Source organism: Variovorax sp. V35 (assembly GCF_041154465.1).
GTDB lineage: Bacteria > Pseudomonadota > Gammaproteobacteria > Burkholderiales > Burkholderiaceae_C > Variovorax > Variovorax boronicumulans.
Map to the genome: position 1 here is coordinate 2,773,842 of NZ_AP028666.1, position 54,702 is coordinate 2,828,543.

Here is a 54,702-nt window from a genome sequence, read left to right on the forward strand (position 1 = left end):
CGCTCGGTGACCACGTCGCCGTAGATGCTGTGCGCCAGCGTGCCCGGCGAGACGTCGGAGCTTTGCGCGCCCAGGCGCATGGTGCCGCCGAGGTCGGACTTCTCGTCGCGCGTCTTCACGGTGCCGTCGCGGTCCTTCCACTCGGTGATCAGCGCGATCACGGGGGTGGGCGTTTCCGGGTCGAACTCGGTGCTGTTGGCGTTCTTGAGGCCGGCCACGTGGCGGGCGTACTCGATGGTGGCGACCTGCATGCCCAGGCAGATGCCCAGGTAGGGCACCTTCGATTCGCGGGCGAAGCGGGCAGCCGAGATCTTGCCTTCCACGCCGCGCTGGCCGAAGCCGCCGGGCACCAGGATGGCGTCGTATTTCGCCAGGCGCGACACGTCTTGTGCCGTGATGGTCTCGGAATCGATGTAGTCGATCTTCACGCGCGCATGGTTCTTCATGCCGGCGTGGCGCAGCGCCTCGTTGAGCGACTTGTAGCTGTCCGACAGGTCGACGTACTTGCCGACCATGGCGATCGACACTTCCTGTTGCGGATGCTCGACCTCGTACACCAGTTCGTCCCAGCGCGTGAGCTTGGCCGGCGGGGTGTTGATGCGCAGCTTGTCGCAGATCAGGCCATCGAGGCCCTGCTCGTGCAGCATGCGGGGCACCTTGTAGATGGTGTCCACGTCCCACATGGAGATCACGCCCCACTCGGGCACGTTCGAGAACAGCGAGATCTTGGCGCGCTCGTCGTCGGGAATCGGGCGGTCGGCGCGGCACAGCAGGGCGTCGGCCTGGATGCCGATGGCGCGCAATTCCTTGGCGGTGTGCTGCGTGGGCTTGGTCTTGAGCTCGCCGGCAGCGGCGATCCAGGGCACATAGCTCAGGTGCACGAAGGCCGAGTTGTTCGGGCCCATGCGCAGGCTCATCTGGCGCACGGCTTCCAGGAAGGGCAGCGACTCGATGTCGCCGACGGTGCCGCCGATTTCGACGATGGCCACGTCCACTTCATGCGCCGTGCCGATGCCGGCGCCGCGCTTGATGTATTCCTGGATCTCGTTGGTGATGTGCGGAATGACCTGGACGGTCTTGCCGAGGTAGTCGCCGCGGCGTTCCTTCTCGAGCACGGTCTTGTAGATCTGACCGGTCGTGAAGTTGTTGGCCTTGCGCATCCGCGTGTTGATGAAGCGCTCGTAGTGGCCGAGGTCGAGGTCGGTCTCGGCGCCGTCATCGGTGACGAACACTTCGCCATGCTGGAACGGTGACATCGTGCCGGGGTCGACATTGATGTACGGATCGAGCTTGATGAGGGTGACTTGGAGGCCGCGCGATTCGAGGATCGCGGCGAGCGAGGCGGAGGCGATTCCCTTGCCAAGGGAAGATACGACACCACCGGTGACGAAGACAAATTTGGTCATGCCAGTTCCGGACGCGTGAATCCGGGCAGTGGGAAATTGCGATTATAGGTGTCCCCTTTGTGCCTCCACGGCCGAAGGCCATCCGGTTCCTGATCTTGTCGGTATGTGAGCAACAATATGTCCCATGCAAGATCTCGCCGGCAAACACATCGTCCTCGGACTCACAGGGGGCATCGCCTGCTACAAATCGGCCGAGCTGTGCCGCCTGCTCGTGAAGGCGGGCGCCACCGTCCAGGTCGTGATGACCGAGGCGGCCGAGCAGTTCATGACGCCGGTCACCATGCAGGCGCTCTCGGGGCGCACCGTCTACACCTCGCAGTGGGACGCGCGTGAGCCCAACAACATGCCGCACATCAACTTGAGCCGCGAGGCCGATGCGATCGTGCTGGCGCCCTGCAGCGCCGATTTCATCGCGCGGCTGGTGCAGGGCCGCTCCGACGAGCTGCTGAGCCTGCTGTGCCTGGCGCGTCCGACCGACCGCGTGCCGCTGTTGATCGCCCCCGCCATGAACCGCGAGATGTGGGCCCATCCGGCCACCCAGCGCAACCTGATGCAGGTGTCGGCCGACGGCGCGACCGTGCTGGGCGTGGGCAGCGGATGGCAGGCCTGCGGCGAAACCGGCGACGGGCGCATGCTCGAACCGGCGCAGCTGCTCGAGGACATCACGGCCTTCTTCCAGCCCAAGCTGCTGGCAGGGCAGAAGGTGCTGGTCACGGCCGGCCCGACCTTCGAGGCGCTGGACCCGATCCGCGGCATCACCAACCATTCGTCCGGCAAGATGGGTTTCGCCATCGCCCGCGCGGCGCGCGAGGCCGGTGCCGAGGTCACGCTGGTGGCCGGCCCGGTGCACTTGCCGACCCCGCGCGGCGTGAGCCGCATCGACGTGCTGTCGGCGCAGGAGATGCTCGAAGCCACCACCCGCGCTGCGCAGGCAGCTAGCATTTTTGTAGCAACGGCCGCTGTGGCCGACTGGCGCCCGGCGACGCACAGCGACCAGAAGATCAAGAAGGACGGCAGCGGCCAGACGCCGGTGCTGCACTTCGTCGAGAACCCCGACATCCTGCTCACGGTGGCAAAAAGCGAGCGCGCGCAGGCCAGGAAGCTGTTCTGCGTGGGCTTCGCCGCCGAGAGCGAGAACCTCGCCGAGCACGCCAAGGCCAAGCGCGAGCGCAAGGGCATTCCGCTGCTGGTGGGCAACATCGGCCCGCTGACCTTTGGGCAGGACGACAACGCACTGCTGCTGGTGGACGCGAAGGGCGTGCGCGAGTTGCCCCGCGCGCCCAAGCTCCGGCTGGCGCGCGAGCTGATGACGGAAATTGCCGCGCGACTTCCTGATTGGAGGGCCTGATGAACACCGAATCCAACACACCGCCCAACGGCGACTTCGCCCGCTACGTGGAGCAGCTGTCGGCGCGCGCGGGCCAGACCGCCCGCGTCCCCGGCAAGGAGTCCGAGCACGGGCTGGACGTTGGCATGACGCCATCACCCGGTGCGCAGGGGACCACCGTCGCGCGGCGTGAATCGCCGGCTGGCGAGGCCGCGAAGGCTGACGGCAGCAAGGCCATCCCCCCGGGCACGCTCAAGGTGCTGGCCGGCATGGGGGCGATGGTGTTCCTGGTGCTGTGGGCCATCGGCGTGCCGCTCTCCGTGCTCGTCCTGGGCGCCGCCGCGGCGGCCTGGTTCGGCAAGCGTTTTCTCAAGGGGCTCAATCTGAGGCCCGGGGTCGCCAAATGGCAGCAGGTGCTCGAAGAGGCCGCCCGCAAGCAAAAAGAACAGCAACAGAAGTAACCAAGGCAGCAAGTCAGTGAAAGTAGACGTCCGAATCCTCGATCCGCGCATGGTGGATCAATTGCCCGCGTATGCCACCCCCGGAAGCGCCGGCCTCGACCTGCGGGCCTGCCTGGATGCCCCGGTCACGCTCGAACCCAATGCCTGGCAACTGGTGGGCACCGGCATCGCGATCCACCTGGCCGATCCGGCCTATGCCGCGCTGATCCTGCCGCGCTCGGGCCTGGGCCACAAGCACGGCATCGTGCTGGGCAACCTCGTCGGCCTGATCGACAGCGACTACCAGGGCGAGCTGAAGGTCAGCGCCTGGAACCGCAGCAACACGCCCTTCGTGCTGCAGCCGATGGAGCGGCTTGCGCAGCTGGTGATCGTGCCGGTGGTGCAGGCGCAGTTCCGCGTGGTCGCCGAGTTCGAGGCCTCGCAACGCGGCGAGGGCGGCTACGGTTCGACCGGCAAGCACTGAGCCTTTGCCCCGGCAAAGCTGAAGGGCACCTGAGTATCCAAGGCGTAAAGAACGGAACCGCCGGCGCGTGGTTCGTCTCGAAGGTTTCAGCGTGTGTCTTTCGTCATCGCGGCTTCGGCTGAAACGTTAGACACAGGCAGGCATGCAGCCCGTCCGGGCGCGTGCTGTTTTCTTCGAGGAGCCTCTTTCATGAACATCTCAATGCGCTTCATTTCCGTCACGGCGTCCGTGCTCGCACTGGCCACGCTCACGGCCTGTGTCGCGCCGGCCCCGGTCTACCAGACCTCGCGCTACCCCTACCAGGCCCCGCCGCGGGCGATCCAATACCAGGAAGCGGCCTACGTCGAGTACGGCCACGTCGCCAACATCGAGGTGCTGCGCAGCGAAACCGCGGGCGTGGGCACCACGGGTGGCGGTGCCATCGCGGGCGGCCTCATCGGCGGCGTGGTGGGCAATCAGTTCGGACGCGGCAACGGCCGTGCCGCAGCCACTGCGCTCGGCCTCGTGGGCGGCGCCTTGCTGGGCAACACCATCGAGGCCCAGCAGAACGGCCCGCGCGCCTACGAGAGCTACCGCGTCTCGGTGCAGACCGACCGCGGCGGCTACCGTGCCTTCGACGTGCAAAACCCGGGCGACCTGCGCATCGGCGACCGCGTGCGCATCGACAACGGGCACATCTCGCGCATGTAAGCGGTCGGCCGCGCGCGCAAAGCAAAAAGCCGGGCACTGCCCGGCTTTTTGCTTTGGTGGGATGGCTGGGTCTCAGTGCAGCATCTGGTTGCCCGGTGCCATCGGCGGCACCTTGAAGAAGGCGGTGCCCGCCGTGCCGCGGCCGACTTCTTCTTCGGTGGCTTCGCGCACCGAACGCACCGTGATGTCCAGTCGGATCGCGATGCCCGCCAGCGGGTGGTTGCCGTCGAGCACGAGGTGGTCGGGGTAGATCTCGGCCACGGTGTAGATCGCGTCCTTGGGGATGCCGTCGCTGACGCCCTTGGGCAGGGCGGAGCCGTCGAAGGTCATGCCTTCCTCGGTGCCTTCAGGGAACAACGCGCGCGGCTCCAGGAAGAGCAGCTGGTCGTTGAAGTCGCCGAAGCCCTGTTCGGGCTCGATCTGCAGTTGCACGCGCGCGCCGGGCTCATGGCCCTGCAGGGCGGCCTCGATCACGTCGAAGAGGTCGTCGCCGCCCACCATGAATTCCACCGGCTCGTCGAGCACGTCCAGCACATCGCCGAGCGTGTCTTTCATGGTCCAGGTCAGGCCGACCACGCATTGTTCAGAGATTTCCATTGCAGAATTCTCCCATGGAGATCAATCAACCGCTGCCCTTGCTTGGCGGCCTGAGTCCCGCGCAGTTCATGCGCCGGTACTGGCAAAAGAAACCCCTGCTGATCCGGCAGGCCGTTCCCTCGATGGTGCCGCCGATCGACCGACCCGCGCTCTTCGCGCTGGCGGAGCGCGAGGGGGTCGAGTCGCGCCTCATCCGGCATGGGAAGGCCGGCTGGTCGCTCAAGCACGGCCCGTTGCCCCGCCGCGCGCTGCCGCCGCTGAAGCAGCCGGGCTGGACGATGCTGGTGCAGGGCGTCGACCTGCACCACGACGGCGTGCACGACCTGCTGCGGCAGTTCCGTTTCCTGCCCGATGCGCGCCTGGACGACCTGATGATCAGCTACGCGAGCGACACCGGCGGCGTCGGCCCGCATTTCGACAGCTACGACGTGTTCCTGCTGCAGGCGCAGGGGCGGCGCCGCTGGTCCATCGGCAAGCAGTCCGACCTGCGGCTGCAGCCCGACGTGCCGCTCAAGGTGCTCGAGCACTTCGAGCCCGAGCAGACCTTCGTGCTCGAGCCCGGCGACATGCTGTACCTGCCGCCCAAGTACGCCCACGACGGCGTGGCGGTGGGCGACGACTGCATGACGTACTCCATCGGGCTGCGCTCGTCCGCCGTGGGCGAACTGGGCGCCGACCTGCTGGCGCGTGTGGCACAGGCCTATGCCGAAGACCTGGAAGACGCGGGCCCGTCCGAGCTCGCGCGTTACCGCGATCCGTCGCAACCTGCCGTCGAGGCCCCGGCCGCGATGCCGGCTGCGCTGCAGGACTTCGCGCGCAAGGCCGTCGAGGCCGCGCTGCGCGACCCCGACGCCATCGACCGCGCGCTGGGCGAATCGCTCACCGAGCCGAAGGCCAACGTCTGGTTCGGCGAGGGCAATGAAGTGCCCGAGGTGCTGGGCGCGGTCGCGCTCGACCGCCGCACGCGCATGCTCTACGACGCGCGGCACGTCTACATCAACGGCGAGAGCTTCCGCGCCGGCGGGGCCGACGCCACGCTGATGCGGCGGCTGGCCGACCAGCGTGCGCTCGGTGCGCGCGAGCTGGCCCGCGCCAGCGAGGGCGCGCGGGCGCTGCTGGGCGAGTGGTGCGAGGCGGGCTGGCTGCATGCCGAATGAAGGCGCCGTACCGGCCCTGAACGAGGGCCGTTTCGACGGCCGGGAGGTCTTCGCCGACCTCGTCCGCGGGGCGTTGTCCGCCGCCGCGCACCAGGGCTGGAACGAGATCGTCTTCAGCGACCCCGACTTCGCCGACTGGCCGCTGGGCGAGCGCGCCAGCATCGAGGCGCTGCAGGCCTGGTCGGCCAGCGGGCGCCGCCTGTTGCTGCTGGCAGGGCGCTTCGACCTGATCGAGCGCGGTCATGCGCGCTTCGTGACGTGGCGCCGCACCTGGGACCACATCGTCGAATGCCGCGCGGCAGGTGGCCGTTCAGGCGCGGCCGAGGAGGTGCCCAGCGCCCTGTGGACGCCCACCTGGTGCCTGCACCGCATCGACCCCGAGCGTAGCCGCGGTGTCTGCAGCAACGAGCCGCGTGCGCGGCGCGACCTGCGCGAAAGCCTCGACGAGCGCTGGCGCCAGGGCCGGCCGGCCTTTCCCGCCTCCACGCTCGGCTTGTAAGCCAATGCCGCAAATACACCCCCGCGACATATCCGGGCGGGGTTGGCGGTCTAGAATTTTTTGGTTCCAGACCTTCATTGCCAAAGGAGTCCTCATGAAGAAGTCGTCGTCCGTCCTGATTGCCTCGCTGATCGCCGCTGCCGCCCTGGTGGCCTGCGGAAAGAAAGAGGACGCCGCGCCTGCGGTCGTGACCCCGCCGCCCGCTCCCGTGACCGAACCCGCTGCACCACCGGCCGCCGCGCCTGCATCGGCACCGTCGGCCGCCGCTTCGTCGGCCCTGGACGCCGCCAACGCCGCGACCGAAGCCGCCAAGAAGGGCGAGGCACCGAAGCAGTAATTTCGCTGCAGGTCCGCACCATGCAAAAAGCCGCCCTCGGGCGGCTTTTTCATTGGGGGAGGGCGATGTCCCGCCTGTTCAGACGTCGAGCCAGGGCGAGCCCTCGGCGGCGGTCGCCGTGAGCATCTCGGCTTCATCGCCGCCCAGCGCTTCGGCCATCAGGCGCCGCACGATCTCGGGCCGGTTGTTCTGCTCGCTCAGGTGCGCCGCGACCACGTGGCGCAGGCCGTCGTGCCGCACGGCGCGGGCGATTTCCGCCGCCGCGGTGTTCGACAGGTGGCCGTAGTTGCCGCCCACGCGCTGCTTCAGGAACGACGGGTAGGCCGAGCCGGCGAGCAGGTCGCTGTCGTGGTTGAACTCGAGCAGCAGCGCGTGCGCGCCGCGCAGTCGGGCCAGCACGTGGCTGGTGGCGTGGCCCAGGTCGGTCAGCACGCCCAGCGTGCGGTTGCCGTCGGTGCAGCGCAGCTGCAGCGGCTCGCGGGCGTCGTGGGGCACGGTGAAGGGCTGCAGGCAGAGGTCACCGACGGTGAACTCGGCATCGTCGCGCGCCAGGTGCAGGCGGCCTTCGTAGTCGCGCCCGCCGGTGGCAAGCCACGTGCCTTCGCTCATCCAGACCGGGATGCGGTCGCGCAGCGACAGGGCATGGGCGCAACCGATGTGGTCGCCATGCTCGTGCGTGATGAAGACGGCGTCGAGGTCCGCTGCGGCCAGGCCCGCCTGGGCCAGGCGCCGGTCGAGCTGGCGGATGCCGAAGCCGCAGTCGACGAGGAGGCGGGTGGTGCGGCCGGCGCTGGTCGTTGCTTCGACCAGCGCGGCGTTGCCCGTGCTGCCGCTGCCGAGGCTTCGGAAGCGGAGCATGGGGCTTACTTCAGGTCGTCGGCGATGACCTTGACGATGCGCTGCGCGTTGGCCGAGGTTTCGGGTGCGCCGGCGTCGTTCAGGACCGAGACCGTGGTGGCTTCGCCCTGGCTCTTGACCGAGATGCGGAACTTGATCGGCGCTTCGTCCTTCTTGGAGCTGAACAGCTTGCCGAAGAAGCCATCGTCCTTCTTGTCGGGGTTCGGGGTCACGTAGCGCACGTAGTAGGTGCCGGCGCTGCGGTCGCGGTCTTCGACGGTGAAGCCGGTGCGGTCCAGGGCCAGGCCGACGCGGCGCCATGCGCGGTCGAAGCCTTCGCTGATCTGCACGACCGGCTGGTTGCCGACGGTGGCCACGGTGGCGGTCTTGGGCGCTGCGGTGGTCGCGGCGAGGATCTTCGACTGCTCTTGCGACACACCGAGCTTGACCATCAGGCGGCGCAGGAATTCGGTCTCGAGCTCAGGATCGCTCGGGCGGGGCTGCCACACGGTCTGGTCCTGGCGGGAGTTGTTGTAGACCTCCTGCATGCCGCGGTGGCTGACGAAGATCTCGGTGCCGTTGGTGCTGCGCTCCAGGCGGGTGCGGAAGCGATCGAGTTCGCCGGTCGAGTAGACCGAATCGACCAGCTTGCCCAGCGTGCCGCGGATGATGTCCTGCGGCAGCTTGGCGCGGTTCTCGGCCCAGTCGGTTTCCATGATGCCCAGGTTGCGCTGGTCGGTGGTCAGCAGGAAGCCGTTTTCCTGCCAGAAGTCTTTCACCGGTTCCCAGAGCTGGTCGGGCGTGCGGTTGATGACGATCCAGCGCTGCGTGCCCGAGCGTTCCATGCGCACGTCGCCGATGTTGGCCACGGCGGTGGGGATGCCCGGTGCGTTCGCGATGCCGGCCTGGTAGGCGTTGGCGGTGACGGCGCCGCCCGGCACTGCGTAGCGGTTGTCGCGCGAGAGCTGGGACAGGTCGGGTGGGACTTCGAGCGTCGGGGCCTTGCCTGCGCTCTTGTAGTCGATCTTGTCGCTCTCGAGGACGGAGCAGGCGGCGAGGCTGGCAACGAGGGCCAGCAGTGCAAGTCGCGAAATGTTCTTCAACGTCGTCTTCCTTGGTGGAATGGTTCGGTCAATCGATGGGCCCCAGCGCCCCGCCCTCTCTGAGCACCGTTGCGGCAAAAGGTTGCTTGACCTTGCTGCGAACAGGGGGAAAGGGCGGACGGGAGGCGGTGTGATCGGTGGGGAAACCCGGGCTCGGTCAGTCCTTGAGCAGGCCGGTGGCGCGCAGGGCGCCCTCGACCGCCGGGCGGCTCGCTTCGCCGAGTTCCGTGAGCGGCAGCCGCAGGGCGCCGCCGCACAGACCCAGGCGGGCCATGGCCCACTTGAGCGGGATCGGGTTGGGTTCGACGAACAGGTTGCGGTGCAGCGGCATCAGTTCGAACTGCAGCTGCATCGCGCGCTTGACGTCACCGGCCAGCGCGGCCACGCACAGCTCGTGCATCTTGCGCGGCGCCACGTTGGCCGTGACGCTGATGTTGCCTTGGCCGCCGCACAGCATGAGCGCGACCGCGGTCGGGTCGTCGCCGGAGTAGACGGCAAAGTGTTTCGGCAGGTCGCGGATGAGCCACTGGGCACGCTCGATGTTGCCAGTGGCTTCCTTGATGCCGATGATGCCGGGCACCTGCGCCAGGCGCAGCACGGTGTCGTGCGCCATATCGGCGACGGTGCGGCCGGGCACGTTGTACAGCACCACGGGCAGGTCGCCGACGGCTTCGGCGATGGCCTTGAAGTGCTGGTACTGGCCCTCTTGCGTGGGCTTGTTGTAGTAGGGAACGACCTGCAGCTGCGAGTCGGCGCCGACGCCCTTGGCGAACTTGGCGAGCTCGATGGCTTCCTTGGTCGAGTTCGCGCCGCAGCCGGCCATCACGGGCACGCGGCCCCGGGCCTGCTCGACGGATACGCGGATGATTTCGCAGTGCTCTTCCACATCGACCGTCGGCGATTCGCCGGTGGTGCCGACCACGCCAAGGCAGTCGGTGCCTTCGTCAATGTGCCAGTCGATGAGCCGCCGCAGGGCGGGGTAGTCGACACTGCCGTCGTCGTGCATCGGCGTGACGAGCGCGACGATGCTGCCTGTCAGTTGCTCCAAGGGAATCTCTTTGTCGGTGGACGAAAGCGGCCATTCTACTGACTCCGGCCGGGCCGGAGACAGTTGTGTCGGCGCGCTCAGCTGGCCTTCAGGAAGTGGCGCGGCGGGGCGCCCGCGGCCGCTTCGCCGGGCCGCACGGCGGCAATGCGCTGGATGAAGCGCGCCGGCTCCGGCAGGAAGCCGTCTTCATAGGCGATCACCTGCAGGCTGGCGCAGGCCCCGAGCAGCTCGCCCGGCTGCAGCAGGAAATCGGGCCGCGAGGGCTTGCCGACGGTCTCGTTGCCGGCGGCGAAGGTCTCGTACAGCAGCACGCCGCCCGGCGCCACGGCGGCCACGATGTCGGCCATGCGCGGGCGCCAGAGGTAGTGGGTGACGACCACCGCGCCGAAGCGTTGGGCCGTGAAGGGCCAGGGGCCCGACTCGATGTCGGCCGCCACCACGCGCCCGAAGGCGCCGGCCGCCTCGACGGCCTCGGGCGACCGGTCGACGCCGGTCGCGGCATGCCCGCGCCCGGCGAACCACTGCATGTGCCGCCCGGACCCGCAGGCCACGTCGAGCACCGTGGCGTTCGGGGCAAGCAGGTGCGACCAGCGCACGATCCATTCAGAGGGCGCCGTGCTCGCATGCACGGGAATTGCTACATCTTTCATAGCTGCCTGGGCCCGGCAAGCGGGCGTTTCGGGGCGAAGTCGTTCAGAAACAGGACCACACCTGATCGACCAGCGTGACCAGGAACGTCGGATGCACGTACAGCGCGAACACGCCGCCCAGCGCCGCCAGCACGGCGGCGAGCCAGGCGGCCTGGGCCAGGTAGTGGTTGCGTGTGCGGGGCGTCATGGCGATGGCTCCTTGCAAACAAGAGAGAAAAGCGCGGGCCGTCAGCCCGCCACGGCGGCCGGCCGGATTCCGCGCGCAATGGCGCTTTCCTTGACCGGCAGGTTGATCAGCGCCGCGAACACGCCCAGCGCGATCGAGATGTACCAGACGATGCTGTAGCTGCCCGTCGTGTCATACAGGAAGCCGCCCAGCCACACGCCCAGGAACGACCCCACCTGGTGGCTCAGGAAGACGAAGCCGCTGAGCATCGACAGGTGGGCCACGCCGAAGATGCCCGCGACGATGGCGTTGGTGGCCGGCACGGTCGACAGCCACAGGAAGCCCATGGCGGCCGAGAAGACGTACACGCTGAGCGGCGAAATCGGCGCCAGCAGGAAGAGGGCGATCGACACCGCCCGCGCAAAGTAGATGGCCGCCAGGATCTTGGGCTTGGACAGCTTCTGCCCCAGCAGGCCGACCGTGTAGGTGCCGAACACGTTGAACAGGCCGATCAACGCCAGCGCGTAGCCTGCCACTTCGGGCGACAGGTTCTGGTCGCGCAGGTAGGTCGGCATGTGGATGCCGATGAAGGCCAGCTGGAAGCCGCAGACGAAGTAGCCCGCCATCAGCAAGCCGAAGCTGGGGTAACGGAAGGCCTCGCCCACGGCCTGCAGCACCGACTGGTCGCGGTGGCCGGCCAGCGCGGCGGTCTTGGGCTCGCGCAAGCCGAAGGCCAGCGGCACGATCACCAGCACCAGCACCGCCACCACGGCCAGCGCCGTCTGCCAGCCGAAGGCCCCGATCAGGCGGCCTTCGATGGGCGCCATCAGGAACTGGCCGAACGAGCCGGCCGCGGCGGCCACGCCCATCGCCCAGGAGCGCCGCTCGGCCGGGATCTGCCGGCCGATCACGCCGTAGATCACGGCATAGGTCGAGCCCGCCTGCGCCGCGCCGATCAGCACGCCCGCGCTCAGGGTGAACAGCAGCGGTGTCGGCGAATGCGCCATGCCGAAGAGGCCTGCCGCGTACAGCAGCGAGCCGCCGATCAGCACGCGGAACGCGCCGAAGCGGTCGGCCAGCATGCCCGCGAACACGCCGAAGATGCCCCACGACAGGTTCTGCACCGCCAGCGCGAACGAGAAGGTCTGTCGGTTCCACTCCTGCGCCTGCGTGATGGGCTGCAGCCAGAGGCCGAAGCCGTGGCGGATGCCCATCGAGAGCGTGACGATCATGGCGCCGCAGAACAGCACCTGCTTGATCGAAAGGGTGGGAGCGGGGGAGGCTTGCATCCTTCGAATGTAGCGAAATGGATGCTGTGGCAGGTGGCGTGGCGGCCAAGGCCATTGATGATTTGTGGGCGCGGTTTCGATGCGCGCACGGCATCAAAGAAAGAAGGCAGGCGCGCGGCCTGCCTGTGGGGTCAGCGCGCCGGTGCCGCCGCCGCGCCACGCGCGCCCGGGAAACCGTGCTCGCAGGCCCGCCACGCCAGCACCAGCCCCGGCACCAGCAGCGCCAGCAGCGACCAGGGCAGGCTGCCCGCGCCGCCGCCCTGCAGCAGCAGGCCGCCCGCCAGCCCGCCACCTGCGATGGCGAGGTTCCAGGTGGTCACGACCATCGACTGCGCCACGTCCGCCGCGTCGCCGGCGGCCTGGGCCGAGGCGGTCTGGAACAGCGTTGCCGCGCCGCCGAAGGCCAGGCCCCAGACCGCCACCGCGAGGTACACGCCCGCCGCCGACCCGCCCGCCGCGGCGAGCATCAGCGCCGCCAGCGCGAAGGCCGCCGTGCCGGCCAGCACCAGCGTGCGCAGCCAGCGGTCGATCAGCACGCCCGTGAGCCAGATGCCGCCCAGCGACGCCGCGCCGAACACCAGCAGCACCCGCCCGACCTGCGCTTCGAGCCCGGCGTGCGCCAGGAAGGGCGCGATGTAGGTGTAGAGGATGTTGTGCGCCAGCACGAAGGCGAACATCACGGCCAGCACCGGCCGCACGCCCGGCAGCAGGAACACGCGGCGCACGCTTTGCTGGCGTCCGGCCTCCTGGCCCGGGAAGTCGGGCACCTGCCAGCGCACCCAGCCGAGCAGCAGCACCGACAGCGCCGACATGATCAGAAAGGCCGGTCGCCAGCCGACGCTCGCGCCCAGCAGCGTGCCGGCCGGAATGCCCAGCGACAGCGCCAGCGGCGCGCCCAGCATCGCCACGGCGATGGCACGGCCCTGCTGCGACGGCGCCACCATGCGCGCCGCGTGCCCGGCCAGCAACGCCCACAGCAGGCCCGCGAACACGCCGGCGAAGAAGCGCGCGACCAGCGTCAGCGTGTAGTCGTGCGACAGCGCCGTCACCGTGTTGACCACCGCGAAGCCGCCGATCGCGCCCATCAGCAGCGGCCGGCGTCGCCAGCCGCGCGTGAAGGCCACCAGCGGAATGGCCGCCACCAGCGAGCCCAGCGCGTACACGGTGACGAGCTGGCCGACCAGCGCGGGCGCCACGCACAGGTCGGCACCAATCTGCGGCAGCAGGCCGGCCGGCATCGCCTCGGTGAGGATGGTGATGAAGCCGCCGGCCGCCAGTGCCAGCAGGCCGGACAGGGGCAGCGGTGAAGAAGAGGTCGTGTCACGCATAGACGGCGTCCCTCAGTTCGGTGACGAAGCGGCCCGACATGCCTTCGTAAAGCGTGTTCGTGAAGGCCACCACACTGAGCCCGCGCGCCCGGTCGACGAACCAGGCATGGCCGTAGGCGCCGCCCCAGCGCCAGGTGTCGGGCGATTCGGGCGTCTGCGTGGGCTGCGGGTCGTGCAGCACCGAAAAGCCCAGGCCGAAGCCCCAGCCCGGCGCGTCCGCAGGCCCCCAGGCGCCCGTGTGGTTGCGGCCCATGGTGTCGACGGTGGCGGCGCCCAGCAGCGGGGCGCCGCCGCTGCGCAGCGTTTCGAGCAGGCGCAAAAAATCGTCCGCGCTGCCGACCATGCCGGCGCCGGCCGAGGGCCAGGCGTTGGCGTCGAAGACGCGCGCCGGGTCGAAGCGGATGCCGACGGCGGCCTCGAACGGCGTGGCGACGACCGGGCCGTCCATGCGCTGCGGCGGCGTGGCGCCGGGGCCGTTCACGTAGGGCGTGGCCAACCGCGGGTCGCCGGGGACGGCGGCGAAGCCCGTGTCGTGCATCTGCAGCGGCCCGGTCACCAGCGTGCGCACCGCCTCGGGCAGCGGCAGGCCGCTGGCCGTCTCGACCACCGCGCCGAGCACGTCGATGGCCAGCGAGTAGAGCCATCCGGTGCCGGGCGGGTACAGCAGCGGCACGCCGGCCAGGCGTTGCAGGTTGGCGGCCAGCGTGAGGCCGTCGTCGCGGTCCATGCCGTCCGACACGCCGGCGCGCGCGTACGGGCCGTCGTCCGTGCTTTCGAGGAAGCGGTAGCCCAGGCCGGCCGTGTGGGTCAGCAGCTGCCGCAGCGTGATGACGGCTTCGCCGCCATCGGGAAGGCGCGGGCGGAAGTCTGGCAGCCAGCGCGTCACCGCGTCGTCCAGGTCGAGCCGGCCCTGGTCCACGAGCACCATCGCGGCGGTCGAGACGATGGGCTTGGACACCGAGGCCAGCCGGAACAGCGCGTCCTCGCGCATCGGCCGGCCGGCCTCGCGGTCGGCCAGCCCGGCGGCGCGCCGGTGGACGAGGCGCCCGTCGTGGCGCACCAGCACTACGGCGCCAACCAGCCGCTGCTCGGCCAGCGCACGGTCGATGGCCGCGTCGATGCGCGACGGGTCTGGGCCCTGCCACGCAGGGGTGAAAGTGGGGGAAATATCGGGGAGAAAGGTCATGCGGCCAACGATAGGAAGAAGCCGACTTCGGATAAAGACGGCTACAGTTCCGCTCAATGCGGACGTTGAAGTCCGCAATGGAGATTCCCCATGGACAGCCTCAGCGGCTTTGCCGTCTTCGTTCAGGTCGCCGAAACCCGCAGCTTCGTCGCGGCCGGGCGCGCGCTCGGCGTGTCGGCCTCGGCCGTGGGCAAGCGCGTGGCGCGGCTCGAGGAGCGGCTGGACGTGCGCCTGTTCCACCGCAGCACGCGCAGCATCACGCTGACCGCCGAGGGCGCGCTGTTCCTGGCGCGCAGCCGCCGCGTGCTGGCCGAGATCGAGGCCGCCGAGCAGGAGCTGTCGCACGCCGCGGAGGCGCCGCGCGGGCGGCTGCGCGTGAGCCTGCCGCTGGTCAGCTCGCTGGTGCTGCCGGTGCTGGCCGACTTCATGGCCGCCTACCCGGCGATCGAACTCGACCTCGACTTCAGCGACCGGTTGGTCGACGTCATCGAGGAGGGCTTCGACGCCGTGGTGCGCACCGGCGAGCCGGCGGATTCACGGCTGTCGTCGCGCCAGCTGGGCGAGTTCTCGCAGCTGCTGGTGGCCTCGCCCGCCTACCTGGCGCGCCACGGCACGCCCGCCTCGCCGGACGACCTGGCCCGCCACGCCTGCCTGCACTACCGCTACCCGGCGACCGGCAAGGTCGAGGTCTGGCCGCTCGTGCCCGGGCCCGACGGCAGCGAGGTACGCCCGCCGGTCTCGATGATCTGCAACAACATCGAGACCCGGCTGTGCTTTGCCCTGCGCGGACGCGGCATCGCCTGCCTGCCCGACTTCAGCGTGCGCGCCGCGCTGGCCGAGGGCGCGCTGCAGCCCGTGCTGGCCGACCACCTGCGCCGGCCCCGTACCATCGCGTTCCGCGTGCTGTGGCCGTCGGGGCGCCATCCGTCGCCCAAGCTGCGCGCGTTCATCGATTTCCTGGGCGCGCGGATGTTCGGTCCGCCCGCAGAAACTCCCGCCTGATGTGCGAAAAGACCGAAGCCGGTGCCTGTATGGGTATCCAGTCATTTCAACCCAACTGACTACAATCCGCCCCCATGGCGACTTCCCCCAAGACATCTTCAGACTCCGCTTCCGGCTATTCGGAAGGCTCCATCCGCGTGCTCAAGGGCCTCGAGCCCGTGAAGCAGCGCCCGGGCATGTACACCCGGACCGACAACCCCCTGCACATCATCCAGGAAGTGCTCGACAACGCCGCCGACGAGGCGCTGGCGGGCTACGGCAAGAAGATCAAGGTCACGCTGCACACCGACGGCTCGGTCAGCGTCGAGGACGACGGCCGCGGCATTCCCTTCGGCCTGCACCCCGAGGAAAAGGCCCCCGTGATCGAGCTGGTCTACACCCGGCTGCACGCCGGCGGCAAGTTCGACAAGGGCTCGGGCGGCGCCTACAGCTTCTCGGGCGGCCTGCACGGCGTGGGCGTGTCGGTGACCAACGCGCTGTCCAAGCGCCTCGAAGTCAGCTCGCACCGTGAAGGCTCGGTCGCGAAGCTGGCCTTCAGCGCCGGCGACGTGATCGAGGCGCTCGAAATCCGCAGGCTCGAAGCCGGCGAACGCAAGCAGGGCACCACCGTGCGCGCCTGGCCCGACGCCAAGTACTTCGAGACCGCCGCGCTGCCGATGGGCGAGCTCACCCACCTGCTGCGCAGCAAGGCCGTGCTGATGCCCGGCGTGAGCGTCACGCTGGCCGTCGAGAAGACCGGCGAAAGCCAGCAGTGGCTCTACAAGGGCGGCCTGAGCGACTACCTGATGCAGACGCTCAACGGCGACCCGGTCATTCCGCTGTTCGAAGGCAGCGGCCATGCCGACAAGAACGCCGACAACTTCGCCGAAGGCGAGGGCGCCGACTGGTGCGTGGCCTTCACCGAAGACGGCCAGCCGGTGCGCGAGAGCTACGTCAACCTGATTCCCACCAGCGCCGGCGGCACGCACGAAAGCGGCCTGCGCGACGGCCTGTTCAACGCGGTGAAGAGCTTCATCGAGCTGCACTCGCTGCTGCCCAAGGGCGTGAAGCTGCTGCCCGAAGACGTGTTTGCGCGCGCCTCGTACGTGCTCAGCGCCAAGGTGCTCGACCCGCAGTTCCAGGGCCAGATCAAGGAGCGCCTGAATTCGCGCGACGCCGTGCGCCTGGTGTCCAGCTTCGTGCGTCCCACGCTCGAGCTGTGGCTCAACCAGCACGTCGACTACGGCAAGAAGCTGGCCGAACTGGCCATCAAGGCCGCGCAGACGCGCCAGCGCGCCGGCCAGAAGGTCGAGAAGCGCAAGGGCTCCGGCGTGGCCGTGCTGCCTGGCAAGCTGACCGACTGCGAGAGCAAGGACATCAGCCACAACGAGGTGTTCCTGGTCGAGGGCGACTCCGCCGGCGGCAGCGCCAAGATGGGCCGCGACAAGGAAAGCCAGGCCATCCTGCCGCTGCGCGGCAAGGTGCTCAACACCTGGGAAGTCGAGCGCGACCGCCTCTTTGCCAACACCGAAATCCACGACATCTCGGTGGCCGTGGGCGTCGATCCGCACGGCCCCACCGATTCGCCCGACATGAGCGGGCTGCGCTACGGCAAGATCTGCATCCTGTCGGATGCCGACGTGGACGGCTCGCACATCCAGGTGCTGCTGCTCACGCTGTTCTTCCGGCACTTTCCCAAGCTCATCGAAGCCGGCCACGTGTATGTCGCAAAGCCGCCACTGTTCCGGGTCGATGCGCCCGCGCGCGGCAAGAAGCCGGCCTCCAAGGTCTATGCGCTGGACGAGGGCGAACTCACCGCCACGCTCGACAAACTGCGTAAAGATGGCGTGCGCGAAGGCGCCTGGAGCATCAGCCGCTTCAAGGGCCTGGGCGAAATGAGCGCGGAACAATTGTGGGAAACCACGCTCAATCCGGACACCCGCCGCCTGATGAAGGTCCAATTGGGTCGGTTTGATTTTTCGTCCACCCAGGGCGAGATCACCAAGCTGATGGGCAAGGGCGAAGCGGCGGCGCGGCGCGAGCTCATGGAATTGCGCGCAGACGACGTCGACATCGACGTCTGACAGTTTCCTTTTTCTTTCTTCTCACACGCATGTCGGTTTTCAAGCGTTCGCTGTGGTTGGCCCTTCTGCTGTGCATGCAGCAGGGGCTCGCGCACGCGACCGACATCTATGGCTACATCGACAGCAACGGCGTGGCGCACTTCGCGGCCGAGAAGGTCGACGAGCGCTACAAGCTCTTCTTCCAGGGCGGCCAGAGCTTCGACACCGCCAAGGGCCTGTCGCCGCTGGGCCGCGGCAGCATCCACCGCCGGCTCGACGGCAAGGTGTCGCCGGCGTCGCAGAACCTGCTCGCCATGTTCGAGGCCTCGCCCGGCTACAAGACCGCCAAGGCGGCGCTGCGCGACGCGTCGAGCAAGCACGCGATCGACTACGAGCTGCTGCAGGCGCTGGTCGCCACCGAGTCGGGCTTCGACGCCAAGGCCGTCTCGCCCAAGGGCGCGATGGGGCTCATGCAGCTCATGCCGGCCACCGCGCAGCGCTACGGCGTGGCGACGGACAAGCGCGGCACGATCGAGAAGAAGCTGTTCGACCCGCACATCAACATCGCCGCCGGCTCGCGCTACCTGCGCGACCTGATCGCGATGTTCCCGGGCCAGATCGAGCTCGCGCTGGCCGCCTACAACGCGGGCGAGGGCGCGGTGCAGCGCGCGGGCAACAAGATCCCGAACTACAAGGAAACGCAGAACTACGTGCAGACCGTGCTGCAGCTGTATGCGTACCTCAAGCCCTCGGCCGTGACCGTGGGCGGCAACCTGCGCAGCGGCAGCGGCAGCGGCAGCGGCAGCGGCAGCAGTGGTGGCAGGACGCCGGGGCGCATCCGCATGGAAATGTCGGTGCCCAAGGGCGGCGCGATCGGGCGCGGCAACATGCCGTCCGAGTCGCCGCGCAACGTGCCGACCATGCCCGAGATTCCCGAGCCGTCCGACGTGCCGACCAGCGCAGCGGAGCCGGGCGACGCTTCGCCGCCGTCGCCGCTGTCGTGATCCCGCAGGCCGCCATGCACCCCACTTTCATTTTGGGCTGAGCGCGAACGCACGCCGCCCGTCACTGTTTTTCTTTCTCTCTTCTTCATGGACGACTCTCAACCTCCGCTCGACCTTGCAGGCCCCACCGACGGCGACACCACCCTCACGCTGGCCGACTACGCGCAGACCGCCTACCTCGAATACGCCCTGAGCGTGGTCAAGGGCCGCGCGCTGCCCGATGTGTCCGACGGCCAGAAGCCGGTGCAGCGGCGCATCCTGTACTCGATGTCGCGCATGGGCCTGGGCTTCGGCGGCACCAACGGCACCGTGGGCGCCAAGCCCGTGAAGAGCGCGCGCGTGGTCGGCGACGTGCTCGGCCGCTTCCACCCGCACAGCGACCAGGCCGCGTACGACGCGCTGGTGCGCATGGCGCAAGACTTCTCGCAGCGCTATCCGCTGGTCGACGGCCAGGGCAATTTCGGCAGCCGCGACGGCGACGGCGCCGCGGCCATGCGCTACACCGAAGCGCGCCTGGCGCGCATCACCAGCCTGCTGCTCGACGAGATCGACGAAGGCACGGTCGACTTCATTCCCAACTACGACGGCAGCACCGAAGAGCCGCGCCTCTTGCCCGCGCGGCTGCCGTTCACGCTGCTCAACGGCGCCAGCGGCATCGCCGTGGGCCTGGCCACCGAAATCCCGAGCCACAACTTGCGCGAGATCGCCGACGCCTGCGTGGCGCTGATCAAGTCCAACGGCAAGCTCAGCGAAGAAGAACTCTTCGCCCTCGTGCCCGGCCCCGACTACCCGGGCGGCGCGCAGATCATCAGCAGCGCGAGCGACATCGCCGACGCCTACCGCACCGGCCGCGGCTCGCTCAAGGTGCGCGCGCGCTGGAAGATCGAAGACCTCGCGCGCGGCCAGTGGCAGCTCGTGGTCAACGAACTGCCGCCGGGCGTGAGCACGCAGAAAGTGCTCGAAGAAATCGAGGAAATCACCAACCCGAAGGTCAAGGCCGGCAAGAAGGCGCTGAGCGCCGACCAGACCCAGCTCAAGGCCGCGATGCTGTCGGTGCTCGACGTGGTGCGCGACGAATCGAGCAAGGACGCCGCCGTGCGCCTGGTGTTCGAACCCAAGACCTCGCGCATCAGCCAGGACGAGTTCGTGACCACGCTGCTGGCGCAGACCTCGCTCGAGACCTCGTCGTCGATCAACCTCACGATGGTCGGCATCGACGGCAAGCCGACGCAGAAGTCGCTGCGCCAGATGCTCAACGAGTGGATCGCGTTCCGCGAGATCACCGTCGAGCGGCGCTCGCGCCATCGCCTGGACAAGGTGCAGGACCGCATCCACATCCTCGAAGGCCGGCAGCTGGTGCTGCTGAACATCGACGAGGTGATCGCCATCATCCGTGCGGCGGAAGACCCGAAGGCGGCGCTGATCGCGCGCTTCAACCTCAGCGAACGCCAGGCCGAGGACATCCTTGAAATCCGGCTGCGCCAACTCGCGCGGCTCGAGGCCATCAAGATCGAGCAGGAACTGGCCGGCCTGCGCGAAGAGCAGAAGAAGCTCGAAGACATCCTCTCCAGCCCGGCCACGCTGCGCCGCCTGCTGGTCAAGGAAATCGAGGCCGACGCCAAGACCTTCGAAGACCCGCGCCGCACGCTCATCCAGGCCGAGAAGCGCGCCGTGGCCGAGGTGAAGGTGGTCGACGAGCCCGTCACCGTGATCGTGTCGCAGAAGGGCTGGGTGCGCGCGCAGAAGGGCTGGGCCAGCGAGAAGGCCGCCGGCAACGGCGGCACCGCGCCCGAGTACAGCTTCAAGTCGGGCGACACGCTCTACGGCGCCTTCGAGTGCCGCAGCGTCGACACGCTGCTGGTCTTCGGCAGCGCCAAGGACAAGAGCGTGCGCGTCTACACCGTGCCCGTGGCCTCGCTGCCCGGCGCGCGCGGCGACGGCCAGCCCGTCACCACGCTCATCGAGCTCGATGCCGGCACGCACGTCACGCATTTCTTCGCGGGCCCGGTGGGCGCCTGCCTGCTGCTGGCCAACACGGGCGGCTACGGCTTCATGGCCACCATCGAGAACATGATGTCGCGCCAGCGCGGCGGCAAGGCCTTCATCGACGTGGGCGAGGGCGAGCAACTGTGCCGGCCGTCGTTGGTGGGTGGCGCGAGCGGCGCCGAGCCGATGCCGGCCGCCACGCACGTGGCCTGCGCCTCGAGCGGCAAGCGCATCCTGACCTTCGACATCGCCGAGCTCAAGAGCCTGCCCAAGGGCGGACGCGGCCTGATGCTGATCGACCTGGAGGCCAAGGAATCGCTGGCCGGTGCGGTGGCCTACACGCGCAGCGTGCGGATCGAAGGCGTCGCCCGCGGCGGCAAGGAGCGCGAAGAAACGCTCGAGATCCGCTCGCTCAACAACGCGATGGGTGCCCGCGCGCGCAAGGGCAAGGTGGCGGACCTCGGATTCACGCCGGCGAGCGTGGTGCGGGTGCTCTGATGCTGGGCGGCATCGACATCAGCATCCTCGGCGTGGTCCTCGCCGTGGTCACGGGCTTCGGCAGCTACATCCTGGGGCGCCGCATGCGCGAGAAGCGCCAGGGCAAGCGGCGCGCGAAAGACCGCGCCGCCGCGCAGGCCAACGAGACGCGCCAGGTGCGTCGCGCGCGCGAGCGGCGCGAGCAGGAAGGCAAGTAAGCAGGCAGGCCGAGGGGCTGGCTCACCAGCCCCCGTAGCCGTCGACGTTCTCGCGCGTCACGAGCTTCGACGGCAACAGCAGCACGCGCTGCTGGGGGGGCTGGCCCTTCAGGAGCTTCAGCCCGATCTGGGCCGCCCGCTGGCCCATCAAGGTGGGCGACTGCGTCGCGCTGCCTGCGATCAAGGTGGCCGGGTCCTGCAGCCGCTGCGCCACCTCCGGCGAACCGTCCATCGCCGTGATGACGATGTCGCGCCGGCCCGCGACCTGGGCCGCCAGTTCCGCGCCGATGCCGCACAGGTCGTTGATCGCGAACACGCCCGACAGCTTCGGATGGCGCGCGAGCAGCCGCGTCATCTGTTCCACGCCGCCGTCCTTGGTGGCGCCGCCATTGAGCGCCATCGACACGACGCGCACGCCGGGTGCGGCGTTCAAGGCCTCGCGGCAGCCGTTGACGCGGCCCACTGCCGCAGTGTTCGGAGGGCCGTCGATGATCGCCACTTCGCCTTTGCCGCCGAGCGTGCGCACCAGGTGTTCGCAAGAGAGCTTGCCGGCCGCGCGGCTGTCTGTCACCACGGCCGCGTCCGCACCTTGCACGAGCGCATCGACCGCCACCACCTTGATGCCGGCCGCGCGCGCCTCCGTGACGCGCGCGTGCAGGGTGGTCGAATCGACCGGCGTCACGATCACCAGCTGCACGCGCTGGCGGATCATTTCCTTGAGCTGCTCGTCCTGCCGCTGCGGATCGAACCCGCTCGACACGACCGTGATGTGCGCCGCGTTACGACTGTCTGCGGCCAGCGTGCTTTCCACCGCGCGCGCGATGTAGGCAAAGAAGGGGTTGCGCAGGTCGCTCACGAGCACGCCGACGCGCGGGCCCTTGCCATGGTTGGCATGTGTCGCGAGCGCGCTGCCCACGGGGCCCACAGCGAGGAGGAGGGCCAGCAGCCAGGTGCGCCAGGGACGTTTCATGGGCATGGGTGCGAGGGCCTCGTTGCGAGAGGGGGCCGGTGAAGGGGTGGGGATGATGACATGTTCCGCACCGCCTCGCATCCGCGATCTGCGGCGGCAAGCGTGGGTGAATGGACGGACCTGCCGGCCCCCGGTGGGAGTCGATGTTGTCGCGGGTCGGCAGCGTGGGCGGCGGCAGTGTCAGACCTGGAGGAAGAAGAGGTTGCCCGGGTCGCTGACGATCAGGCCGATGTGCGGCGCATCGAGGGTGCGACGACCCCTGCGCCCGCGATCGATGCCAGCACGCGCCCCGTGGCGAAACCCCTGGCGATGCGCGCCAGGCGGCGCCTCGGGGCGCGCGTCGAGATGGCGGGGATGCCGCCTCCTTTCTTGCCGGTTCTTCTTGTGATCACCTTGCTCCCTGTGGCTGCTGCCTTGCAGATGACGGTGTCGTCCGCGATCGGCGTCCGGTGAGGGATTCGTCGCGGCGACACGGCGATTGAACCGGCCGCTGGTTAACTGTCTGTAAACCTTCCAAAAGTGACGAGCAACATTTGAAATACACACCGCCGCGTGGACGGTGCGCTCCTTACTTCAGCCCGGCCCACCAACGCACGTTGGTGCGCGCCTGGCCCACCGTGAGCACTTCGCCGATCACCGGCGTGGCCAGGTCGATCTTCTTGGCCTGCGCCAGGTCGGCGATGCGGTCCAGCGGGTCGTGCCAGGTGTGGAAGGCCAGGTCGAAGGTGCTGTTGTGCACCGAATAGAGCACCTTGCCGCGCAGGTCTTCGAAGGCCTGCACGCTCTGCTCGGGCGTCATGTGCACGCCGGGCCAGTAGGCGTCGTAGGCGCCGTTTTCCATCAGCGCCAGGTCGAAGCCGCCGAAGCGTTCGCCGATCTGCTTGAAGCCGGGGAAGTAACCCGAGTCGCCGCTGTAGAAGATGCGCTGGTCGCCGCTTTGCACCACCCACGAGGCCCACAGCGTGCGGTCGCGGTCGGTCAGCGTGACCGCGCGGCCCGAGAAATGCTGCGCGGGCGTGGCGGTGAGCTTCACGCCCGCATGCTCGCCGCCCTGCCACCAGTCGAGCTCGGTCACGCGCTCGGCGGGCACGCCCATCTCGACGAGCCGGGCGCGCACGCCCAGCGGCACGAAGTAGCGCTGCACGCGCGTGGCCAGGTACTCGATGGTGGCGACGTCCAGGTGGTCGTAGTGGTCGTGCGAGAGGATCACGGCCTCGATCGGCGGCAGCTGCTCCAGCTGGATCGGCGGCTTGTGAAAACGCTTCGGCCCGACCCAGGTGAAGGGCGAGACGCGCTCGCTGAACACGGGGTCGATGAGCCAGTACTTGCCCTTGAGTTTCAGCAGGTGCGACGAGTGGCCCAGGCGCACCACGTGGTTGGCGTCGGCCGCGAGCGCGTCGAGCGCCTGGGGGGTCAGTGCGCGCACCGGAATGGGGTCGACCGGCACGGTGTCGACCTTGCTGCCGACGATGAAGCGCGACCAGATGCGCCAGGTGCTGGCGGCGGGCTGCAGCTCGGGGTTGGGCATGTTCTGGAACACGCCACCCTTGAACTGCGGCGAGTTGTCGTAGCGCGTCTCCCCGCCGCCGGCGCTGCTGCAGCCGGCCACGAACGCGCAGCCCGCCGTGGCGAGCACCGCGCTGCGGCGCAGCAGCCGGGGTAAATAAGCGCCTTGCGAATCCGATTCGTCAGCCATGGGAAAGCCCTCTGCGTGTGTGTTGGTCTTGAGGCGCGAGACTAGCGGGAGTTGGCTTTTCAATGGTTTCAGCGACAGAAACATTCGGCGAGCGGGGGCAATCCGCGGGCCGGCGGCATACTGCGGCGATCCACGGCTTCAGCCCTTCATTGCCATGAAAACTGCCATCCTCGTCATCGACATGCAGCGCGGCCTTTGCGACGATCCGCCCCGGCCGTACGAGGCCGAAGCGGTCATCGGGCGCATCAACGCGCTCACGGCACGGGCCCGCGCGGCGGGCGTGCCGGTGGCCTTCGTCCAGCACGAGAACGCCATCGACCTGGAATTCGATTCCGAGCGCTGGCAGCTGGCCGATGCCTTGCAGGTGACGCCGACGGACGCGCGCCTGCGCAAGACCACGCCCGACTCGTTCCTGCGCACGCCGCTCGAAGCGTGGTTGTCGGGGCAGGGCGTTCGGCGCGTGGTGGTCTGTGGCTATTCGTCGGAGTTCTGCGTGGACACCACCGTGCGCCGCGCCGCCGCGCTGGGCTACGAGGTGGTGCTGGCGGCCGACGCCCACACCTCGCACGACAAGCCCCACGCCAAGGGCGCCTTCATCCGCGCGCACCACAACGCGACGCTGTCGGACATCACGAGCTTCGGCGTGCCGATCCGCGCGGTCGACAGCGCGGACATCGCTTTCGGCGATTGATCTGGCGCTAGGGCATGCGCCCGGTGGCCAGTGCGTGGGCCCAGTCCGCACGCCCATTGGCAGCAGCCAGTGCCGCCGTGGCCACGTGGTCGTAGGGCACGGTGACCAGCGTGCAGGTCCACTGCCCGTGGTCGTGCCGTTCGACCAGCGCGTAGCGCGCATCGGGTGAGCCGGTCTCCACGTGGTGCGGATGCGGATGCGCGTCGCCATAGGCCTGCAGGCCGACGCTGCCCGGGTTGACGATCAAGATGCCGTTGGATGCGTGCATCACGCGCGGCAGGTGCGTGTGGCCGCAGGCGACCAGTTCCGTGCCGGCTTCCACTGTGCCGAGGCGCGCATCGATCTCCGCCGCAGTGGCCATGCGCAGTTGCGTGGGCTCGACCGTTTCTAGGAAGTAGGTGAGGTCGCTGTCGGGCGTGCCGTGGCACAGCAGCAGCTCGGGGCTCAAGCGCAGGCGTGGCGTGAGCGAGGCGATCCATGCGAACTCTGCCTCGCCGAGTCGGGCGTGTGCGAAGGCGTCGGACTCGCCGCGCTGGCCGGAGGTCGGCAACGTGAGCAGTTGCCGTTCGTGGTTGCCGGCGAGCTGGACCCAGTCCTGCGCCATCAGGAACTGCGCAGTCTCCAGCGGCATCAGTGGGCCTGAGAGGCTGTCGCCGAGGTTGACGGTGGCATCCACGTTGCGGCGTGCGATGTCCTCGACGACGGCTTTCAGTGCGGGAAGGTTTCCGTGGATGTCGGAGACAAGGGCGATGCGCATGCGTGGCTTCTTTGTGAGGGCGGTGATCTTAGTTCGGGGTGCGTGCACAGGCCACCGGGTACTTCCCTCCGCGAATGTCCCCCGGCCTGCGGCCTCCTCCTTGATTTCGCTGCGGGAAGCACCCAGTGTCCTGCGCACGAGAGGCGCGGTCGTGGTGCTGGCCGATCAACAAGTGCTCTGAACACGCTCACGCCGATGCGGTGCCTTGCGCAGCGAAATCAAGGAGGAGCCCGAAGGGCGGGGGACACTGCGCGGAGCAAGGTACCGCGTCGGCGTGAGCGTCGCCCTGAACCAACCCTTCAGTCCGCCCCCGCCCGCCACACCCGCGCCAATGCCGCCAGCTTTCCCCTGAAACTCAGCCGGTCGTTCGACAGCGCATCGATGAAGTCCGACAGCCGCTGCGACTTCACCATCGTGTAGATCGTGAGCCAGGTGGTGAACACGAACACCACGCCAAACCAGATCGCCTTGCGCCACAGCGGCGCGTCGGCTTCGGCCAGCAGGTTCATGCCGAGGAAGCCGGTGGTGACGGTGCCGATGAGGCCGAACAGCGTGACCACCGTGAGCCGCACCACGGTGCTGGCCTGCCGGCGCAGGCTGTCGGCATCGAGGTAGGTGTTCATGTCGGCGATGCGCGCCTTGACCTCGTCGTACAGCGGGTCGAGCCCGAGGTGCGCGGCGCACATGTGCGAGAGGGCGCGCACCTGCGCCTGCTCCGAAATCTCGTGGAACCAATAGCGGTGCGTGAAGCGAAGAAAGCGCTCGAAGCTCGCGCGGATGGCACGCTTGAACTGCTTCACGCTCGGCGTGCTGCGGATGTCGAGCTTCTTGAGCGCCTCGACCAGCTGGTCCGAGAACATCAGCAGCGAGGCCTTCTGGAAATGCGCGATGAGGAACAGCAGGAAGTGCTGGTGCCTGAACTGCGCGAGCACGCCGCGGTCGCGGCAGCAGAAGAACTCGGAGCGTGCGTCGCCCACCACGATGAGGGCGTGGCCGTTGCACAGGTAGCGCGTGTTGGGCGCCGCGCCCGCGTTCACCCAGAAGCGGTCGTAGCAGTACTTGTGCTCGAAGTCGGCCAGGTGGTGCTCGGCGTAGGGCAGGTGGGCATCGGCCCCGCCCGCGCCGGTGACCAGCGCGAGCCGCACGAAGTCGTCGCGCGTGAGGCGGCGCGGATCGTCCATCGACAGGTACGCCATCACCGGCATGCGGTAGTACTCGATCTGGCGGTAGCGCAGCACGCCGGGGTCGTCCGAATGGTCGCTCACCAGCGGCTGCATCAGGTAGGCCCAGTGCGCTGCGATGCGCGGCGCGCGGTGTTGGGCCACGTGCGACAGGAAGGCGTCGCGCTGCTGCGCGTCGGAGGCGGCGAGCACGCGGCCGTCGGCGTCCAGCCACTCGACGCTGGCCATGCAGTGCAGGGCGGCGCCGTCGGGCTCCCAGCCCGAAGGGTAGGCGCGGCCGAAGCGGTAGAGGATGTCCTGCGCCTGCGCGAGGCTCAGGTGGTCGGTGCCGACCTCGAGGTTGAGCAGCACCACGTCGATGTCGAAGAAGAAGTACAGGTCGCAGTGAATCACGTCGAGCGTGATCGGCGCCTCGCCGGGGTGCGCCACCAGTCGCACGGCCGCGATGTCGCGGCGGCGGAACACCCGCATCGGCGAATCGCCGTCGCTGCCTGCGGCGTCGGTGCTGCCGCGCGATCGGCCTTCGCCGTACAGGAAGCGCTGCACATAGGGCAGGAAGCTCACGAACTCGTTGTAGTGGCGCTCGTGGAAGCGGCCGCTCTCGCCGGTGTATTCGTCGACCTCCTCGCGCCAGGGCGAGGCCTCGCCCAGGTCGCGCAACACGTGCCAGGGGCCGTGGTGCGTGGGCGCCGCGCCGGGCGCCGGCACCAGGCGAAGGGGCCAGAGCAGCGCCTGCCGGAAATGCTGCACGACGGGGCCGGTGGCCGGGGTGCCTGCCGGGGAAGAAGTGGGGTCCGCGTGGGGGTTCGGCATCGCGCCAGTGTAGGCAGGCGGGTAGGGCAAAACGCCCACCTAGGGGAATCCCTAGCTAGGTCTGAAACCGGTTTCATTTAAGCTGCAAGCATTCCTTTCAGGGTCTGCGCACGGCCTGGCCGTGCACGCTCCGCCATGAACTACCAGTTCCAATTCGACGCCGTCTTTGCCGCCTGGCCGCTGCTGCTCAAGGGCACTTGGATCACGGTGCAGCTCTCGCTCACCGCCACCTTGCTGGGGCTGGTGGTGGCCATCTTCTGTGCCTGGGGCAAGACCTCGGGGCCGGGCTGGCTGCGCTTCATCGTCAATGCCTACATCGAGGTGATCCGCAACACGCCGTTCCTCGTGCAGCTGTTTTTCTTCTTCTTCGCGCTGCCGGCCATCGGCCTGCGCTGGTCGCCGCAGACGGCCGCGCTGGTGGCCATGGTGGTGAACCTGGGCGCCTACGCCACGGAGATCATCCGCGCGGGCATCGAGTCGATTCCCAAGGGCCAGATCGAGGCGGGTCGCGCGCTCAACCTCAAGCCCTGGGAAATCTTCCGCTTCGTGATCATCAAGCCCGCGCTGAAGGCGATCTACCCGGCGCTCACGAGCCAGTTCATTTTGCTGATGCTGAGCTCGGCCGTGGTCTCGGTCATCTCGGCCGACGACCTGACCTCGGTGGCCGCCAACCTGCAGTCGCAGACCTTCCGCAGCTTCGAGATCTACATCGTGGTCGCGGCCATCTACCTCGCGCTGGCACTGGCCTTCTCGGCCATGTTCAAGCTGATCTACAAGCGCACGCTCAACTACCCGGACCGCCGGTAACTGACTGACCACGACGGACGGAGCACACACCATGCGCACCTTCGGTTTTCCCGAATTCCTTTTCATCCTCGAAGCCGCCCAGTGGACGCTGGCGCTGTCGGCCATCGCCTTCGTCGGCGGCGCCATCCTGGGGCTGCTCATCGCGCTGATGCGCACCTCGGAATCGACGTGGGCGCGCGCCGTGTCGACCACCTTCATCCAGATCTTCCAGGGCACGCCGCTGCTGCTGCAGCTGTTCCTGGTGTTCTTCGGCGCGCCGGTGCTGGGGCTGGACATCAACCCGTGGGTCGCCGCGGGCGTGGCGCTGGTCCTGAACAGCGCGGCCTTCCTGGGCGAAATCTGGCGCGGCTGCATCCAGGCCATTCCGCGCGGCCAGTGGGAGGCGGCGCAGGCGCTGAACCTGCACTACGTGGCACGCATGCGCGACGTGGTGCTGCCGCAGGCCTTCAAGATCGCGCTGGCGCCCACGGTGGGCTACCTGGTGCAGATCATCAAGGGCACGTCGCTCGCGGCCATCATCGGTTTCGTCGAGGTCACGCGCGCCGGGCAGATCGTCAACAACGCCACCTTCCAGCCGCTCATCGTGTTCTCGGTGGTGGCCGCCATCTATTTCGTGATCTGCTGGCCGCTGTCGCTGCTCGCGGCGCGCATGGAGCGCAAGCGCGCCCAGGCGCTCGCACGTTGACCCTTTTCGCTTTTCCTTTCTCGTCGCTTCCTTTCTTTATTCAGGAGACACATCCAATGACCGTTACCACCACCCGCCGCGCTGCCATCGCAGCCCTGGGCCTCGGCGCCGCGCTGACCGTGTTCGCTCCCTTCGCGTCGGCGCAAAGCATGGCCGACATCAAGAAGAAGGGCGAGATCACCATCGGCATGCTGGTCGACTTCCCGCCCTACGGCACCACAGACGCCAAGAACCAGCCCGACGGCTACGACGCCGACGTGGCCAAGCTGCTGGCGAAAGACTGGGGCGTCAAGGCCAACATCGTGCCGGTCACCGGCCCGAACCGCATTCCGTTCCTGTTGACCAACAAGGTCGACCTGCTGGTGGCTTCGCTGGCCGTGACGCCCGAGCGCGCCAAGCAGGTGCAGTTCTCGCAGCCCTACGCGGCCGCGACCATCGTGCTGTACGGCGCGACCAAGACCTCGATCAAGGCGGCAGGCGACCTGAAGGGCCTGCGCGTGGGCGTGGCCCGCGCATCGACGCAAGACGTGGCCGTGACCAAGGCCGCGCCCGAAGGCACCGAGATCCGCCGCTTCGACGACGACGCCTCGGCCATGCAGGCGCTGATCTCGGGCCAGGTCGATGCGATCGGCTGCTCGGTCACCGTCGCGGCGCAGATCGCCAAGCGCGTGCCGGCCAATACCTTCGAAAACAAGTTCACGCTGGTGCAGCAGTCGATGGGCATCGCGATGCGTCCGGGCCAGGAAGAGCTGACCAAGGCCGTGAACGAATTCGTGCAGAAGAACACCGCCAACGGCGAGCTGAACAAGCTCTACCAGAAGTGGCTGCAGGCCGACCTGCCCAAGATGCAGTGAGCCCCCGCGGCTGAAGAAGAAGGAATCCTGGCATGACGACGGAATCGATCATCCGCATGGAAGCGGTCAACAAGTGGTACGGTGAATTCCAGGTGTTGACCGGCATCGACCTGTCGGTGCGCCAGGGCGAGCGCATCGTGATCTGCGGGCCCTCGGGCTCGGGCAAGTCCACGCTCATCCGCTGCATCAACCGGCTCGAGACGGTGCAAAAGGGCCGCATCGTGGTCGACGGCATCGACCTCACGGCCGGTGGCAAGAACGTGGACGCGGTGCGGGCCGAAGTCGGCATGGTGTTCCAGCAGTTCAACCTGTTCCCGCACCTCACCATCCTGGAGAACTGCACGCTGGCGCCGATGCGCTCGCGCGGCATGACCAAGGCGCAGGCGGAAGAGGTGGCCATGAAGTACCTCACGCGCGTGCGCATCCCCGAGCAGGCGAAGAAGTACCCGAGCCAGCTCTCGGGCGGCCAGCAGCAGCGCGTGGCCATTGCGCGCGCGCTGTGCATGTCGCCCAAGATCATGCTGTTCGACGAGCCCACCTCCGCGCTCGACCCCGAGATGGTCAAGGAAGTGCTCGACACCATGATCGGCCTGGCCGAAGACGGCATGACCATGCTGTGCGTGACGCACGAAATGGGCTTTGCCCGCAGCGTGGCCGACCGCGTGATCTTCATGGCCGACGGCAAGATCGTCGAGCAGGCGCCGCCGCAGGAGTTCTTCGGCAACCCCAAGGACGAGCGCACGCGCCAGTTCCTGGGGCAAATCCTCAGCTCGCACCAAGCCCACTGATGGCCTTCGAAGTCCTGATTTCTCTGTCGTCCTTCGGTGCGGCCGAGGTGGGGCGGCACGGCCAGCTCTGGTGCTCGCAACTCTCGCGCGCGGCCGGTGCCGATTCGGTGGAAGTGCGTGGCGAGATGCTGCGCGACGCCGAGGCCGAACTGCCTGCGCTCAACGGCCTGGCTTCCGTGTACTCCAGCCCCGAGGGCCTGTGGGCCGAAGGCGGCTGGCTCGACAGCGCTGCGCTGCAACGCGGCATCGCCGCCGCCACGCGCGTGGGCGCGAAGCGGCTCAAGATGGCCATCGGCGATTTCCAGGCTTCGTCGCACGGCTCGCTCTGGGGCCTGAAGGTGGCGCTGGCCGAAACCCGCGTCGAGCTGCTCATCGAGAACGACCAGACCGTGCGCGCCGGCACGCTGGCCGCGCTGCAGACCTTCTTCGACGTGGCCGACCGCGCTGGCGTGCCGCTGGGCATGACCTTCGACATGGGCAACTGGCACTGGCTCGGCGAGTGCCCGCTGCAGGCCGCGCAGGCGCTCGGCCACCGCGTGCGCTACGTGCATTGCAAGGGCGCGCAGCGCCTGCCGCACAAGTGGGTGGCGGTGCCGATGGGCGACTCGGTCGCGCCGTGGCGCGCGGTGCTGCGCGCACTGCCGGCCGACGTGCCGCACGCCATCGAATACCCTCTGGTGGGCGACGACCTGCTGGCCGTCACCCGCTCGCAGATCGACTTCATCCGCGCCGCACGGGCGTAGGGATACACACATGACGGAACCCACCGCTTTCGATGTCGCCTTGTTCGGCGAAGCCATGCTGCTGCTTGTGGCCGACCGGCCCGGCCCGCTGGAAGACGCCCAGTCGTTCCACAAGCGCACCGCCGGTGCCGAGACCAACGTGGCCATCGGCCTGTCGCGCCTGGGCCTGAAGGTCGGCTGGGCCAGCCGTCTGGGCACCGACTCCATGGGGCGCGCGCTGCTGGCCGCGATGCGCGCCGAAGGCATCGACTGCTCGCACGTGATCACCGACGCGACGCAGCGCACCGGCTTCCAGTTCAAGGGCCGTGTCACGGACGGCAGCGACCCGCCGATCGAATACCACCGCAAGGGCTCGGCCGCCAGCCACATGGGCCCGGCCGATGTCGACGAAGCCTGGCTGCGCTCGGCGCGCCACCTGCACGCCACCGGCGTGTTCGCCGCCATCTCCGAGACCAGCCTGCAGGCCGCGCTCAAGTCGATGGACGTGATGCGCGCGGCCGGCCGCACCATCTCGTTCGACACCAACCTGCGGCCCACGCTGTGGTCGTCCACCGAAACGATGCGCCACTGGGTGAACGAACTCGCCTCGCGCGCCGACTGGGTGCTGCCCGGCATCGAAGAGGGCCTGCTGCTCACGGGCCATGACAAGCCCGAAGACGTGGCCAGGTTCTACCGCGAACGCGGTGCGAAGCTGGTGGTCGTCAAGCTCGGCGCGGCCGGCGCCTACTACGACAGCGACGTGGCCGGCACCGGCCACGTCGACGGCTTCCCGGTGAAGGAAGTGATCGACACCGTGGGCGCGGGCGACGGCTTTGCGGCCGGCGTGGTGAGCGCGCTGCTCGAAGGTCGCAGCGTGCCCGACGCGGTGCGCCGCGGCGCCTGGATCGGCGCGCGCGCCGTGCAGGTGCTCGGCGACACCGAAGGCCTGCCGACGCGGGCGCAACTCGAAGAAGCGGGGCTCTGATGACGAAGAAGAACGTGCTGGTGTTCCGGGCCCTGCCCGAAGACCAGCTGGCACGGCTGCAGGCGGTGCACCACGTCACCGTGGCCGATCCGCGCAAGGCGCCCGAGGCCTTTGCCGCTGCGCTTGCCACTGCGCACGGGCTGATCGGTTCGAGCTACAACGTCGACGCTGCGCTGCTCGATGCGGCGCCGCAGCTCGAAGTGATTTCGAGCGTGTCGGTCGGCGTCGACAACTACCCGCTGGCCGAACTGCACCGCCGCCACATCGTGCTGTGCCACACGCCCGACGTGCTCACCGAGACGGTGGCCGACACGGTGTTCGCGATCCTCATGGCCACGCAGCGGCGCGTGGTCGAGCTGTCGACGTTGGTGCGCGAAGGCCGCTGGACCAAGAACATCGGCGAGGAATTCTTCGGCACCGACGTGCATGGCAAGACGCTGGGCATCCTCGGCTTTGGCCGCATCGGCCAGGCCGTGGCGCGCCGTGCCGCGCTGGGCTTCGGCATGCCGGTGCTCTATCACTCGCGTCGCGCGGTCGACCTGGCCACGCAGGCGCCCGAGCTGCAAGGCCGCGCCACGCACACGCCGCTCGATGATTTGCTCGCGCGCGCCGATATCGTGCTCGCGATGCTGCCGCTGACCGACGCCACGCGCGGCATGATCGACGCCGCCTTCTTCGCGCGCATGAAGCCGGGTGCGTCGTTCATCAACGGCGGCCGTGGCGCCACCGTGAACGAAGCCGCGCTGCTCGACGCGCTCGACCACGGCACCTTGCGCGCCGCCGGCCTCGACGTGTTCGCGAAGGAGCCGCTGCCGGCCGAGTCGCCGCTGCGCACGCACCCGCGCGTGACGCCGCTGCCGCACATCGGCTCGGCCACGCACGAGACGCGCCATGCGATGGCGGAGCTGGCGACGACCAATCTGTTGCAGGTGCTGGCTGGCGAGAAGCCCACGGCACCCTACGACACCGCTGCCGCCTGACATGAAGCCCACAGGCCGCGCCACCATCGCCGACGTCGCCGAAGCCGCGGGCGTCTCCAAGGCCACCGTCTCGCGCTTTTTGAACCACCGCGAGCGCCTGCTGAGTCCCGACATCGCCGCGCGCGTCGAGGCCGCCATCGCCAAGCTGGCGTACTCGCCCAGCCCGATGGCGCAGGCGCTGAGCCACGGCCGCTCGCGGCTCATCGGCCTGATCGTGGCCGACATCACCAACCCGTACTCCGTGGCCGTGCTGCGCGGCGCCGAGAAGGCCTGCCAGGACGCCGGCTACCTCGTGATGCTGTTCAACCTCGGCAACGAGAGCGAACGCGAGCGCGAGGCCATCAATGCGCTCGCGGGTTACCAGGTGGACGGCTTCATCCTCAACACGTTGGGGCGCGGCAGCAACGTGGTCGATGCGGTCACGCTGCATGGCAAGCCCGCCGTGCTGGTCGACCGCCGGCACACGGGCATGCACACCGACTTCGTCTCGCTCGACAACCACGCCGCCATGCGCGACACCTGCGGCCACCTGGTCGAGGGCGGCTACCGCGAACTGCTGTATGTCACCGAGCCGCAGAAGGGCGTGAGTTCGCGGCGCGAGCGCACGGCCGCCTTCGGCGCCTGCGTGGCCGCGCACGAGCCGCGCGTGGCGGGCGAGGTCTTCGAATCGGTCGAGGGCGAGAACGACGCGCTCGACGACGCCTTGCGCGCGCTGCGCCAGCGCGCCAAACGGGGCCGCCGCGCGGCGGTGGTCGCGGGCAATGCCGTGGTCACGCTGCGCGTGGCGCAGGCCATGGCGCGGCTGGACTGGCGCTTCGGCGCCGACCTGGGCTTCGTGGGCTTCGACGATCCCGAATGGGCCTCGCTCATCGGGCCGGGCCTGAGCACCGTGGCGCAGCCGACCGACGAAATCGGCCGCGCGGCGGCCACCTGCCTCATCGAGCGCCTGCGCGGGCTCGACGCGGCGCCGCGTCAGCTCTTGCTGCCGGGCGAACTCATGGTGCGAGGCTCATCGACGGCACTGCCGTAGCGGGTTCCGCGAAAGAGGCAGGCCCGCGCATCCAGCCGGCCGCGCGCTCCGCGATCATGATCGTCGGCGCGTTGGTGTTGCCGCCGATCAGTGTCGGCATCACCGAGGCATCGACCACGCGCAGGCCCGCGATGCCGTGCACGCGCAGTTGCGGGTCGACCACCGCCATTGCATCCACACCCATCTTGCAGGTGCCCACCGGGTGGTAGATGGTGTCGGCGCGCGCGCGGATGTGCGCTTCGAGCTGCGCGTCGGTGTGGGCGTCGGCGGTGTAGACCTCGCGGTGGCGGTATTTTTCGAGCGCGGGCGCGCGCATGATTTCGCGCGTCTTCTTCACGCCCTGCAGCAGCAGCGCCATGTCCTCCGGGTCGGCCAGGAAGCGCGGGTCGATGCGCGGCGCCGAGTCGGGGCTGGCGTCGTTCAGCCGCACGTCGCCCCGGCCCTTGGGGCGCAGCACGCACACATGGCACGAGAAGCCGAAGCCCGCATGCAGCTTGCGCGCATGGTCGTCGGTGATCGCGATCACGAAGTGCAGCTGCAGGTCGGGCCGGCGCAGTTCGGGCGACGACTTGATGAAGGCGCCGCCTTCTGCAAAGGGCGTGGCGACCAGGCCCGTGCCGTCGCGGCGCCACTGGTTGATGGCCTTCAGCAGGTGCAGCCCGCCGACCGGGCCGATGCCGAACATGTCGGTCTGCTTGGACTTGTAGGCGACGATGAAGTCGCAGTGGTCCTGCAGGTTCTGCCCCACGCCGCGCAGCGCGTGCCGCACTTCGATGCCGTGGCGCGCGAGTTCGTCGGGGTCGCCGATGCCCGAGAGCATCAGCAGCTGCGGCGAGTTGAAGGCGCCGCCGCACAGCGCCACTTCGCGGCGCGCGCGAATGGTTTCGACGTTGCCGCCGCGCCGCACCTCGACGCCCACCGCGCGCCGGTCTTCGAGCACCACGCGCAGGGCCTGCGTGCCGGTCAGCACCGAGAGGTTGGGGCGCTGGTCCATCACCGGGTGCAGGTAGGCCGCGGCGGCCGAGCAGCGCTCGCCGTTCTTCGCGCCGCCGTGGAACTGCGTCACCTGGTAGAGCCCCGCGCCTTCCTGCTCGGGGCCGTTGAAGTCGTCGTTGCGCGCAATGCCGCACTCGGCGGCGGCGCGCACGAAGGCCTCGCTGATGGCGCGCGGGCTTTGCTGCTCCGACACCTGCAGCGGGCCGTCGGCGCCATGCAGCGCGCTGGCGCCGCGCTGGTTGCCTTCGGCGCGCAGGAAGTGCGGCAGCACCTCGTCGAAGCTCCAGCCGGCGCAGCCCGCGCGCGCCCAGTCGTCGTAGTCCTCGCGGTGGCCGCGCACGTAGAGCATGGCGTTGATCGCGCTGGAGCCGCCCAGGCAGCGCCCGCGCGGCTGGTAGCCGCGCCGCCCGTTCAGGCCGGGCTGCGGCACGGTCTGGTAGGCGTAGTTGTTGATGCGCGGACGGCCCGGCAGCATCGCGACCACGGCGGCCGGCGCCCGCACGAGGATGCCGCGTCCGTCGCCGCCGGCCTCGATGAGGCAGACCGTCACCGACGGGTCCTCGCTCAGGCGCGAGGCCAGCGTGGCGCCGCCCGAGCCGCCGCCCACGATCACGTAGTCGAATTCCGCCATGGCATCTGGTCCTTCTTGTCGTTGGATGTTGGGGGCGCCGAGGCGCCGATGCGTGCACCGGCATTGTGGCCAGCGACCCCGGGTTCGGGCCCAGCGGGTTTCCCCTGCCGTGGACGCACCTTGGGGGCTTTACCGATGCTTCACCCCGCGGACAAATTGCAACGCGCCGCCCGTGGCCCAATGCGCCTTCGGAGCGGCCGACCCGCCGCCCGCCCTTCAACGCTCTGCCCATGCACCTGCTTTCAGACGCGACGATATTCACCGAGGTCCGCTTCTGGGCGTTGGTGCTGTGCTCGCTGGTGCTGCCCGCCGCGATCTTCGTCACGCTGTTCGTGCGGCGCGAGTTCTCCAAGACCACCGTGCTGGCCTTCGGCCTGCTGCTGATCGCGCTGGCGGGCGCGGACATCTTCCTGCTGCGCGCACTGGCGCGGCTGGCGCAGGCCACGCCTTCGCTGGCGGACGACCTGGTCTTCTCGTCGGAGCTGTCGATCGCGCTGTACATCTTTCCGGCGGCGTTCGGCACCATCGGGCTGAACATGGTGTCGCACGTGCTCATGCACTACCTGAAGCAGAAGGAAGCGCGTTTCGAGGCCCACCGGCAGGCACCGACGTCGGCACCGCCAGGGCGCAGAGGGTCGCGCGTGCTGCGCCACCGTCGCGCGGCATCGCGCATGTCGCCCCGGCCGGGCTCGCGCACGGCGGCGGCGCGCCGTCCACCCGCCGACCGCTGAGGGCGATACCCGGCGGGTTTCCTCCGGCACCCACGGGGAACCGTGGGGTTCGACGCTGGTTGCCGCCAGAATCGAAGGATGCCCGCCACCATCCTGTTGATCGACGACCACGCGATGTTTCGCGAAGGCCTCTTCCTCGCGCTGCGCGAAGCCGAGCCTTCGATGACCGTCGCCACGGCCCGCAACGGCGCCGAAGCGCTCGAGGCGCTCGCCACCTTGCCCCGGCTCGATGCGGTGATGACCGACTACTACCTGCCCGACCTCGGCGGCGCGGCGCTGCTGGCCGAGCTGCACCGGCGGCGCGGCGGCCTGCGCATCCTGGTGCTGTCGGCCTCCGAAGATCCGCAGGACATCGACACCGCGCTCGACGCCGGCGCGCAGGGCTTCGTGCACAAGTCGGCCGACAGCCAGCAGCTCATGGACGCGCTGCGCCGCGTCATGGCGGGCGAGCAGAACGTGGTGCAGGCCTCGCCGGCGGGCGGTGCGTCGCTGCCCGTGCTGTCAACGCCCACCGACGTGCTGAGCACGCTCACGGCGCGGCAGGCCGAGGTGCTGCAGCTCCTGTGCGAAGGGCTGCGCAACGCCGAGATCGCGCTGCGCCTGGCCACCAGCGAGAAGACGATCAAGGCGCACATCTCGGCGATCTTCGGCGCGCTCGGCGTGACCAGCCGCACGCAGGCCGTGATTGCGGCGCGGCGCGCGGGGATGCTCGGGCGGCCGCGCTAGGGCCAACGCATCAGCGCGGCTGCTGCTGCGTCGTGCAGTGGATGCCGCCGCCGCCCGCGGCAATGGCGTCGATATCGAGCTGCACCACCTCGCGCTTGGGGAACAGCTCGCGCAGCAGCGCGCGGGCGTTGCCGTCGGCGCGCGCGTCGCCGAACTGCGGCGCAATGACGGCGCCGTTGCAGACATAGAAGTTGATGTAGCCCGCCGCGAACTCGTCCGACTCGTAGGTGTTGCGCAACGATTCCGGGCCGCGCAGCACTTCCACGCGCAGGCGCTGCCCGCGTGCATCGGTGGCCTGGCGCAGGATCTCCAGGTGGCGCCGGGTCACGGCGTGGTCGTAGGAGTCGGGGTCGTCGTCCAGGCCCGCGACCACCACGCCCGGCGCGGCAAAGCGCGCATAGAAATCGGTGTGGCCATCGGTGATGTCGCGGCCCGCGATGCCGGGCAGCCAGATGATCTTGCGCAGGCCCAGCAGGCGCTTGAGTTCGGCTTCGCAGGCCTCCTTGCGCAGGCCGGGGTTGCGGTTGGCATTGAGCACGCAGCTCTCGGTGATGATCGCCGTGCCCGCGCCGTCGACCTCGATGCCGCCGCCTTCGAGCACGAGCCGCGTGCGCAGGCGCTGCACCTCGGCGGCGTCGGTCACGTACTCGGCCACTTCGGCGTCGCGCGCATGCGACTGCTTGTTGCCCCAGCCGTTGAAGTTGAAATCGACGCCGGCCCATTCGCCCGCGCCGTTGCGCACGAACACGGGGCCGGTGTCGCGCATCCACAGGTCGTCCACCGGCTGCACCTCGAGCGTCACGCGGTTGCCGCACAGGCGCGCGGCCAGGTCGTGCTCCTGCTCGCGCACCAGCAGGTGCACGGGCTCGAAGGCGGCGATGGTGCGGGCGATCTGCGCCAGGTGTTCGCGCGCCGGCTTCAGCAGGCGCCGCCCCCAGACCCGTTCGCTGGGGCCGAAGGACATCCAGGTGGCGCGGTGCGCGTCGCCCTCGTCGGGCATGTGCCAGGTGTCGGGTGCTGCGGCCGTGGCCGTGGCGACCAGGCCCAACGAGGCCAGGGGCGCCAGGCCCATGCCGTGCAGCAGGCGGCGGCGGGTCAGGGGAAGGTGCATGTCGGTCTCCGGAATCAGGGGAGGGGGCGCGGCATCACGCCGGTTCCTGTTGCGTCGTGCAGTGGATGCCGCCGCCGCCCGCGGCGATGGCGTCGATGTCCAGCTGCACGATCTGGTGGCTGGGCAGGTGCGCGGCCAGCGCCGCGCGGGCTGCGCTGTCGGCCACGGCGTCGCCGAACTCGGGTAGGAACACCGCCTTGTCGGTGAGGAAGAAGTTGACGTAGCCGGCCGCGAACTCCTTGCGCGCAAAGGTGGGGCGCACCTGGCTCGGCGTCTTCAGCGTGACGATCTGCAGGGGGCGCCCGCGCGCGTCGGTGGCGCCGGTCAGCAGTTCCAGGTGGCGGTGTGTCACGGCGTGGTCGTACGATTTCGGGTCGGTGTCCAGCGCCGCCACGACCACGCCGGGCTTGAGAAAGCGCGCATAGAAGTCGGTGTGGCCGTCGGTGATGTCGCGGCCCGCGATGCCCGGCAGCCAGATGATCTTGTCCAGCCCCAGCATGCGCTTGAGCTCGGCCTCCGCGTCGGCCTTGCTGACGCCCGGGTTGCGGTTCTTGTTGAGCACGCAGCTCTCCGTGATGATCGCCGTGCCCTGCCCATCGACCTCGATGCCGCCGCCTTCCATCACGAGGCTGCTGCGCAGCAGCGGCACGCCCGTGAGTTCGGCCATGCGCGCGGCCACCGTGGCGTCGCGCGCATGGGCCTGCTGGTTGCCCCAGCCGTTGAAGTTGAAGTTCACGGCGGCGCGTTCGCCACGGGCGTTGCGCACGAAGACGCAGCCGGTGTCGCGCATCCAGAGGTCGTCGATGGCGTGTTCGATCAGGTGCACGTTGGAGCCGCACAGTTGGCGGGCCGTGGAAGCATCCGCGGGGTTCACCAGCATCTTGACCGGTTCGTAGACGCTGATGGCATTGGCGATGCGCGCCAGCGCCTGAAACACCGGCTGGCGCATCTCGGCGGTCCAGATGGATTCGCGCGCGGCGAAGGCCATCCACACGGCGCGGTGGGCGTCGCCTTCGTCGGGCATGCGCCAGCCGGACGCAGGTGCCGGGGCGGGTGCCGGTGAAGGGGTCGGCATGGGCACGGGGAAGGGCGGCAGCATGCCGCTGCCGCTCCCACCACCGCCGCCGCCACAGGCGGTCACGAGTCCACCGAAAAGGCCCAGGCCGCCCAGGCCCAGGAGAGTGCGTCGCGTTGTCATTGGAATCAGGGTTATTACTAAGTTCTAGGAAGCCCCGGATTCTGTCGACGCCTATCTATCTACACAATTGATGTCTTTTCAACCGATTGATCGATCTGGCTCATATCGAGGGCGTCTTCCTGCGCAAACAGCCGCAGGCTGTCGAACACCTCCCGCACCAGCGGCAGGCGTGAGGGGCCTTCGGCGCACGCGATCCAGAGGGTGCCCAGCGGCAGACTCGGGCTGTCCGGCAACCGCCGCAATTGCCCGGTGCGCAAGGCGTCGTCGGCCAGCAGCCGCGACACCAGCGCGATGCCCCGGCCGCGCAGCGCCGCGTCGAGCACCAGGCGCGGGTCGTCGTAGATCGCGGCCTTGCGCAGGCCGCCGAAATGCGCGCGGATGAAGGGGCCGATGCGGTCGCTCGTGAGGTCTTCTTCGAGGCACAGCAGGCCCAGGTTGGCGTCTTCGTTCTGAGCGGGCGGGCCGACGGCCACGAGTTCGTCGGTGAGCAGCGGCACCTCGAACACACCCTCTTGCCGCAGCGGCGCGCGGGTGATGGCGATGTCCACGTCGAGCTCGTCGATGAAGCGCGCGCTCTCGTCGACCGAGATGATCGGGCACAGGTCCGGGTGCGCCTGCAGCAACCGGTCCACCCGCGGCTGCAGCCAGCCGCTGGCCACGGGCGCGGGACACACCAGCGTGACGAGCCGGTCGTCCATGTAGGTCTCGATGCGGGCCAGCCCGTTGCGGATGTGCTCGAGCGACTTGCCCACACTGTCCAGCAGCAGGCTGCCCGCCACCGTCAGCTCCACGCCGCGCCCCTTGCGCCGGAACAGCGGCTGGCCGACCTGCTGCTCCAGCTGCGAGATCTGGTGGCTCACGGCGGACTGCGAGACGAACAGCTCTTCCGCCGCGCGCGAGTAGTTGCCCAGGCGCGCCGCCGCCTCGAAGCCGATGAGGAACTTGAAAGAGGGCAGCCGGGTGTTGGACATATGAATGGGGTCGATGAATTCAGCCAAGAAATGTCGCTTTTTCATCGAAGGAATTCAAGTCAGAGTGGGCGTCTCTGCAAATTCTTCTGAAGGACCCTTTGATTTCCAACGATTTCGACGCCCGCCGCGCCGGCCTGCACATGCCCGCCGAATGGGAGCCGATGGCCGCCACCTGGCTGGGCTGGCCGGTGCTCGACCACCGCGAAACCTTGTGGGGCGCGCACTACGACGCGGTCTGCCGCGCGTTCGGCCTGCTGGCGCGCACCATCGCGCGCTACCAGCGCTGCATCGTGGCCGCGCACGCACCGCTGGCCGACGCGGCCCGCGCGGTCTGCGGCCCGCAGGTGCGCGTGGTGCCCATCGCGGCCGAAGACAACTGGCTGCGCGACTGCGGTCCGATCTTCCTCGTCGACGCGCACCACGTGAGCCAGACCGCGGTGGGCTTCCGCTTCAACGCGTGGGGCGAGAAGTACCACCCGCACGACGGCTGCCAGCGCGCCGCCGCGGACATCGCCGCGCTGGCCGGCGTGCCGCTGGTGCGTTCGGACATGGTGCTCGAAGGCGGCGCCTTCTACGTGGACGGGCAGGGCACGCTGCTCACCACCGAGAGCTGCCTGCTGCACCCGAACCGCAACCCGGGCCTGCGCAAGCCGCAGATCGAGGCCGAGCTGCGGCGCATGCTGGGCGTGCAGAAGATCGTCTGGCTGCCGGGCCATGCGGCCGAGGTGGAGACCGACGGCCACATCGACGGCATCGCGTCGTTCATTGCGCCGGCCCGCATTCTTTTCAATGCGGCCGACCCCGACCAGGGCGACTACTTTCGCGCGATGCAGGAGAACCGCCGCGCGCTCGAACTGGCGACCGATGCGTGCGGCCGTCGCTTCGAGCTCCTCGACCTGCCCGTGCCGCGCGACGCGCACAACTACGGCAGCGCGCGCTTCTGCGACCTCTATTCGAACTACATCCTCGTCAACGGCGCGGTGATCTCGACCGCCTTCGGCGTGCCCCGCGATGCGCAGGCGCGCGAGGTGTTCGCGCGTGCGTTCCCAGGCCGCCGCGTCGAGCTGCTGCCCATCGATGCGATCTCGCTGGGCGGCGGCGCCGTGCACTGCTCCACGCAGCAGCAACCGATGCGGGGGAATCGCCTGGCCGCGCGCGGCTTCTAGGGCGCGATCAGCTGCGACACCGTCGCCTGCAGCTGTGCCGGGTCCACCGGCTTGTGCAGCATCTGCCAGCCGCGTGCCGCCACGTCGCTCAGGCGCCGGGGATCGGTGTCGCCGCTCACGATCAGCGCGGGAATGGTGTCGTCGTTGTATTCCTCGTGCAGGCGGTCGACCACGTCGATGCCGGTCTCGCCCGCGCGCAGGCGGTAGTCGCTGACGATGAGCGCCGGCTTGCCGGGCTGGCGCGCGGCCAGCGCCAGCAGCTCGTCGCCGCCTTCGGCCGCGATCACGCGCAGGCCCCAGCTTTCGAGCAGCAGCTGCAGGCCCAGGCGGCTTTCGCCGTCGTCCTCGGCCACGAGCACGAGGCGGCCGGTGTCGGCCGGCAGCGGCGCAGGCGGTGCCTCGGGCGCGGGCAGCGCCTGGCGCGCCAGCGGCACCGTCACCGAGAACACCGTGCCCCGGCCCACGCGCGAGCGCAGCGCCAGCGGATGGCCCAGCAGCGCGGCCGTGCGGCGCACGATGGCCAGGCCCAGGCCCAGCCCCTTGGTGCGGTCGCGCTCGGGGTTGCCGAGCTGGTGGAACTCCCAGAACACCTGCTCCTGCTCGGTGGGCGGAATGCCGGGGCCGGTGTCCCACACCTCGATGCGCAGCGCGTCGGCGCCCGCGCGGCGGCAGCCGATGAGCACGCCGCCGCGCGCCGTGTAGCGGATCGCGTTCTCCACCAGGTTGCGCAGCACGCGGTCGAGTAGGGCGGGGTCGGAGTGCACCACCGCATCGCCCGCGCGCAAGCGCAGCGACAGCGTCTTGCCCGCCGCCTGCGGCGCGAACTCCAGCTGGATCTGGTCGAGCAGGCGCGCCAGCGCAAACGGCCGCGCCTTCACGCGCACCACGCCCGCGTCGAGCCGCGAGATGTTGAGCAGGCCTTCGAACAGCAGCCCCATCGCCGCGGCGGCGCGGCCGATGCTGTCGACCACGTGCCGGCTCGCCGCCGGCAGCGCCTGCCCGCGCAGCACGCCCACGAACAGGCTCAGCGCATGCACCGGCTGGCGCAGGTCGTGGCTGGCGGCGGCAAGGAAGCGCGACTTGGCGAGGTCGCTGCGCTCGGCCGCGTCCTTCTCCAGGCGCAGCTGTCGCAGCAGGTAGAGGTTTTCGAAGCGCAGCTCGAGCGAGTCGACCTGCGTGCGGTACATGCGCTGCGCGAAGGCCAGCGTGACGAACAGGTAGAGCACGCCGGCCGCCGACATCACGCGCAGCAGCACGTCGTCGAGCGTGGCCATCGCGAGGATCGCGGGCGCGAAGTACGTCACCTGGAAACCGTAGAGCAGGCCCAGGTCGATGCAGTAGGCGTAGATCGCGCCCGTGCCCATGGTGAGCATCGCCACCACGATGAACATCTGCTGCGGCAGCGACACCTGCAGCATCCACCTCGCGAGCGGCAGCCCCCACAACAACCCGCCGAGCACCGCGCCGACCATCGCGCCGCGCCGCCAGCGCCGCAGCGCGCCCGGGTCGTGCTCGGCATGCCGGTAGCGCGCCACCTGCCACGCGCGCGCCGCGGTGAGTACCGCGTTGGCGCCGACCCAGGCCAGCAACTGCTCGTGCGCAACCGCGCCCCACAGTGCCACCACCACCAGCCCCGCCGTGAGCATCACGCCGAGCAGCGAGAACGGAAAGTTGCGTCGCAAGGCAGCCATGCGCGCGGCAAAGACGGGGTCGGCGGGCGTCGTGGGTGGGGTGGCGCTCATCGGTGTGTGGCGGGTGGGGGAGGTGGGATCGCCGAAGGTGGCGATCCCAAGGTAACGCGTGGCGTGGGGGGCGTCATGGGACTTTAGTCCAATGCGTGCGTTTGCCCGGTGTGCCGCAGGTGCATGGCATCATCGTGCGCCGCTTTCCACCACCTACCCATGTCCGCCGATTCCTTCGTCCGCCGCGTTCGCAGCCAGCTCGACCAGTTGTCCGCAACCGAACGCCAGCTTGCCGATTTCGTCCTGGAGTTTCCCGGCGAGCTGGCCAGCTATGCGGGCAATGAACTGGCGGAGCTGGCGGGCGTGTCGCCCTCCACGGTGAGCCGCTTCATCCGGCGCATCGGCTACGAGAACTACGAAGAGGCGCGGCGCCAGGTGCGCGAAGAAAAGCAGACCGGCTCGCCGCTGTTCCAGAACGCCACCGAAGCCTCCAAGCGCGGCCACCTCGTGGCCACGCACTTCCAGCAGTCGCAGGCCAACCTCGCGAGCACCTTCGAGCGCCTGAGCGACAAGCAGATGGCCGAGATCGTGAAGGCGATCATCGGCGCGGGGCAGGTGCTGATCTTCGGCACGCGCAGCAGCCACGCGTTCGCGCTGTACCTGCGCTGGCAGATCATCCAGGTGGTGCCGCGCGTCACGGCCATTCCGGGCCCCGGCGAAACGCTGGCCGAGCACCTGGCGGGGCTGGGCGAGCGCGACTGCGTGATCGTGTTCGGCACGCGCCGCCAGACCCGCCAGCTCGACACCCTGCTCGCAGGCGCGCAGCGCGTCGGCGCGAAGATCGTCTACATCAGCGATCGCGCCTCGCCCGATTTCGCGGGTGCCACCTGGTCGCTGCAATGCGACTGCCGCGGCCCGGGGCTGCTCGACAACCACGCGGCCGTGATGGGCGTGTGCGACCTGATCGCCACGATGGTGATCGAAGCCGCCGGCTCGGCCGGGCGCAAGCGGCTGGCGGCGATCGAGCTGGGGCACGAGGAAAACGGCGAGCTGTAAGAGGCCGCGCGGCTCCCGCGCCGGTTACTTCGCCGCTTCGTTGCGCGGCAACTGCGCCTTCAACAACTGCGCCATCTCCTTCTTGCGCGCCGGCGGCAGCCGCGGCGTGATGGCGCCGAAGCTGATCGCCGCCAGCGTGGTGGCCGACGCCGCGAACGTGCGCCCCACGCCCGACACCCCTTCGGTGAGCGTGTCCACGATGTCCGCATGGCCCGCCGCGCGCGTGCGCTTTACGGCCTGCTTCATGCGCTCGCGGGTGAAGCCGGCCTGCGCGTACTCGGCGGTGTGGCGCTCGAGGATGCGGTCGATCTCGGCGTCAGACAGCTCGGCCATCAGCGCCAGCCCGCCCGCGCCCAAGCCCAGCAGGCGGCGCCCGCCGACGTCGGTGGTGAACACCTTCACCGGAAAGTGCCCTTCCTCGCGGTGCAGGCACACGCAGTAGTCGCCCTGGCGGATCACGAGGAACACGGTGTCGCCCGACATGCGCGCGAGCTTTTGCATGAGCGCGCGGCACGAGTCCACCAGCGGCACGCGGCGCATCGAGGCGAAGCCCAGCTGCATGGCGTCGATGCCCAGGCGGTAGGCCTTGCCGTCGGGGTCGCGTTCGGCGAACTGCTCCTCGGCCAGGCACGACAGCAGGCGGTGCACGGTGGAGCGCTCCAGCCCCGAGGCGGCGATCACTTCGGTGAGCTTGATGCCTTCCTCGTGGTGCTCGGCCAGCAGGCGCAGCAGCTGCAGGGCGCGCCGCAGGCTCTGGGCGCCGGCGGTCTCTCTGGGTTCGTCCATATAGTGGGAGAAATGGAAGGTAATGTTTGGGATGCAGGAATTTAGAAGTCTAAACTGCCCCCGCCCCAGACACAGACCCGGAGACACACGATGGCGTACGACACCCTCGAAATCGAACACCACGGCGCCGTGCGCCGCATCCTGCTGGCCCGCGATGCCCAGCGCAACGCCCAGAGCCAGCAGATGCTGGACGAGCTCATGGCCGCCTTCGACGACGCCGCGCGCGACGACACGGTGAACGCCGTGGTGCTCGGCGGCAAGGGCGCGCACTTCTCGGCCGGCCACGACCTCAAGCAGGCGCAGGCCGAGCGCGCGAACTTCACCGTGGAAGAGCGCTGGGCCTACGAAGAGCTGCGCTACTTCGACTACTCGATGCGCATCTGGGACTTTCCCAAGCCCACCATCGCACAGGTGCAGGGCGCCTGCGTGGCGGGCGGTTTCATGATCGCCAACATGTGCGACCTGGTGGTCGCGGGCGAGTCGGCCTTCTTCAGCGACCCCGTGGGCCACACGCTCGGCGCGGCGGCCACCGAAGTGCTGATCCACCCGTGGGTGATGGGCGCGCGCAAGGCCAAGGAAATGCTCTACACCGGCGGCAAGCTGTCGGCGCAGGAGGCGCATGCCATCGGCATGGTGAACCGCGTCGTGCCCGATGCCGAACTGGCCGACGCCGCGCTGGCGCTCGCGCAGCAGATCGCCAAGGCGCCGCCGTTCGGGCTGCGCCTGATCAAGCGCTCGATCAACCGCACGCTCGATGCGCAGGGCCTGCGCACCGCGCTGGCCGCGCACTTCGACACGCACCAGCTCTCGCACCTGAGCGAGGGCTTTCTCACGGCCCGCGACCGCGGCCTGGCCTCGGCCATCCAGAAGAACCCCGCCTCCGCCTGAACGAAGATGACCTTGCACCGTCTCGAACCCCTGCTGAACCCGGCCTCGATCGCCGTGGTCGGCGCCAGCGGCAATGCCGCGCGCATCGGCGGCATGCCGCTCGCGCACCTCACGACATTCGGCTACCGGGGCGCGATCTACCCGATCAATCCGAAGTACGAAGAAGTCTTCGGCCTGCGCTGCTGGCCCGACCTCGAAGCGCTGCCCGCCGCGCCCGACCTGGTGGTGCTCGCGCTGGCCGCGGGCGAGGTCACGCCGATGCTGAAGCGCTGCCAGGCGCGCGGCGTGCGCGCCGTCATCGTGTATGCAGCGGGCTTTGCTGAAGCCGGTGACGCGGGCGCCGCGTTGCAGGCCGAGCTGGAGGCCTTCGTGGCCACCACCGACATGGTGGTCGCGGGCCCGAACGCCATGGGCTTTGCCAACCTCAACACGCAGGCCCACACCAACTTCGCCTCGGTGTTCAGCACCGCGCCGATGCAGCAGGGCCCGGGCCGCGTGAGCCTGCTCACGCAAAGCGGCAACGTCTGCGCCGCGGTGTACGCCATTGCGCGCCGGCTGGGCGTGGACTTCAGCCACTTCATCAACACCGGCAACGAAGCCTGCGTGGACTTCGCGCAGTACCTCGAATACCTGGCGCAGGACGACGCCACCGAAGTGGGCATCGGCTACATCGAGGAGCTGCGCGACGGCCCGCGCTTCATGGAGGCCGCGGCCGAGTTCGTGCGGCGCGACAAGCTGCTCATCCTCTACAAGGCCGGCGAGACCGAGAAGGGCTCCGAGGCCGTGCGCTCGCACACCTCGGCGCTGGCGGGCGACCAGCAGATCTACCAGGCGGCGTTTCGCCAGCTCAACATCATCCAGAGCCACGACTTCGCGCAGATGGCGCAGCTCGCGCACCTGGCCGGCTACCGGCACCGCAGCGCGGGCAAGCGCGTGGCGATCATCACCATCTCGGGCGCGCTGGGCGCGATCCTGGCGGACAAGTTCATCGGGCAGGGGCTCGACGTGCCCACGCTGCCGCAGCCGCTGCAGGACCAGCTGCGCGCCGGCATTCCCGATTACGGCATGGTCTCCAACCCGGTCGACGTGACGGGCAACGTGGTGAACGACCCCGGCTTCGTGCGCACCGCGATGGAAGCGCTGGCCGTGTCCGACGCCATCGACGCCATCGTGGTCTACGCGCCGGGCTACATGCTCGACCGCATGGCCGACGACCTGTGCGCCGTGGCCGACAAGCACCCGCGCCTGATCGTCGCCATCGACACCGGTGCAGCGAAGACGCGCGAGCAGTTGCGCGCGGGCGGCGTGCCCGTGTTCGAGGACATCGGCGTGGCCGTGTCGGCGCTGTCGCCCTTTCTGCTGTGGCAGGAGCGGCGCAAGCACAACCCCTGGCTGCAGGTGCGCAGCCAGCCCGCGCCCGCGCGCGCCGCGCTGGCAGGGCGGGCCGACGAGCACACCACCAAGCGCTACCTCGCAGAGTTCGGCGTGCAGCCGGTCGACGAGGCCGTGGCGCGCACGGCGGACGAAGCCGCGGCCGTGGCCGAGCGGCTGGGCTTTCCGGTCGTGCTGAAGGTGCTCAGTGCCGACATCGCACACAAGACCGAGGCCGGTGGCGTTCGCCTGCGTCTCGGCAATGCACAAGAGGTGCGCAAGGCCTTCGACGAGGTGATGGTCTCGGCGCGCGCCTATGCGCCCACGGCGCAGATCGCCGGCGCGCTGCTGCAGAAGATGGAAGCAGGGCAGGCCGAGCTCATCCTCGGCGCCACGCGCGACCCGGTGTTCGGCATGACGCTGACCGTGGGCCTGGGCGGCGTGCTCACCGAGCTGTACAAGGACGTGAGCCACCGCGTGCTGCCGGTCGACGAAGCCATGGCGCGCGACATGCTGGGCGAGCTCAAGGCCTTTCCGCTGCTCACGGGGTATCGCGGCCGGCCGCTGGGCGACGTCGAGGCCGCGTGCCGCGCCATCGCCGGGTTTTCACGCGCCGTGCTGGCGCTGCAGGAACAGGCAGACGAGGTCGAAGTCAACCCGCTGCTCGTGAAGGAACAGGGCCAGGGCGTGCGCGCGCTCGACGCGCTGGTCCTGGCTTCGTAGACACAACCACAACCATCGACAGAGACAGGAGACATCCCATGTTCAAGAAAGCACTGGCCTGCGTGGCCCTGGCCGCCGCCGCGCTCGCGGGCGGCCCCGCCGCGGCGCAGACCTACCCGACCAAGCCGGTCACGCTCGTCGTGCCGTTCTCGCCCGGCGGCGCGGCCGACATCATGTCGCGCCTGCTCGCCGAGCGGCTGCACAAGCGCCTGGGCCAGCCCGTGCTGGTGGAGAACAAGCCCGGCGCCGGCACCATGATCGCCTCGGAGTACGTGGCCAAGGCCGCGCCCGACGGCCATACGCTGCTGCTCGCGGCCTCGTCGCTGGGCATCGCGCCCAGCCTGTACAGCAAGGTCAACTACGACCCGGTGAAAGACTTCGCGCCGGTCTCGCAGGTGGCTTCGGTGGTGCACGTGCTGGTGGTGCATCCGAGCATTCCGGCCAAGAACGTGGGCGAGCTCGTGAGCTGGCTCAAGGCCAACCCCAACAAGGCCAACTACGGCTCGGTGGGCGCGGGCACGTCGACGCACCTGGAGGCCGAGCTCTTCAACAGCGTGGCCGGCGTGAAGATGCAGCACATCCCGTACAAGGGCAGCGCGCCCGCGCTCACCGACATGATCGGCGGCCAGCTGCAGGTGATGTTCGACGCGTACGCGTCCTCGGGCCCCTTCATCAAGGACGGCAAGGTGCGCCTCTTGGCCGTGACCACGGCGCAGCGTTCGCAGTCGCTGCCCGACACGCCCACGGTCGCCGAGTCGGGCCTGCCCGGCTACGAAGCCATGCCGTGGCTGGGCGTGGTCGCACCGGCCAAGACGCCTGCAGCGGTCGTGAACAAGCTGCACGACGAGCTGCAGGAAGTGCTCAAGGAACCCGAGGTGAAGGACAAGTTCCGCAGCCTGGGCCTGGACATCATCGGCAACAAGCCCGAGGAGTTCGCCGCCTTCCTGCGCAAGGACATCGTCAAGTGGGCCAAGGTCATCAAAGACTCGGGCGCGAAAGCGGACTGACCGCAGTCATCACCACGCAAGAACGAGAAAGCAGACAAGCATGCAAGTGGGTTATTCGGCCGAAGACGAAGCCTTCCGCCTCACGTTGCGCGACTGGTTCGAGACGCACTATCCGCGCTTCGTCGCGGCATGGCCCGGCGGCGCGCCCGACGCCAACGAACTGACCTGGCGCCGCGCCTGGGAAGACCACGTGTGCCAGGCCGGCTGGTCGGGCCTGGGCTGGCCCGAGGAACACGGGGGCAAGGCCTGGCCGCTCACGCGGCAGGCCATCTTCCACGAGGAGCAGGCCCGCATCGGCGCGCCGCTGGGCGTGAACATCATCGGCCACGGCATCCTGGCGCCCACGCTGATCCACTTCGCGAGCGAGGCGCAGAAGGCCCGCTACCTGCCGGGAGTCCTGAGCAACCGCGAGATCTGGTGCCAGGGCTACTCGGAACCCGGCGCGGGCTCCGACCTCGCAGCGCTGTCCACGCGCGCCGAGCGGCGCGGCGACCACTACGTGCTCAACGGCCACAAGGTGTGGACCTCGTTCGCACACATTGCTGACCACTGCTTCGTGCTCGCGCGCACCGACGCCGCGGCCGCGCGCCACAAGGGAATCAGCTTCCTGCTGGTCGACATGAAGAGCCCCGGCGTGCGCGTGGAGCCCATCCGCCAGATCACGGGCGAGTCGGACTTCAACGAAGTCTTCTTCGAGGACGTGAAGGTGCCGCTCGATGCGCTCGTGGGCGAGGAGAACGGCGGCTGGCGCCTGGCGATGGCGGCCGCGAGCTTCGAGCGCGGCACCTACTTCATTCCGCGCCAGGTGCGCTTCACGCAGGAGCTGGGTGCGCTCACGCGGCTGGCGGCCAGCGTGCAAAGGGGCGGACGCCCCGCGCTCGACTGCCCGCACCTGCGGCGCGACCTCGCGCGGCTGGCGGTCGACAGCCATGTGCTCAAGCTCAAGTCGTACCGCGCGCTCACGCACGCGATGCGCGGCGGGCCGCCGGGGCCCGAGGGCTCGTCGACCAAGCTGCACTGGAGCGAGTCGCACCAGAAGCTGCTCGCCACCGCCATGGAAGTGCTGGACGAGCGCGCGCTGGCCGGCCCCGAGCCCACGGGCGCTGACCCGCAGGCCGCGGCCTGGGTGCGCGACTACCTGTGGACGCGCGCCGAAACCATCCTGGCGGGCACCTCCGAAGTGCAGCGCAACATCCTGGCCGAGCAGATGCTGGGCCTGCCGAAGAACTGATTGAAGACGACGACACGACCCGCCATGGATTTCGCATTGAACGACGAGCAGCAGATGCTGCACGCGTCGGCCCACCGTTTCTTCGCCGACCACCACCCGCTCGTGCGCGCACGGCACGCCTTGCCCTGGACCGATGCCACGCAGCAGTCGCTGTGGGCCGACATGGCCGGCATGGGTTGGATGGCGTTGCTGGTGCCCGAGGCGCACGACGGCCTGGGGCTCGGCATGAGCGAGGCCTGCATCGTGGCCGAGGCCGCAGGCCAGCAACTGCTGAACCTGCCGCTGCCTGGCAGCGCCGTGCTGTTGCCGCTGTGGCTGCAGGCGTGTGGCGACGCACCGCCCGATGCGTTGCGCGACTGGGTGCGCGCGGCGATGGCGGGTGAGCGCGCCTTCCATTGCATCGCGGACGGTGGCGGCTGGATCGACCACGCAGGGCAGGCGTCGGACCTCGTGGTGGTGCAGGGCTGGCATGACGACACCGTGCCGCTGCGCGTCGCGCTGCGGCCGATGCCCGAGGGCGCGGCATCCGATGCGCTCGATCCCACGTTGCGACAAGCGCCGGCGGCTCCCACGCCTTCACTCGCATGGGAGACGCTGCCCATCGCCCCCGAAGCACGTGCCCGCGTGCGCGCCGCCCACCGCGTCGCGCTGTCGGCGGAACTCGTGGGCGTCGCGCAGGCCGCACTCGACCTTGCCAGCGCCTACGCCCGCGAGCGCGTGCAGTTCGGCAAGCCCATCGGCAGCTACCAGGCCATCAAGCACCAGCTCGCCAACTCGTGGATGGGCGTGGACAACGCGCGCCTGGCCGTGCGCTACGCCGCTGCCGCGCTCGACGGCGGCCTGCCCGACTGGCGCTTTGCCTGCGCCGCGGCCGAGTTCACCGCCATCGAAGGCGCGCAGCAGGCCACGCGCACGGCCATCCAGGTGCATGGCGGCATGGGCTTCACCTGGGAGCACGACGCGCACCTGTACCTGAAGCGCGCGCAGCACCTGGCGACGCGCCTGGGCGGCGCGTCGCGCGCGCTGGACCAGGTCGAGGTGCTGGCCCTGGCCTGAGCGGCTTCAGGCCTGCGCCGCAGGAGCGTCCGCGCGCAGGCCATCGATCAGCAGCGACAGGCTCGCCCGGAACTCGGTCTCCGCATCGCTGGCCGTGGCGGCGGTGGCGATCTCGATCAGGTGCGGAAACCGGTCCGCTGGCAGCGCCTGGAAGCGCGCGATCGTGTCGTCGGGCGATTCGTCGGCCTGCAGCGTGAGCGGCCCGGCGAGCTCCGCCTGCGCGGCACCCATGATGAGCGCGGACACGGCGCGAAAACCCACGAGCAGGCGGGCGCCGCTGCGGCCGCTCTGGGCCAGCGTGCGCAGCAGGGCTTCGGTCACTTCGAACACCGCGGGCGAGCGGCTGCGCTTCGTGAGGATCAGGGGAATCACATGGGGATGGTCGCGGATCACGCGCCACAGCGCGATCGCGATGTCCTCCAGCGCTTCGTGCCAGGGCAGGCGGTCGTCGGTCTCCCAGCGCACCTTGCCCAGCACCGCCTCGACCACCAGCATCTCCAGCTCCTCGCGCTGCGAGACGTAGTTGTAGAGCGTCATCGCGCCGGTTTCCAGCCGGCCAGCGAGCGCGCGCATGGTCAGGCCGGAGAGGCCGTCCGCGTCGACCAGCGCCAGCGCGGCCTGCTGGAGCTGTTCACGGGTGAATTTGGCGGGACGTCCCACGCTTGACTCCGTTCTCGAAGAGGTTGTAAAGTAATAAACGTACAGTGTACTTAAAAAAGGAAGACGCTTTCCAGCCACCCGGCCCGGCGTCTTCGCAACCCTTCTTCAAGGACCCTCGATGAAGTTCTCGCCCGGCGATGTGGTGCCCGCCACGGCCCTGGAAACGATCCACGGAAAGCCCTTGCAGCTGCCGGACGCCGGTTCGCGCTGGGTCCACCTGCAGTTTCGCCGCTTCGCGGGCTGCCCGGTCTGCAACTTCCATCTGCTGACCTTCGCCCGAAGGCAGGGCGAGCTGGCGGCGGCGGGCATCCGCGAGGTCGTGCTCTTTCACTCGTCCGCGCAGGAGATGCGCAAGTACCAGGCGCAGCTGCCGTTCGACTGCGTGGCCGATCCCGCCAAGGCGCACTACCGGCGCTTCGGCGTGGAAACCTCGCGGCTGGCGTTCCTGCATCCGCGCGTCTTCTGGAGCGGCCTGCGCTGGGTGCTCGCGACGGGCCGCTTCTACAGGAAGGCGGAAAACGGCATCACGGGTTTGCCGGCCGACGTGCTCATCGACGCGCGGGGCACCGTGGTCGCCGTCAAGTACGGCGGGCACGCGGACGACCACTGGGACGTCGACGAGCTGCTGGCGCTGGCCGGCGCGGCGAGTTCCTAGACAGCGGCGCACGCCTGCGGTGCGCCAGCGCACGCTGCAGGTGCGCTCGGGCGCCGCTTTTCAGCCAGACCCCGGAGAACCCGTCTTCCAGGCCTGAAAAACACCCGGCATGAAGCTTGCAAACGCTCGCAACTGAATGAAATTTGAATTTCAACTATTCAAAGTAGGTGAAATCCATATGCCATTCAGGCGCGATGCCGCCTACGATGCGATCCGCGACACCGGGCTGCACCGCGCAAGCAAGCACTTCATTCCTTCTCAAGGGGTTTTTCCATGGCTGGACCTGCACTCTCCTCCGGGCCCGACTCGCCCCGAGTCGCGGAGCTCGATCGCGCGCTCGACACCATCGGCGTCACGCGTTCGCACCACACGATCATTTTTCTGATCCTCATCGGCTGCCTGTTCGATGCCTTCGAGCAGAACGCGGTCGGCATCGTCGGCCCGATGCTGCGCGAGCAGTGGGGGCTGAGCGCCTCCGACATCGGCTTCCTGAACACCGTCACCTTTGCCTGCGCGGCCATCGGACGGATCATTTCGGGCTTCATCGCCGACCGCTACGGCCGGCGCGTGATGCTGTCGATCGACCTGCTGCTGTTCACGCTCGGCGCGGGCATCTGCGCGATGGCGCCCAACTTCACGGTGATGGCGCTGGGCCGCGCGGTGGTGGGTTTCGGGCTGGGCGGCGAGATCGCCATTGCCGTGACCATGCTGGCCGAGTTCTGCTCGACCAAGTTCCGCGGCACGGCCGTGGGCATGGTGAACGTGGGCGCGGGCGGGCTCGGCAACTTCCTGGCGCCGGGCTTCGGGCTGCTGGTGTTCTGGATGTTCCCCGGTGACAACGCCTGGCGCTGGCTGTTCGCCTGCCTCATGGTGCCGGCGCTGCTGGGCGCCTTCTATCGCCGCTACATCCCCGAGACGCCGCGCTTCCTGCTGTCGCAAGGCCGCGTGAAGGAGACCAACGCGGTGCTGTCGCGTCTTGCCTCGGGGCGGCTGTCGGGCAAGCCGGCGGCGCCCCAGCAATACATCACCGACGACGGCACGCTGGCGCAGGCCAGCCGGCCGAAGGTGCGCGTGACCGAGAACTTCCGCGGCGCGCTGGCGCGGCGCACGGTGCCGCTGTGCATCACGATCTGGATGACCTACGGCGCGCAGATCTCGGTGCTCACGCTGATGCCGACCATCCTCGTGACGCTGGGCTACAGCATGTCCAAGAGCCTGCTGTTCACGATGGTGATGCAGGGCGGCAGCCTGCTGGGTGCCATCGCGGCCTCGCTGCTGGGCTTTCACTTTCCGCGCAAGCGCGTGCTGACGGCCGGCGCCGTGTGCGCCTGCCTCGCGGCGCTGACCATCGGTTTCGTGGCCAAGAGCATCGTCGTGATCCTCATTGCGGGCGCGGTGTTCCAGTTCTTCGTGCTGCTGCTCAACACCACCATCTGGATCTTCGCGCCCGAGTTGTACCCGACGCGCGTGCGCGCCTTCGGCACGGCCTTCATCCTGGCCACGGGCACGGCCGCCGGCGCGCTGATGCCGCTGGTGGCAGGCCGCCTGTTCGACAGCTTCGGGCTGGTCGGCGTGTTCGGCCTGGCCGCCGCGATGTACGCGGTGTTCGTGGCCAGCGTGCAGTGCGTGCCCGAGACCTACGGCCAGTCGCCCGATGCGCTGCCGCTGCCCGGCGAGGCCGAGGCTGAAGACCGCGCACCGGGTGCGACGCTGGCCCGCTCGAACTGAACCGCGCACCGAACGATCTCCAAAGAAAGCGTTTTTCCGCATGCCCGACATCCTGCTCATCAACCCCAACGCCTCCGTCTCCACCACCGAGATGATG

Annotated in this window: 55 protein-coding genes (2 of these 55 running past the window's edge); 34 read left to right on the forward strand and 21 right to left on the reverse strand. The window is 69.2% G+C overall.

What is annotated here, in order from left to right; translation table 11 throughout:
• Window positions 1-1,406, reverse strand: partial view of a CTP synthase gene (locus ACAM42_RS12870; protein WP_062474658.1) — the 5' portion only. 277 nt of this gene lie to the left of the window's left edge; only the first 1,406 of its 1,683 coding nucleotides appear in the window; the start codon lies at window positions 1,404-1,406; the stop codon falls past the left edge of the window.
• Between the two features lie 124 nt (window positions 1,407-1,530).
• On the opposite strand from ACAM42_RS12870, the gene coaBC reads away from it, so the two are divergent.
• From coaBC to ACAM42_RS12890, 4 genes are all read left to right on the forward strand, one after another.
• Window positions 1,531-2,754 carry a bifunctional phosphopantothenoylcysteine decarboxylase/phosphopantothenate--cysteine ligase CoaBC gene (coaBC, locus tag ACAM42_RS12875; RefSeq protein ID WP_095947300.1) on the forward strand — a complete coding sequence of 408 codons (1,224 nt, stop codon included), beginning with the start codon at window positions 1,531-1,533 and terminating at the stop codon, window positions 2,752-2,754.
• Window positions 2,754-3,194 carry a hypothetical protein gene (locus tag ACAM42_RS12880; protein ID WP_369632228.1) on the forward strand — a complete coding sequence of 147 codons (441 nt, stop codon included), beginning with the start codon at window positions 2,754-2,756 and terminating at the stop codon, window positions 3,192-3,194. The genes coaBC and ACAM42_RS12880 overlap by 1 nt, the downstream gene beginning before the upstream one ends.
• 16 nt (window positions 3,195-3,210) lie before the next feature.
• Window positions 3,211-3,657, forward strand: coding sequence for a dUTP diphosphatase (gene dut / locus ACAM42_RS12885; RefSeq protein ID WP_062474662.1), 447 nt, complete (start codon window positions 3,211-3,213; stop codon window positions 3,655-3,657).
• Window positions 3,658-3,846: 189 nt separating this feature from the next.
• A complete protein-coding gene (locus ACAM42_RS12890) occupies window positions 3,847-4,347 on the forward strand; it encodes a glycine zipper 2TM domain-containing protein (protein ID WP_062474665.1) in 501 nt (166 codons plus the stop codon).
• Window positions 4,348-4,419: 72 nt separating this feature from the next.
• Here the strand turns inward: ACAM42_RS12890 and ACAM42_RS12895 are convergent, their stop codons facing one another.
• On the reverse strand, window positions 4,420-4,944 hold the full coding sequence (locus ACAM42_RS12895; protein WP_369632229.1) for a peptidylprolyl isomerase: 525 nt from the start codon (window positions 4,942-4,944) through the stop codon (window positions 4,420-4,422).
• A 14-nt stretch (window positions 4,945-4,958) separates the two neighbouring features.
• Here ACAM42_RS12895 and ACAM42_RS12900 point away from each other — a divergent pair, with 14 nt between their 5' ends.
• The 3 genes from ACAM42_RS12900 (at window position 4,959) to ACAM42_RS12910 (ending at window position 6,937) form a co-directional block, all read left to right on the forward strand.
• Window positions 4,959-6,101, forward strand: coding sequence for a cupin domain-containing protein (locus ACAM42_RS12900; protein WP_369632230.1), 1,143 nt, complete (start codon window positions 4,959-4,961; stop codon window positions 6,099-6,101).
• Window positions 6,091-6,600, forward strand: a complete 510-nt coding sequence (locus ACAM42_RS12905) for a hypothetical protein (protein ID WP_369632231.1) — start codon at window positions 6,091-6,093, stop codon at window positions 6,598-6,600. Before ACAM42_RS12900 ends, ACAM42_RS12905 begins: the two co-directional genes overlap by 11 nt.
• 94 nt (window positions 6,601-6,694) lie before the next feature.
• Window positions 6,695-6,937 (forward strand): hypothetical protein, encoded by a 243-nt coding sequence (locus ACAM42_RS12910; protein ID WP_369632232.1) that lies wholly within the window; start codon window positions 6,695-6,697, stop codon window positions 6,935-6,937.
• Window positions 6,938-7,015: 78 nt separating this feature from the next.
• Here the strand turns inward: ACAM42_RS12910 and ACAM42_RS12915 are convergent, their stop codons facing one another.
• The 8 genes from ACAM42_RS12915 to ACAM42_RS12950 all read right to left on the reverse strand — a co-directional run bounded on the left by ACAM42_RS12915 (window position 7,016) and on the right by ACAM42_RS12950 (window position 14,544).
• A complete protein-coding gene (locus tag ACAM42_RS12915) occupies window positions 7,016-7,795 on the reverse strand; it encodes an MBL fold metallo-hydrolase (protein ID WP_369632233.1) in 780 nt (259 codons plus the stop codon).
• 5 nt (window positions 7,796-7,800) lie between these two features.
• The gene (bamC, locus tag ACAM42_RS12920; protein WP_062474681.1) at window positions 7,801-8,877 is read right to left on the reverse strand and encodes an outer membrane protein assembly factor BamC; all 1,077 of its coding nucleotides are present in this window, start codon (window positions 8,875-8,877) and stop codon (window positions 7,801-7,803) included.
• Window positions 8,878-9,034: 157 nt separating this feature from the next.
• Window positions 9,035-9,883, reverse strand: a complete 849-nt coding sequence (dapA, locus tag ACAM42_RS12925) for a 4-hydroxy-tetrahydrodipicolinate synthase (RefSeq protein WP_062474750.1) — start codon at window positions 9,881-9,883, stop codon at window positions 9,035-9,037.
• A 119-nt stretch (window positions 9,884-10,002) separates the two neighbouring features.
• A complete protein-coding gene (locus ACAM42_RS12930) occupies window positions 10,003-10,575 on the reverse strand; it encodes a class I SAM-dependent methyltransferase (RefSeq protein WP_369632234.1) in 573 nt (190 codons plus the stop codon).
• Between the two features lie 43 nt (window positions 10,576-10,618).
• A complete protein-coding gene (locus ACAM42_RS12935; RefSeq protein ID WP_167395003.1) occupies window positions 10,619-10,762 on the reverse strand; it encodes a hypothetical protein in 144 nt (47 codons plus the stop codon).
• A 41-nt stretch (window positions 10,763-10,803) separates the two neighbouring features.
• Complete coding sequence (locus ACAM42_RS12940) at window positions 10,804-12,030, reverse strand: MFS transporter (protein ID WP_369632235.1); 1,227 nt, start codon at window positions 12,028-12,030, stop codon at window positions 10,804-10,806.
• A 131-nt stretch (window positions 12,031-12,161) separates the two neighbouring features.
• Entirely contained in the window at window positions 12,162-13,358 is a 1,197-nt protein-coding gene (locus tag ACAM42_RS12945) for an MFS transporter (protein WP_369632236.1), read from the reverse strand.
• Window positions 13,351-14,544 carry a serine hydrolase domain-containing protein gene (locus ACAM42_RS12950; protein ID WP_369632237.1) on the reverse strand — a complete coding sequence of 398 codons (1,194 nt, stop codon included), beginning with the start codon at window positions 14,542-14,544 and terminating at the stop codon, window positions 13,351-13,353. Before ACAM42_RS12950 ends, ACAM42_RS12945 begins: the two co-directional genes overlap by 8 nt.
• A gap of 90 nt (window positions 14,545-14,634) precedes the next feature.
• Here ACAM42_RS12950 and ACAM42_RS12955 point away from each other — a divergent pair, with 90 nt between their 5' ends.
• The 5 genes from ACAM42_RS12955 (at window position 14,635) to ACAM42_RS12975 (ending at window position 21,273) form a co-directional block, all read left to right on the forward strand.
• The gene (locus tag ACAM42_RS12955) at window positions 14,635-15,546 is read left to right on the forward strand and encodes a LysR family transcriptional regulator (RefSeq protein WP_369632238.1); all 912 of its coding nucleotides are present in this window, start codon (window positions 14,635-14,637) and stop codon (window positions 15,544-15,546) included.
• A gap of 74 nt (window positions 15,547-15,620) precedes the next feature.
• Entirely contained in the window at window positions 15,621-17,609 is a 1,989-nt protein-coding gene (locus ACAM42_RS12960) for a DNA topoisomerase IV subunit B (RefSeq protein ID WP_369632239.1), read from the forward strand.
• Window positions 17,610-17,638: 29 nt separating this feature from the next.
• Complete coding sequence (locus tag ACAM42_RS12965) at window positions 17,639-18,592, forward strand: lytic transglycosylase domain-containing protein (protein ID WP_369632240.1); 954 nt, start codon at window positions 17,639-17,641, stop codon at window positions 18,590-18,592.
• A gap of 87 nt (window positions 18,593-18,679) precedes the next feature.
• On the forward strand, window positions 18,680-21,076 hold the full coding sequence (gene parC, locus ACAM42_RS12970) for a DNA topoisomerase IV subunit A (protein ID WP_070059510.1): 2,397 nt from the start codon (window positions 18,680-18,682) through the stop codon (window positions 21,074-21,076).
• Entirely contained in the window at window positions 21,076-21,273 is a 198-nt protein-coding gene (locus ACAM42_RS12975; RefSeq protein WP_223301260.1) for a hypothetical protein, read from the forward strand. Before parC ends, ACAM42_RS12975 begins: the two co-directional genes overlap by 1 nt.
• A 22-nt stretch (window positions 21,274-21,295) precedes the next feature.
• Here ACAM42_RS12975 and ACAM42_RS12980 read toward each other — a convergent pair whose 3' ends face one another.
• On the reverse strand, window positions 21,296-22,249 hold the full coding sequence (locus ACAM42_RS12980) for an ABC transporter substrate-binding protein (RefSeq protein WP_369632241.1): 954 nt from the start codon (window positions 22,247-22,249) through the stop codon (window positions 21,296-21,298).
• Between the two features lie 54 nt (window positions 22,250-22,303).
• Between ACAM42_RS12980 and ACAM42_RS12985 the strand changes: the two genes are divergently transcribed.
• The gene (locus tag ACAM42_RS12985; RefSeq protein WP_369632242.1) at window positions 22,304-22,696 is read left to right on the forward strand and encodes a hypothetical protein; all 393 of its coding nucleotides are present in this window, start codon (window positions 22,304-22,306) and stop codon (window positions 22,694-22,696) included.
• A 115-nt stretch (window positions 22,697-22,811) separates the two neighbouring features.
• On the opposite strand, the gene ACAM42_RS12990 is transcribed toward ACAM42_RS12985, so the two are convergent.
• Window positions 22,812-23,939: an MBL fold metallo-hydrolase gene (locus ACAM42_RS12990; protein ID WP_307590501.1), complete on the reverse strand. Its 1,128-nt coding sequence runs from the start codon at window positions 23,937-23,939 to the stop codon at window positions 22,812-22,814.
• Between the two features lie 154 nt (window positions 23,940-24,093).
• Between ACAM42_RS12990 and ACAM42_RS12995 the strand changes: the two genes are divergently transcribed.
• On the forward strand, window positions 24,094-24,630 hold the full coding sequence (locus tag ACAM42_RS12995; protein WP_307590503.1) for a cysteine hydrolase family protein: 537 nt from the start codon (window positions 24,094-24,096) through the stop codon (window positions 24,628-24,630).
• Window positions 24,631-24,637: 7 nt separating this feature from the next.
• On the opposite strand, the gene ACAM42_RS13000 is transcribed toward ACAM42_RS12995, so the two are convergent.
• The gene (locus ACAM42_RS13000; protein ID WP_369632243.1) at window positions 24,638-25,387 is read right to left on the reverse strand and encodes a metallophosphoesterase; all 750 of its coding nucleotides are present in this window, start codon (window positions 25,385-25,387) and stop codon (window positions 24,638-24,640) included.
• A gap of 299 nt (window positions 25,388-25,686) precedes the next feature.
• Window positions 25,687-27,381 carry a hypothetical protein gene (locus ACAM42_RS13005; RefSeq protein WP_369632244.1) on the reverse strand — a complete coding sequence of 565 codons (1,695 nt, stop codon included), beginning with the start codon at window positions 27,379-27,381 and terminating at the stop codon, window positions 25,687-25,689.
• A 135-nt stretch (window positions 27,382-27,516) separates the two neighbouring features.
• On the opposite strand from ACAM42_RS13005, the gene ACAM42_RS13010 reads away from it, so the two are divergent.
• The 8 genes from ACAM42_RS13010 to ACAM42_RS13045 are packed head-to-tail and all read left to right on the forward strand — an operon-like array spanning window position 27,517 to window position 34,232.
• Window positions 27,517-28,188 (forward strand): amino acid ABC transporter permease, encoded by a 672-nt coding sequence (locus ACAM42_RS13010; protein ID WP_062474717.1) that lies wholly within the window; start codon window positions 27,517-27,519, stop codon window positions 28,186-28,188.
• A gap of 31 nt (window positions 28,189-28,219) precedes the next feature.
• A complete protein-coding gene (locus ACAM42_RS13015) occupies window positions 28,220-28,873 on the forward strand; it encodes an amino acid ABC transporter permease (RefSeq protein ID WP_062474720.1) in 654 nt (217 codons plus the stop codon).
• A 56-nt stretch (window positions 28,874-28,929) separates the two neighbouring features.
• Window positions 28,930-29,727, forward strand: coding sequence for a transporter substrate-binding domain-containing protein (locus ACAM42_RS13020; RefSeq protein ID WP_095744763.1), 798 nt, complete (start codon window positions 28,930-28,932; stop codon window positions 29,725-29,727).
• A 32-nt stretch (window positions 29,728-29,759) separates the two neighbouring features.
• Window positions 29,760-30,515, forward strand: coding sequence for an amino acid ABC transporter ATP-binding protein (locus tag ACAM42_RS13025; protein WP_056583293.1), 756 nt, complete (start codon window positions 29,760-29,762; stop codon window positions 30,513-30,515).
• Window positions 30,515-31,258, forward strand: coding sequence for a sugar phosphate isomerase/epimerase family protein (locus ACAM42_RS13030; protein ID WP_369632245.1), 744 nt, complete (start codon window positions 30,515-30,517; stop codon window positions 31,256-31,258). The genes ACAM42_RS13025 and ACAM42_RS13030 overlap by 1 nt, the downstream gene beginning before the upstream one ends.
• A 10-nt stretch (window positions 31,259-31,268) precedes the next feature.
• Window positions 31,269-32,222 (forward strand): sugar kinase, encoded by a 954-nt coding sequence (locus ACAM42_RS13035; protein WP_369632246.1) that lies wholly within the window; start codon window positions 31,269-31,271, stop codon window positions 32,220-32,222.
• Window positions 32,222-33,202: a 2-hydroxyacid dehydrogenase gene (locus tag ACAM42_RS13040; protein WP_369632247.1), complete on the forward strand. Its 981-nt coding sequence runs from the start codon at window positions 32,222-32,224 to the stop codon at window positions 33,200-33,202. Before ACAM42_RS13035 ends, ACAM42_RS13040 begins: the two co-directional genes overlap by 1 nt.
• Before the next feature lies 1 nt (window position 33,203).
• Window positions 33,204-34,232 (forward strand): LacI family DNA-binding transcriptional regulator, encoded by a 1,029-nt coding sequence (locus tag ACAM42_RS13045; protein ID WP_159272412.1) that lies wholly within the window; start codon window positions 33,204-33,206, stop codon window positions 34,230-34,232.
• On the opposite strand, the gene ACAM42_RS13050 is transcribed toward ACAM42_RS13045, so the two are convergent.
• Entirely contained in the window at window positions 34,198-35,859 is a 1,662-nt protein-coding gene (locus ACAM42_RS13050) for a GMC family oxidoreductase (RefSeq protein WP_369632248.1), read from the reverse strand. The genes ACAM42_RS13045 and ACAM42_RS13050 overlap by 35 nt on opposite strands.
• A gap of 230 nt (window positions 35,860-36,089) precedes the next feature.
• On the opposite strand from ACAM42_RS13050, the gene ACAM42_RS13055 reads away from it, so the two are divergent.
• On the forward strand, window positions 36,090-36,590 hold the full coding sequence (locus ACAM42_RS13055; RefSeq protein ID WP_369632249.1) for a hypothetical protein: 501 nt from the start codon (window positions 36,090-36,092) through the stop codon (window positions 36,588-36,590).
• Between the two features lie 78 nt (window positions 36,591-36,668).
• Entirely contained in the window at window positions 36,669-37,316 is a 648-nt protein-coding gene (locus tag ACAM42_RS13060) for a response regulator transcription factor (RefSeq protein WP_095947324.1), read from the forward strand.
• Window positions 37,317-37,326: 10 nt separating this feature from the next.
• Here the strand turns inward: ACAM42_RS13060 and ACAM42_RS13065 are convergent, their stop codons facing one another.
• The 3 genes from ACAM42_RS13065 to ACAM42_RS13075 are packed head-to-tail and all read right to left on the reverse strand — an operon-like array spanning window position 37,327 to window position 40,596.
• Window positions 37,327-38,427 carry an agmatine/peptidylarginine deiminase gene (locus ACAM42_RS13065; protein ID WP_369632250.1) on the reverse strand — a complete coding sequence of 367 codons (1,101 nt, stop codon included), beginning with the start codon at window positions 38,425-38,427 and terminating at the stop codon, window positions 37,327-37,329.
• A 34-nt stretch (window positions 38,428-38,461) separates the two neighbouring features.
• Entirely contained in the window at window positions 38,462-39,625 is a 1,164-nt protein-coding gene (locus tag ACAM42_RS13070; protein WP_369632251.1) for an agmatine/peptidylarginine deiminase, read from the reverse strand.
• A 59-nt stretch (window positions 39,626-39,684) separates the two neighbouring features.
• Window positions 39,685-40,596: a LysR family transcriptional regulator gene (locus tag ACAM42_RS13075; protein WP_369632252.1), complete on the reverse strand. Its 912-nt coding sequence runs from the start codon at window positions 40,594-40,596 to the stop codon at window positions 39,685-39,687.
• 98 nt (window positions 40,597-40,694) lie between these two features.
• Here ACAM42_RS13075 and ACAM42_RS13080 point away from each other — a divergent pair, with 98 nt between their 5' ends.
• Window positions 40,695-41,762, forward strand: a complete 1,068-nt coding sequence (locus tag ACAM42_RS13080) for an agmatine/peptidylarginine deiminase (protein ID WP_369632253.1) — start codon at window positions 40,695-40,697, stop codon at window positions 41,760-41,762.
• On the opposite strand, the gene ACAM42_RS13085 is transcribed toward ACAM42_RS13080, so the two are convergent.
• Window positions 41,759-43,504, reverse strand: a complete 1,746-nt coding sequence (locus tag ACAM42_RS13085) for a hybrid sensor histidine kinase/response regulator (RefSeq protein ID WP_369632254.1) — start codon at window positions 43,502-43,504, stop codon at window positions 41,759-41,761. The two genes, ACAM42_RS13080 and ACAM42_RS13085, sit on opposite strands and share 4 nt — an antisense overlap.
• A 159-nt stretch (window positions 43,505-43,663) precedes the next feature.
• Here ACAM42_RS13085 and ACAM42_RS13090 point away from each other — a divergent pair, with 159 nt between their 5' ends.
• A complete protein-coding gene (locus ACAM42_RS13090; RefSeq protein WP_062480494.1) occupies window positions 43,664-44,500 on the forward strand; it encodes a MurR/RpiR family transcriptional regulator in 837 nt (278 codons plus the stop codon).
• Between the two features lie 24 nt (window positions 44,501-44,524).
• Here the strand turns inward: ACAM42_RS13090 and ACAM42_RS13095 are convergent, their stop codons facing one another.
• Window positions 44,525-45,286 carry an IclR family transcriptional regulator gene (locus tag ACAM42_RS13095; protein ID WP_369632255.1) on the reverse strand — a complete coding sequence of 254 codons (762 nt, stop codon included), beginning with the start codon at window positions 45,284-45,286 and terminating at the stop codon, window positions 44,525-44,527.
• Between the two features lie 90 nt (window positions 45,287-45,376).
• On the opposite strand from ACAM42_RS13095, the gene ACAM42_RS13100 reads away from it, so the two are divergent.
• The 5 genes from ACAM42_RS13100 to ACAM42_RS13120 are packed head-to-tail and all read left to right on the forward strand — an operon-like array spanning window position 45,377 to window position 51,562.
• Window positions 45,377-46,174 (forward strand): enoyl-CoA hydratase, encoded by a 798-nt coding sequence (locus tag ACAM42_RS13100; protein WP_070059491.1) that lies wholly within the window; start codon window positions 45,377-45,379, stop codon window positions 46,172-46,174.
• A gap of 6 nt (window positions 46,175-46,180) precedes the next feature.
• Complete coding sequence (locus ACAM42_RS13105; protein ID WP_369632256.1) at window positions 46,181-48,268, forward strand: acetate--CoA ligase family protein; 2,088 nt, start codon at window positions 46,181-46,183, stop codon at window positions 48,266-48,268.
• Window positions 48,269-48,306: 38 nt separating this feature from the next.
• Window positions 48,307-49,275: a tripartite tricarboxylate transporter substrate binding protein gene (locus tag ACAM42_RS13110; RefSeq protein WP_159272400.1), complete on the forward strand. Its 969-nt coding sequence runs from the start codon at window positions 48,307-48,309 to the stop codon at window positions 49,273-49,275.
• Window positions 49,276-49,315: 40 nt separating this feature from the next.
• Entirely contained in the window at window positions 49,316-50,506 is a 1,191-nt protein-coding gene (locus ACAM42_RS13115) for an acyl-CoA dehydrogenase family protein (protein WP_369632257.1), read from the forward strand.
• A 24-nt stretch (window positions 50,507-50,530) separates the two neighbouring features.
• On the forward strand, window positions 50,531-51,562 hold the full coding sequence (locus ACAM42_RS13120) for an acyl-CoA dehydrogenase family protein (protein WP_369632258.1): 1,032 nt from the start codon (window positions 50,531-50,533) through the stop codon (window positions 51,560-51,562).
• Window positions 51,563-51,568: 6 nt separating this feature from the next.
• On the opposite strand, the gene ACAM42_RS13125 is transcribed toward ACAM42_RS13120, so the two are convergent.
• Window positions 51,569-52,222, reverse strand: a complete 654-nt coding sequence (locus ACAM42_RS13125) for a TetR/AcrR family transcriptional regulator (protein WP_369632259.1) — start codon at window positions 52,220-52,222, stop codon at window positions 51,569-51,571.
• 118 nt (window positions 52,223-52,340) lie between these two features.
• Here ACAM42_RS13125 and ACAM42_RS13130 point away from each other — a divergent pair, with 118 nt between their 5' ends.
• The 3 genes from ACAM42_RS13130 to ACAM42_RS13140 form a co-directional block, all read left to right on the forward strand.
• Window positions 52,341-52,877, forward strand: a complete 537-nt coding sequence (locus ACAM42_RS13130; RefSeq protein ID WP_369632260.1) for a peroxiredoxin-like family protein — start codon at window positions 52,341-52,343, stop codon at window positions 52,875-52,877.
• A gap of 273 nt (window positions 52,878-53,150) precedes the next feature.
• The gene (locus tag ACAM42_RS13135; protein ID WP_369632261.1) at window positions 53,151-54,605 is read left to right on the forward strand and encodes an MFS transporter; all 1,455 of its coding nucleotides are present in this window, start codon (window positions 53,151-53,153) and stop codon (window positions 54,603-54,605) included.
• 40 nt (window positions 54,606-54,645) lie between these two features.
• A protein-coding gene (locus tag ACAM42_RS13140) for an aspartate/glutamate racemase family protein (RefSeq protein ID WP_369632262.1) crosses the window boundary here: on the forward strand, window positions 54,646-54,702 show its beginning. It continues 603 nt past the right edge of the window; 57 of the gene's 660 nt are visible here — the first part of the coding sequence; the start codon lies at window positions 54,646-54,648; its stop codon lies off the right edge, out of view.

Coding starts and splice junctions, on each gene's coding strand:
- coaBC (WP_095947300.1), top strand. CDS start 1,531: ATGCAAGATCTCGCCGGCAAACACATCGTCCTCGGACTCACAGGGGGC.
- ACAM42_RS12880 (WP_369632228.1), top strand. CDS start 2,754: ATGAACACCGAATCCAACACACCGCCCAACGGCGACTTCGCCCGCTAC.
- ACAM42_RS12890 (WP_062474665.1), top strand. CDS start 3,847: ATGAACATCTCAATGCGCTTCATTTCCGTCACGGCGTCCGTGCTCGCA.
- ACAM42_RS12895 (WP_369632229.1), bottom strand. CDS start 4,944: ATGGAAATCTCTGAACAATGCGTGGTCGGCCTGACCTGGACCATGAAA.
- ACAM42_RS12900 (WP_369632230.1), top strand. CDS start 4,959: ATGGAGATCAATCAACCGCTGCCCTTGCTTGGCGGCCTGAGTCCCGCG.
- ACAM42_RS12905 (WP_369632231.1), top strand. CDS start 6,091: ATGCCGAATGAAGGCGCCGTACCGGCCCTGAACGAGGGCCGTTTCGAC.
- ACAM42_RS12910 (WP_369632232.1), top strand. CDS start 6,695: ATGAAGAAGTCGTCGTCCGTCCTGATTGCCTCGCTGATCGCCGCTGCC.
- ACAM42_RS12915 (WP_369632233.1), bottom strand. CDS start 7,795: ATGCTCCGCTTCCGAAGCCTCGGCAGCGGCAGCACGGGCAACGCCGCG.
- dapA (WP_062474750.1), bottom strand. CDS start 9,883: ATGCACGACGACGGCAGTGTCGACTACCCCGCCCTGCGGCGGCTCATC.
- ACAM42_RS12930 (WP_369632234.1), bottom strand. CDS start 10,575: ATGAAAGATGTAGCAATTCCCGTGCATGCGAGCACGGCGCCCTCTGAA.
- ACAM42_RS12935 (WP_167395003.1), bottom strand. CDS start 10,762: ATGACGCCCCGCACACGCAACCACTACCTGGCCCAGGCCGCCTGGCTC.
- ACAM42_RS12940 (WP_369632235.1), bottom strand. CDS start 12,030: ATGCAAGCCTCCCCCGCTCCCACCCTTTCGATCAAGCAGGTGCTGTTC.
- ACAM42_RS12945 (WP_369632236.1), bottom strand. CDS start 13,358: ATGCGTGACACGACCTCTTCTTCACCGCTGCCCCTGTCCGGCCTGCTG.
- ACAM42_RS12950 (WP_369632237.1), bottom strand. CDS start 14,544: ATGACCTTTCTCCCCGATATTTCCCCCACTTTCACCCCTGCGTGGCAG.
- ACAM42_RS12955 (WP_369632238.1), top strand. CDS start 14,635: ATGGACAGCCTCAGCGGCTTTGCCGTCTTCGTTCAGGTCGCCGAAACC.
- ACAM42_RS12960 (WP_369632239.1), top strand. CDS start 15,621: ATGGCGACTTCCCCCAAGACATCTTCAGACTCCGCTTCCGGCTATTCG.
- ACAM42_RS12965 (WP_369632240.1), top strand. CDS start 17,639: ATGTCGGTTTTCAAGCGTTCGCTGTGGTTGGCCCTTCTGCTGTGCATG.
- parC (WP_070059510.1), top strand. CDS start 18,680: ATGGACGACTCTCAACCTCCGCTCGACCTTGCAGGCCCCACCGACGGC.
- ACAM42_RS12975 (WP_223301260.1), top strand. CDS start 21,076: ATGCTGGGCGGCATCGACATCAGCATCCTCGGCGTGGTCCTCGCCGTG.
- ACAM42_RS12980 (WP_369632241.1), bottom strand. CDS start 22,249: ATGCCCATGAAACGTCCCTGGCGCACCTGGCTGCTGGCCCTCCTCCTC.
- ACAM42_RS12985 (WP_369632242.1), top strand. CDS start 22,304: ATGTTCCGCACCGCCTCGCATCCGCGATCTGCGGCGGCAAGCGTGGGT.
- ACAM42_RS12990 (WP_307590501.1), bottom strand. CDS start 23,939: ATGGCTGACGAATCGGATTCGCAAGGCGCTTATTTACCCCGGCTGCTG.
- ACAM42_RS12995 (WP_307590503.1), top strand. CDS start 24,094: ATGAAAACTGCCATCCTCGTCATCGACATGCAGCGCGGCCTTTGCGAC.
- ACAM42_RS13000 (WP_369632243.1), bottom strand. CDS start 25,387: ATGCGCATCGCCCTTGTCTCCGACATCCACGGAAACCTTCCCGCACTG.
- ACAM42_RS13005 (WP_369632244.1), bottom strand. CDS start 27,381: ATGCCGAACCCCCACGCGGACCCCACTTCTTCCCCGGCAGGCACCCCG.
- ACAM42_RS13010 (WP_062474717.1), top strand. CDS start 27,517: ATGAACTACCAGTTCCAATTCGACGCCGTCTTTGCCGCCTGGCCGCTG.
- ACAM42_RS13015 (WP_062474720.1), top strand. CDS start 28,220: ATGCGCACCTTCGGTTTTCCCGAATTCCTTTTCATCCTCGAAGCCGCC.
- ACAM42_RS13020 (WP_095744763.1), top strand. CDS start 28,930: ATGACCGTTACCACCACCCGCCGCGCTGCCATCGCAGCCCTGGGCCTC.
- ACAM42_RS13025 (WP_056583293.1), top strand. CDS start 29,760: ATGACGACGGAATCGATCATCCGCATGGAAGCGGTCAACAAGTGGTAC.
- ACAM42_RS13030 (WP_369632245.1), top strand. CDS start 30,515: ATGGCCTTCGAAGTCCTGATTTCTCTGTCGTCCTTCGGTGCGGCCGAG.
- ACAM42_RS13035 (WP_369632246.1), top strand. CDS start 31,269: ATGACGGAACCCACCGCTTTCGATGTCGCCTTGTTCGGCGAAGCCATG.
- ACAM42_RS13040 (WP_369632247.1), top strand. CDS start 32,222: ATGACGAAGAAGAACGTGCTGGTGTTCCGGGCCCTGCCCGAAGACCAG.
- ACAM42_RS13045 (WP_159272412.1), top strand. CDS start 33,204: ATGAAGCCCACAGGCCGCGCCACCATCGCCGACGTCGCCGAAGCCGCG.
- ACAM42_RS13050 (WP_369632248.1), bottom strand. CDS start 35,859: ATGGCGGAATTCGACTACGTGATCGTGGGCGGCGGCTCGGGCGGCGCC.
- ACAM42_RS13055 (WP_369632249.1), top strand. CDS start 36,090: ATGCACCTGCTTTCAGACGCGACGATATTCACCGAGGTCCGCTTCTGG.
- ACAM42_RS13060 (WP_095947324.1), top strand. CDS start 36,669: ATGCCCGCCACCATCCTGTTGATCGACGACCACGCGATGTTTCGCGAA.
- ACAM42_RS13065 (WP_369632250.1), bottom strand. CDS start 38,427: ATGCACCTTCCCCTGACCCGCCGCCGCCTGCTGCACGGCATGGGCCTG.
- ACAM42_RS13070 (WP_369632251.1), bottom strand. CDS start 39,625: ATGACAACGCGACGCACTCTCCTGGGCCTGGGCGGCCTGGGCCTTTTC.
- ACAM42_RS13075 (WP_369632252.1), bottom strand. CDS start 40,596: ATGTCCAACACCCGGCTGCCCTCTTTCAAGTTCCTCATCGGCTTCGAG.
- ACAM42_RS13085 (WP_369632254.1), bottom strand. CDS start 43,504: ATGAGCGCCACCCCACCCACGACGCCCGCCGACCCCGTCTTTGCCGCG.
- ACAM42_RS13090 (WP_062480494.1), top strand. CDS start 43,664: ATGTCCGCCGATTCCTTCGTCCGCCGCGTTCGCAGCCAGCTCGACCAG.
- ACAM42_RS13095 (WP_369632255.1), bottom strand. CDS start 45,286: ATGGACGAACCCAGAGAGACCGCCGGCGCCCAGAGCCTGCGGCGCGCC.
- ACAM42_RS13100 (WP_070059491.1), top strand. CDS start 45,377: ATGGCGTACGACACCCTCGAAATCGAACACCACGGCGCCGTGCGCCGC.
- ACAM42_RS13105 (WP_369632256.1), top strand. CDS start 46,181: ATGACCTTGCACCGTCTCGAACCCCTGCTGAACCCGGCCTCGATCGCC.
- ACAM42_RS13110 (WP_159272400.1), top strand. CDS start 48,307: ATGTTCAAGAAAGCACTGGCCTGCGTGGCCCTGGCCGCCGCCGCGCTC.
- ACAM42_RS13115 (WP_369632257.1), top strand. CDS start 49,316: ATGCAAGTGGGTTATTCGGCCGAAGACGAAGCCTTCCGCCTCACGTTG.
- ACAM42_RS13120 (WP_369632258.1), top strand. CDS start 50,531: ATGGATTTCGCATTGAACGACGAGCAGCAGATGCTGCACGCGTCGGCC.
- ACAM42_RS13130 (WP_369632260.1), top strand. CDS start 52,341: ATGAAGTTCTCGCCCGGCGATGTGGTGCCCGCCACGGCCCTGGAAACG.
- ACAM42_RS13135 (WP_369632261.1), top strand. CDS start 53,151: ATGGCTGGACCTGCACTCTCCTCCGGGCCCGACTCGCCCCGAGTCGCG.